The organism is Pseudarthrobacter humi (genome assembly GCF_024294965.1).
GTDB classification, from domain to species: domain Bacteria; phylum Actinomycetota; class Actinomycetes; order Actinomycetales; family Micrococcaceae; genus Arthrobacter; species Arthrobacter humi.
In genome coordinates this window covers 113866-171536 of sequence record NZ_JANCLV010000006.1, presented here as the reverse complement: position 1 = coordinate 171536, position 57671 = coordinate 113866, and the positions used below count along the sequence as shown (strand labels likewise).

48 protein-coding genes and 1 pseudogene (2 of these 49 only partly in view) are annotated in these 57671 nt (G+C 66.8%); 22 read left to right on the top strand and 27 right to left on the bottom strand.

Annotation, left to right across the window (positions count from 1 at the left end):
- The 3 genes in view from NFC73_RS11045 to ybaK are tightly spaced (at most 32 nt apart) and all read left to right on the top strand, a layout consistent with a single transcriptional unit that may run on beyond the window.
- Positions 1–600: the 3' portion of a sulfurtransferase gene (locus NFC73_RS11045; RefSeq protein ID WP_254750137.1), read on the top strand. 312 nt of this gene lie to the left of the window's left edge; 600 of the gene's 912 nt are visible here — the last part of the coding sequence; its start codon lies beyond the left edge, outside the window; the stop codon is at positions 598–600.
- 10 nt (positions 601–610) lie between these two features.
- Positions 611–1072 (top strand): SufE family protein, encoded by a 462-nt coding sequence (locus tag NFC73_RS11040; protein WP_254750135.1) that lies wholly within the window; start codon positions 611–613, stop codon positions 1070–1072.
- Positions 1073–1104: 32 nt separating this feature from the next.
- The gene (gene ybaK / locus NFC73_RS11035) at positions 1105–1602 is read left to right on the top strand and encodes a Cys-tRNA(Pro) deacylase (RefSeq protein WP_254750133.1); all 498 of its coding nucleotides are present in this window, start codon (positions 1105–1107) and stop codon (positions 1600–1602) included.
- Here ybaK and NFC73_RS11030 read toward each other — a convergent pair.
- Entirely contained in the window at positions 1599–2801 is a 1203-nt protein-coding gene (locus NFC73_RS11030) for an alpha/beta hydrolase family protein (RefSeq protein WP_141142031.1), read from the bottom strand. The genes ybaK and NFC73_RS11030 overlap by 4 nt on opposite strands.
- A gap of 219 nt (positions 2802–3020) precedes the next feature.
- Between NFC73_RS11030 and NFC73_RS11025 the strand changes: the two genes are divergently transcribed.
- The 9 genes from NFC73_RS11025 (at position 3021) to NFC73_RS10985 (ending at position 13210) form a co-directional block, all read left to right on the top strand.
- The gene (locus NFC73_RS11025; RefSeq protein ID WP_254750131.1) at positions 3021–3512 is read left to right on the top strand and encodes a hypothetical protein; all 492 of its coding nucleotides are present in this window, start codon (positions 3021–3023) and stop codon (positions 3510–3512) included.
- 14 nt (positions 3513–3526) lie between these two features.
- Entirely contained in the window at positions 3527–4036 is a 510-nt protein-coding gene (gene msrB / locus NFC73_RS11020; RefSeq protein WP_254750129.1) for a peptide-methionine (R)-S-oxide reductase MsrB, read from the top strand.
- Positions 4037–4189: 153 nt separating this feature from the next.
- Positions 4190–5557 carry a DUF6421 family protein gene (locus NFC73_RS11015; protein WP_254750127.1) on the top strand — a complete coding sequence of 456 codons (1368 nt, stop codon included), beginning with the start codon at positions 4190–4192 and terminating at the stop codon, positions 5555–5557.
- On the top strand, positions 5554–6330 hold the full coding sequence (locus tag NFC73_RS11010) for an SDR family oxidoreductase (protein WP_254750125.1): 777 nt from the start codon (positions 5554–5556) through the stop codon (positions 6328–6330). The genes NFC73_RS11015 and NFC73_RS11010 overlap by 4 nt, the downstream gene beginning before the upstream one ends.
- A 59-nt stretch (positions 6331–6389) precedes the next feature.
- On the top strand, positions 6390–7502 hold the full coding sequence (locus NFC73_RS11005) for a threonine aldolase family protein (protein ID WP_254750289.1): 1113 nt from the start codon (positions 6390–6392) through the stop codon (positions 7500–7502).
- Positions 7503–7563: 61 nt separating this feature from the next.
- The gene (locus NFC73_RS11000; RefSeq protein WP_058929308.1) at positions 7564–8214 is read left to right on the top strand and encodes a DUF3000 domain-containing protein; all 651 of its coding nucleotides are present in this window, start codon (positions 7564–7566) and stop codon (positions 8212–8214) included.
- A gap of 31 nt (positions 8215–8245) precedes the next feature.
- A complete protein-coding gene (locus NFC73_RS10995; protein ID WP_252600196.1) occupies positions 8246–9574 on the top strand; it encodes an HRDC domain-containing protein in 1329 nt (442 codons plus the stop codon).
- Positions 9575–9692: 118 nt separating this feature from the next.
- Positions 9693–10997 carry a thiolase family protein gene (locus NFC73_RS10990; RefSeq protein WP_254750123.1) on the top strand — a complete coding sequence of 435 codons (1305 nt, stop codon included), beginning with the start codon at positions 9693–9695 and terminating at the stop codon, positions 10995–10997.
- The gene (locus NFC73_RS10985) at positions 10994–13210 is read left to right on the top strand and encodes a 3-hydroxyacyl-CoA dehydrogenase NAD-binding domain-containing protein (RefSeq protein ID WP_254750121.1); all 2217 of its coding nucleotides are present in this window, start codon (positions 10994–10996) and stop codon (positions 13208–13210) included. The genes NFC73_RS10990 and NFC73_RS10985 overlap by 4 nt, the downstream gene beginning before the upstream one ends.
- On the opposite strand, the gene NFC73_RS10980 is transcribed toward NFC73_RS10985, so the two are convergent.
- From NFC73_RS10980 to NFC73_RS10970, 3 genes are read right to left on the bottom strand one after another with little or no spacing between them, the layout of a single operon-like run.
- Positions 13196–14725, bottom strand: coding sequence for an ABC transporter ATP-binding protein (locus tag NFC73_RS10980; RefSeq protein ID WP_254750119.1), 1530 nt, complete (start codon positions 14723–14725; stop codon positions 13196–13198). The genes NFC73_RS10985 and NFC73_RS10980 overlap by 15 nt on opposite strands.
- Complete coding sequence (locus NFC73_RS10975; RefSeq protein WP_254750117.1) at positions 14726–15472, bottom strand: energy-coupling factor transporter transmembrane component T; 747 nt, start codon at positions 15470–15472, stop codon at positions 14726–14728.
- Between the two features lie 10 nt (positions 15473–15482).
- On the bottom strand, positions 15483–16331 hold the full coding sequence (locus tag NFC73_RS10970) for an ECF transporter S component (protein WP_254750115.1): 849 nt from the start codon (positions 16329–16331) through the stop codon (positions 15483–15485).
- A gap of 211 nt (positions 16332–16542) precedes the next feature.
- On the opposite strand from NFC73_RS10970, the pseudogene NFC73_RS10965 reads away from it, so the two are divergent.
- A pseudogene (locus NFC73_RS10965) lies at positions 16543–17987 on the top strand (mycothione reductase).
- Between the two features lie 9 nt (positions 17988–17996).
- Here NFC73_RS10965 and NFC73_RS10960 read toward each other — a convergent pair.
- The 8 genes from NFC73_RS10960 to NFC73_RS10925 form a co-directional block, all read right to left on the bottom strand.
- Positions 17997–19022: a nucleoside hydrolase gene (locus tag NFC73_RS10960; protein WP_254750113.1), complete on the bottom strand. Its 1026-nt coding sequence runs from the start codon at positions 19020–19022 to the stop codon at positions 17997–17999.
- 12 nt (positions 19023–19034) lie between these two features.
- Entirely contained in the window at positions 19035–20012 is a 978-nt protein-coding gene (locus NFC73_RS10955) for an aldo/keto reductase (RefSeq protein ID WP_254750111.1), read from the bottom strand.
- Positions 20013–20023: 11 nt separating this feature from the next.
- Positions 20024–20584: a hypothetical protein gene (locus NFC73_RS10950; RefSeq protein WP_254750109.1), complete on the bottom strand. Its 561-nt coding sequence runs from the start codon at positions 20582–20584 to the stop codon at positions 20024–20026.
- A complete protein-coding gene (locus NFC73_RS10945) occupies positions 20581–21198 on the bottom strand; it encodes a DUF402 domain-containing protein (RefSeq protein WP_254750107.1) in 618 nt (205 codons plus the stop codon). Before NFC73_RS10945 ends, NFC73_RS10950 begins: the two co-directional genes overlap by 4 nt.
- On the bottom strand, positions 21195–23168 hold the full coding sequence (gene dxs / locus NFC73_RS10940) for a 1-deoxy-D-xylulose-5-phosphate synthase (protein ID WP_254750105.1): 1974 nt from the start codon (positions 23166–23168) through the stop codon (positions 21195–21197). The genes NFC73_RS10945 and dxs overlap by 4 nt, the downstream gene beginning before the upstream one ends.
- A 129-nt stretch (positions 23169–23297) precedes the next feature.
- Positions 23298–26108: an aconitate hydratase AcnA gene (gene acnA / locus NFC73_RS10935; protein WP_254750104.1), complete on the bottom strand. Its 2811-nt coding sequence runs from the start codon at positions 26106–26108 to the stop codon at positions 23298–23300.
- 151 nt (positions 26109–26259) lie between these two features.
- Entirely contained in the window at positions 26260–27666 is a 1407-nt protein-coding gene (locus NFC73_RS10930) for a class I SAM-dependent RNA methyltransferase (protein ID WP_254750102.1), read from the bottom strand.
- On the bottom strand, positions 27663–29639 hold the full coding sequence (locus tag NFC73_RS10925) for an APC family permease (protein WP_254750100.1): 1977 nt from the start codon (positions 29637–29639) through the stop codon (positions 27663–27665). The genes NFC73_RS10930 and NFC73_RS10925 overlap by 4 nt, the downstream gene beginning before the upstream one ends.
- A 118-nt stretch (positions 29640–29757) precedes the next feature.
- Here NFC73_RS10925 and NFC73_RS10920 point away from each other — a divergent pair, with 118 nt between their 5' ends.
- On the top strand, positions 29758–30429 hold the full coding sequence (locus NFC73_RS10920; protein ID WP_056345371.1) for a potassium channel family protein: 672 nt from the start codon (positions 29758–29760) through the stop codon (positions 30427–30429).
- Complete coding sequence (locus NFC73_RS10915; protein WP_141140151.1) at positions 30429–31178, top strand: potassium channel family protein; 750 nt, start codon at positions 30429–30431, stop codon at positions 31176–31178. Before NFC73_RS10920 ends, NFC73_RS10915 begins: the two co-directional genes overlap by 1 nt.
- Here NFC73_RS10915 and NFC73_RS10910 read toward each other — a convergent pair.
- The 4 genes from NFC73_RS10910 to dut form a co-directional block, all read right to left on the bottom strand.
- The gene (locus NFC73_RS10910; protein ID WP_254750098.1) at positions 31145–31897 is read right to left on the bottom strand and encodes a DUF3159 domain-containing protein; all 753 of its coding nucleotides are present in this window, start codon (positions 31895–31897) and stop codon (positions 31145–31147) included. The genes NFC73_RS10915 and NFC73_RS10910 overlap by 34 nt on opposite strands.
- Positions 31894–32256, bottom strand: a complete 363-nt coding sequence (locus NFC73_RS10905; RefSeq protein ID WP_372494632.1) for a single stranded DNA-binding domain-containing protein — start codon at positions 32254–32256, stop codon at positions 31894–31896. The genes NFC73_RS10910 and NFC73_RS10905 overlap by 4 nt, the downstream gene beginning before the upstream one ends.
- Entirely contained in the window at positions 32249–32986 is a 738-nt protein-coding gene (locus NFC73_RS10900) for a DUF3710 domain-containing protein (protein ID WP_254750096.1), read from the bottom strand. Before NFC73_RS10900 ends, NFC73_RS10905 begins: the two co-directional genes overlap by 8 nt.
- A gap of 105 nt (positions 32987–33091) precedes the next feature.
- Positions 33092–33634 carry a dUTP diphosphatase gene (gene dut, locus NFC73_RS10895; RefSeq protein WP_254750094.1) on the bottom strand — a complete coding sequence of 181 codons (543 nt, stop codon included), beginning with the start codon at positions 33632–33634 and terminating at the stop codon, positions 33092–33094.
- A gap of 115 nt (positions 33635–33749) precedes the next feature.
- Here dut and NFC73_RS10890 point away from each other — a divergent pair, with 115 nt between their 5' ends.
- Positions 33750–34247 carry a DUF3093 domain-containing protein gene (locus NFC73_RS10890; RefSeq protein ID WP_254750092.1) on the top strand — a complete coding sequence of 166 codons (498 nt, stop codon included), beginning with the start codon at positions 33750–33752 and terminating at the stop codon, positions 34245–34247.
- Positions 34248–34269: 22 nt separating this feature from the next.
- Here the strand turns inward: NFC73_RS10890 and NFC73_RS10885 are convergent, their stop codons facing one another.
- On the bottom strand, positions 34270–34569 hold the full coding sequence (locus NFC73_RS10885) for a DUF4193 domain-containing protein (protein WP_254750090.1): 300 nt from the start codon (positions 34567–34569) through the stop codon (positions 34270–34272).
- A gap of 281 nt (positions 34570–34850) precedes the next feature.
- On the opposite strand from NFC73_RS10885, the gene sepH reads away from it, so the two are divergent.
- Positions 34851–36227, top strand: a complete 1377-nt coding sequence (sepH, locus tag NFC73_RS10880) for a septation protein SepH (protein ID WP_254750088.1) — start codon at positions 34851–34853, stop codon at positions 36225–36227.
- A gap of 4 nt (positions 36228–36231) precedes the next feature.
- Here sepH and NFC73_RS10875 read toward each other — a convergent pair whose 3' ends face one another.
- From NFC73_RS10875 to NFC73_RS10865, 3 genes are all read right to left on the bottom strand, one after another.
- The gene (locus NFC73_RS10875; protein ID WP_254750285.1) at positions 36232–37398 is read right to left on the bottom strand and encodes an alkaline phosphatase family protein; all 1167 of its coding nucleotides are present in this window, start codon (positions 37396–37398) and stop codon (positions 36232–36234) included.
- 79 nt (positions 37399–37477) lie between these two features.
- Positions 37478–38224 (bottom strand): DUF5998 family protein, encoded by a 747-nt coding sequence (locus NFC73_RS10870; RefSeq protein WP_254750086.1) that lies wholly within the window; start codon positions 38222–38224, stop codon positions 37478–37480.
- A gap of 42 nt (positions 38225–38266) precedes the next feature.
- Positions 38267–40951 (bottom strand): bifunctional acetate--CoA ligase family protein/GNAT family N-acetyltransferase, encoded by a 2685-nt coding sequence (locus tag NFC73_RS10865; protein ID WP_254750084.1) that lies wholly within the window; start codon positions 40949–40951, stop codon positions 38267–38269.
- A 111-nt stretch (positions 40952–41062) separates the two neighbouring features.
- Here NFC73_RS10865 and NFC73_RS10860 point away from each other — a divergent pair, with 111 nt between their 5' ends.
- Both NFC73_RS10860 and NFC73_RS10855 read left to right on the top strand, forming a co-directional pair.
- Positions 41063–43573 carry a DNA gyrase/topoisomerase IV subunit A gene (locus tag NFC73_RS10860; protein WP_254750082.1) on the top strand — a complete coding sequence of 837 codons (2511 nt, stop codon included), beginning with the start codon at positions 41063–41065 and terminating at the stop codon, positions 43571–43573.
- A gap of 9 nt (positions 43574–43582) precedes the next feature.
- A complete protein-coding gene (locus tag NFC73_RS10855; protein ID WP_254750080.1) occupies positions 43583–44101 on the top strand; it encodes a DinB family protein in 519 nt (172 codons plus the stop codon).
- Positions 44102–44107: 6 nt separating this feature from the next.
- Here the strand turns inward: NFC73_RS10855 and cydD are convergent, their stop codons facing one another.
- The 3 genes from cydD to NFC73_RS10840 are packed head-to-tail and all read right to left on the bottom strand — an operon-like array spanning position 44108 to position 50264.
- Complete coding sequence (gene cydD, locus NFC73_RS10850; RefSeq protein WP_254750078.1) at positions 44108–47593, bottom strand: thiol reductant ABC exporter subunit CydD; 3486 nt, start codon at positions 47591–47593, stop codon at positions 44108–44110.
- Between the two features lie 6 nt (positions 47594–47599).
- Entirely contained in the window at positions 47600–48649 is a 1050-nt protein-coding gene (gene cydB / locus NFC73_RS10845) for a cytochrome d ubiquinol oxidase subunit II (RefSeq protein ID WP_254750076.1), read from the bottom strand.
- A gap of 22 nt (positions 48650–48671) precedes the next feature.
- The gene (locus tag NFC73_RS10840; protein WP_254750074.1) at positions 48672–50264 is read right to left on the bottom strand and encodes a cytochrome ubiquinol oxidase subunit I; all 1593 of its coding nucleotides are present in this window, start codon (positions 50262–50264) and stop codon (positions 48672–48674) included.
- Positions 50265–50525: 261 nt separating this feature from the next.
- On the opposite strand from NFC73_RS10840, the gene NFC73_RS10835 reads away from it, so the two are divergent.
- Both NFC73_RS10835 and NFC73_RS10830 read left to right on the top strand, forming a co-directional pair.
- Positions 50526–50912 (top strand): BlaI/MecI/CopY family transcriptional regulator, encoded by a 387-nt coding sequence (locus NFC73_RS10835; RefSeq protein WP_254750072.1) that lies wholly within the window; start codon positions 50526–50528, stop codon positions 50910–50912.
- Between the two features lie 6 nt (positions 50913–50918).
- A complete protein-coding gene (locus NFC73_RS10830; protein ID WP_254750070.1) occupies positions 50919–51956 on the top strand; it encodes a M56 family metallopeptidase in 1038 nt (345 codons plus the stop codon).
- Positions 51957–51974: 18 nt separating this feature from the next.
- Here the strand turns inward: NFC73_RS10830 and NFC73_RS10825 are convergent, their stop codons facing one another.
- A complete protein-coding gene (locus NFC73_RS10825) occupies positions 51975–54083 on the bottom strand; it encodes a DNA gyrase/topoisomerase IV subunit B (RefSeq protein ID WP_254750068.1) in 2109 nt (702 codons plus the stop codon).
- Between the two features lie 255 nt (positions 54084–54338).
- Between NFC73_RS10825 and NFC73_RS10820 the strand changes: the two genes are divergently transcribed.
- Complete coding sequence (locus NFC73_RS10820) at positions 54339–54560, top strand: DUF7455 domain-containing protein (RefSeq protein WP_056345317.1); 222 nt, start codon at positions 54339–54341, stop codon at positions 54558–54560.
- Between the two features lie 170 nt (positions 54561–54730).
- On the opposite strand, the gene NFC73_RS10815 is transcribed toward NFC73_RS10820, so the two are convergent.
- From NFC73_RS10815 to NFC73_RS10805, 3 genes are all read right to left on the bottom strand, one after another.
- Positions 54731–56032 carry an RNA polymerase sigma factor gene (locus tag NFC73_RS10815; protein ID WP_254750066.1) on the bottom strand — a complete coding sequence of 434 codons (1302 nt, stop codon included), beginning with the start codon at positions 56030–56032 and terminating at the stop codon, positions 54731–54733.
- 251 nt (positions 56033–56283) lie between these two features.
- Positions 56284–57543, bottom strand: a complete 1260-nt coding sequence (locus NFC73_RS10810; RefSeq protein ID WP_254750064.1) for a DUF4192 domain-containing protein — start codon at positions 57541–57543, stop codon at positions 56284–56286.
- Between the two features lie 81 nt (positions 57544–57624).
- Positions 57625–57671 carry the final stretch of an MFS transporter gene (locus tag NFC73_RS10805; RefSeq protein ID WP_254750062.1) on the bottom strand. It continues 1309 nt past the right edge of the window, so 47 of the gene's 1356 nt are visible here — the last part of the coding sequence; the start codon falls outside the window, past its right edge; it ends in the stop codon at positions 57625–57627.

Here is a 57671-nt window from a genome sequence, read left to right as displayed (position 1 = left end):
TCCAACTGGTGGGCCGCCTACGCGCTCTGGGTCTTTACCCTGTTCGGCCACGAGGATGTCCGGCTGCTCGACGGCGGCAGGGACAAGTGGATCGCCGAAGGCCGCGACCTGACCACGGAGCGGACCTCCCCGGCGCCCGGAGACTACCCGGTGGTGGAGCGCAACGACGCCCCCATCCGCGCGTTCAAGGAAGATGTGCTGGCACACTTCGGCAAGCCGCTCATCGACGTCCGCTCCCCCGAGGAATACACCGGCCAACGGACCCACATGCCGGCTTACCCGGAAGAAGGGGCGCTCCGCGGCGGCCACATTCCCACGGCAGCATCCATCCCCTGGGCGCGCGCCGCTGCGCCGGACGGAACGTACCGCAGCCGGGAAGAGCTCGAGGCCCTCTATCTGGGCGAGGCCGGGCTGACCGCAGGCGATGACGTGGTGGCCTACTGCCGCATCGGCGAGCGTTCCAGCCACACCTGGTTCGCGCTCAAGTACCTGCTGGGCTTTGACACTGTCCGGAACTACGACGGCTCCTGGACCGAGTGGGGCAACGCCGTCCGGGTTCCCATCGCCAAGGGCACGGAACGCGGCACGGTCCCGGCGTAAACTGGAACAGATGACTACACATGACCTGCCCGCCGCCTTGGCGGAAATCGTGGATGACTTCCAGGCCCTGACCGAACCAGATCGGCTTCAGCTGCTGCTTGAGTTCTCGCGCGAACTGCCGGAGTTGCCTGACCGGCTGAAGGACCACCCCGAGCTCCTGGAGCAGGTGGTGGAATGCCAGTCGCCGCTGTTCCTGGCCATCGAGACGGAGAAGAACGACGCCGGCCCGGCCGACGCCGTTCGGCTTTACTTCAAGGCGCCACCGGAAGCCCCCACCACGCGGGGTTTCGCCGGTGTGCTCCACGAGGGGCTCGACGGACTCAGCGCGGCCGAAATCCTGGCGGTGCCGGACGACATGCCGGAGCTGCTGGGGCTGACGCGGGCCATTACGCCACTGCGGATGCGCGGCATGACCGCCATGCTGGGACGGATCAAGCGCAAGGTCGCCGCAGCGTCCCGGAACGCGTCCTGATCCACTGATCCCTTGATCGGAATCTGAACGCTTTGGGACGCAAAAGTTCTTCAAAAGGAACGCCGGCCACAGCCGCCCTGGCTGCAGCCGGTGTTCCTTTTGTGCTGCATCCGTATGCCCACGATCCTTCCGCGGCCAGCTACGGCACGGAAGCCGCCGAAGCCCTGGGCATCGCTCCGGAGACGGTCTTCAAGACGCTCATGGTGGAAGTCGAAGGCCGGCTGGCCGTGGGGGTTGTTCCGGTCAGCGGAAACCTTGACCTGAAGGCATTCGCGGCCGCCCTCGGCGCCAAGAAGGCTTCGATGGCAGACCCCGCGGCTGCTGAACGCCGCACGGGCTATGTCCTGGGCGGGATCTCGCCGCTGGGCCAGCGCCAGTCATCACCCACGGTGGTGGACAGCAGCGCCCTTGCCCTCGAAAAGATGCTGGTTTCCGGTGGCAAACGCGGCCTGGACGTTGAGCTTGCACCGTCGGACCTTATCCGGCTGACGTCCGCGGTGACAGCCGCCATCGGCACCCGCACGCCCTAGCGGTTTTGCCCGGGGTTGAGCCGCGGGGCCAACTGGGGCCGGAGCCACGCCTTGATCAGGTTCTCCCAGCGCTCGGGATCGACATTCCATTCCTTCGTGTGCCTGGCGTGGTTGAACGTTTCGAACGTGACCATGTCCGGATTCCGCTCGGCCAAAAGCGCGGATGGTTCATAGGGAACGTACTCGTCATCAACGCTGTGGATGATCAGGGTGGGCGTCCGAACCTCCACGGCGCGCGCCACCCAGTCCATGGCCTTGAGGTCCACGGGTGCGGCCAGTCCGGTGAGCCTGCGGCCCACGGGGTGGCCCAGCATCAGTTGCCCGTAGCGGCCAACGAGGGACGGAATGCGGTTGATCTGCGCATGGTGGGCCAGCACATTGACCCAGTTGATGACGGGCGCGTCCAGGACCATGGCCCGGATCAGGTGACGGTGCGGCGAGAGATCAGCCGTCTGCAGGCAGATGGCACCGCCCATTGACCAGCCGAAGAGGACAATTTCCTCGGCGCCATTGGCCAGGGCAAACTCGATGGCGGCCTCTATGTCACGCCATTCCGTGGATCCCAGGCCGTACCGGCCGTCCTCGGCCGATGGCGCCAACCCGTCATTGCGGTACGAGACCAGCAGGCTGGTGAGCCCCAGTTCGAGGGCGGGGCCTACCGCCCGGAGGGCCTCCTGGCGGGTTGCCCCACGGCCGTGAACCATGATTGCCCAGGTCCGGGACGTCCCGCCGGCCCGGACCAGCCATGCCGGTGCCGTGCCGCCGTCGACCTCAATCAGCACGTCCTCGGCCGCAAAGCCGGCCGTGGCGGGATCCGGGTAAAGCGCACCGCTCCACCATCCGCGGCGGGCCGTATCGAGATCGCCGGCATAGACGGCTTCCACTTCGCGCAGGACCGTGCCGTCCGCCGGCGAATAGGACACGATCCGCCCGATCCGGGCGTGCCCCTTCCCGCCGTCGAAAAACAACCCATAGACGCCCTCCACAGTGGTCTCCGGAGTGGCTGTCAGGATGACCTGGCGGCCGCCCCCTTCCCGGATCACCGCGAGGACTTCCTGGTCCGCCGTCCGCTGCCGGACGGGAGTGATCACACGCCGGGCAAAATAAAGCGCCAGCGCGGAGGAGCCGGTGGCCAGCAGGCCGGCAAGGGCCCCGCCGCCAATGACGCCGCCGAGCGCCCATTTGGCCCGCAGCGACATACGGCCGTCGGCCTGGGTCGGAACTGCCGCCGTCAACGTGGAGGTGCGCGTGGAAGGTGCCATGGAACCATTCTTACTGCCGGAGACGGGTTGACCATATTCCGTCCGGCACGTGGCATCGGAAATCTGCCGGCACCGGGGACGCCGCACGCATGACACCGCGCGCACCGTGCGGCCCAAATGGATGCAGGCGCCGGCGCGCACGACTAGGCTGATGCCATGAACGATCCAATCGTCATCCTGACCGAAGAACCCCTGGGCGCGGACGACCGCGTCAACATAGAACGCCTGGTGGACGGGCAGGACACTCCCCTTGTCCTACTGGTTCCAGGGAACACTGAACGGCATCTGCTGGTAGATTTCCTTGAGAATCTCTCCCTGCTGGACGTTGCTAAGGCGTTCCGCGAACTGACCGCCCACGCCCCGGACCCCACCGTTGAACGGGCCGAGGCCGCAGAGACGCTGGCCGTCTCGCTTGCCGCCCTGGAGGGGCTGGGCGCAGGGGTAACGGGCGAGGTAGTGGACGGCGGGGCCGTCAAAGGCCTCGTTGCCAAGGTCAAGGAACTCGGCGCAGCCCAGGCAGTGGTGATCACCCGTCCGCACGCAGTTGCGGATACGTTCCACACGGACTGGGCCAACAAGGCCCAGGACCAGTTGGGGCTCCCCGTACTCCACCTGTATGCCGGTTCGGGATTTATCGGCGACTCCTGAGCGTTGAGCTGACTATGAGCATCTTTGGTAAGAGCATCTTCGAGAACAAGGCCACGGATTCCGTACCCGGCCCGGCCGCCGACGCCGTCGCTGCGGAACCCGCCTACCGGAAATCCGACGCCGAGTGGCGGCAGGAACTCACCCCGGAGGAATACCGCGTGCTGCGGCAGGCGGGTACGGAGCGCCCCTTCACCGGCGAGTACGTGGACACCCACACGGAGGGTGTCTACCAATGCCGCGCCTGTGGCACCGAGCTCTTCCGGAGCAACGAAAAATTCGACTCACATTGTGGCTGGCCGTCCTTCTGGGCACCGCTCGCCGAAGGCACCGTCCGATACATCCACGACCGGACGCTCGGCATGAAGCGCGTGGAGGTACGGTGCGCGCACTGTGATTCACACCTGGGCCACGTATTTGAGGGCGAGGGCTACGGCACGCCCACGGACCAGCGCTTCTGCATCAACTCGGTGTCCCTGAAACTGGTGCCGCGCAGCGCTGCGAACGAAGAATCCTCGAAGTCCTGAGTCCGCCAGCCGTGGCTCCGCCTACATCTGGCGGAGCCACGAGGCGCCTCGAGCCCGAGAGTATCTTATGCTCAGGCTCGATTTGCGTTAGAGACTCTGGTTGCTTGCTACGCTCGCCGTAGATGCCCAAGCAATGAGAAAGGCAGTCGCACCATGACCGTCACCGTGACCGTGACCCCTCCGAGGATCACCGCCGAAAATCCCGCATGGCTCCGCCTCAGGAACGCCGCCGAATCCCTGCAGGCACTGCAGGTCCAGGACGGGTCCGTGCCTGATGCCGGCCAACACGCCGAGGCCACCCTGCAGGTTGCCGCCATCACGGAGTCGCTTGCCGAACTGGCACCGCTGTTCCCGCACGACGCGGCCTACCTTGACGCCGTCGTCGCTGATTTCCAGGCCTGGGCCACGGCTGGATTCGCCGTCCCGGACTTCCTGGCATCGCTGCTGGCGTTCCAGCCCCAGCTGCAGCGCCAGGACGGCCTGCAGCATGTTGTCATCTTCCCCATGTACACCCAGAACGGAAGCAGCAGCCGGCTGGTGGAGGCCGTGCTGATCGAGGTCATCTGGCCCGATTTTGTGGCCGGCCTTGAGGCCGGGGACTATTCCAACAAGCTCTTTGTGCCCATCCGGTTCCTGGACTTCACCCGCGGCTACAACACCAACTCGGCCGTGCTGTTCCCCGAAACCGTGGCTGTCCGGGCGACACCCACCTTCACGTGGGGCGCGATTTTTGCTGACCGTGAAGCTGCCCGGTTCCGCCGGGTCCTGCGCGCGGCCGCAGACATCACCTCCCTGGACCTGCCCGCGGGCGCCGCGGAACTCCTGGCCGACCAGGAACTGGCCGAGGCCACATTTGTGATGTGGGACCTGATCCATGACCGGACCCACATGCGCGGCGACCTGCCCTTTGACCCGTTCATGATCAAGCAGCGGATGCCCTACTTCCTGTATTCGCTGGAAGAACTGCGCTGCGACCTCACAGCCTTCCGCGAATCCGTCCGGATCGAACAGGACGAAGACGCCGGGCAGGAAGCCCGCCGGCACGCGAAACTGGTGCAGTACGCCATCATCTTCGACCGGATCTTCCGCTTCGCGATCACCGGCAACCGTGTGCGCAACTACGACGGGCTCGGCGGACAGCTGCTCTTCGCCTGGCTGCACCAGCACCACGTCCTGCACTGGACCGACAGCCGGCTCAGCATCGACTGGGACCAGGTGGCGGACGCGGTGATCGCCCTCGGCGCCTCGATCGACGAGCTCTACTGGCGCTCCATTGACCGGCCGAAAATGGCCCATTGGCTTGCCGCGTACCAGCTGATCTCCGCCACACTCACGCCCAACCCCGCATCAGCCTGGGCAAAGGGCCCCGACGCGCTTCCCGTCGCCGGTCCGCCCCGCGGCCTCACCGACCAGGTGCTGGACGACGAATTTCCGCTGTCCATGTTCTACGAAGCCTTGGAGAAGAAAATGCGTCCGGTCATCGAATCCACCGCCGGCATCACCGGAGCGTCCGCGCTGTGAGCGAACCCGGTGCCCCGCACGTTGTACGTGTTCCGGATAATGCCCCCGGGCTGAACGTCCTGGTCACCGGCGGCAGCAGTCCGTCCGGGATCGCGGTGGCCAGGGCGTTGTACCAGGCGGGTTTCCGGGTTTTTACGGTCGGCTCGGACAGGACGCGCATCCACGCTGCTGCGAGGCAGGCGGGCGACGGCGTCACTCCCCTGGTGTGCGACCTTGCGGATCTCGCCGACGTCCAGGCCCTCCGGAAGACCCTGACGGATACCGCCGGGACCGTGGACGGGGTCATCCACCTCGTGGGCGGCTGGCGCGCTGCCAAGGGCATCACGGACCAGAGCGACGCCGACTGGGACTTCCTGGAGCGCGGCGCCATCAGCACGCTCCGGAACGTCTCCCGGGTCTTTTACGCCGATCTGGCCGCCGCCCGAACCGGAAGATTTGCCATGGTGTCCTCCACCGCGGTGGACAAGCCCACGGCGGCGACGGCCAGCTATGTGGCGGCGAAGGCCGCCGCCGAGACCTGGACACTGGCCATGGCGGAGGGCCTGGCCCGCGAGGCCGCGGATGAGGGCACCGACCTGCGCGGCGCCGCCGTCGTCCTGGTGGTGAAATCGCTGGTGGACGCGGAACTCCGGAAGGCGCACCCGGAACGGACCTTTGCCGGCGCCACCGACGTCGAGGACCTGGCCGCCGCCGTCGTCGGACTGTTCAGCCGCCCGGCAGCCGAACTGAACGGCCGGCGCCTGCCCCTGGCCCCTGACCCCAAAATCCCCTGACTTCCTGGACCCTGACCGGCCGGACCCGACCTCCCTAGACTGAGAACGTGAGCAAAGCAATGACAACTACGGCAGATGCTGCCCCCCGGCTCGAAAATCCGTCCGCCCGGCTGCATGACGCGTCCATCCGCGGTTTCGCCTCGGACAACTACTCCGGTGTGCACCCCGAGGTCCTGGCCGCCCTCGCGGCGGCCAACGAAGGGCACCAGGTGTCCTACGGCGAGGACGACTACACGGCACGGCTGCAGGGGCTGATGGAGGATCACTTCGGCGCGGGCATCGAATGTTTCCCGGTGTTCAACGGAACGGGGGCCAACGTGCTGTCCCTGCAGTCGCTGCTCCCGCGCTGGGGTGCTGTGGTGTGCGCTTCGACGGCGCACATCAACATGGACGAAAACGGCGCTCCGGAACGGATCGGCGGTATCAAGCTCCTGCATGTCCCCACCCCGGACGGCAAGCTGACGCCGGAGCTGATTGACCGCGAGGCGTGGGGCTGGGGCGATGAACACCGGGCACAGCCGCTGGCAGTGTCCATCACGCAGACCACCGAGCTGGGCACCTGCTACACCCCGGAGGAGGTCCGGGCCATCGCCGACCATGCCCACACCAAGGGCATGAAACTCCACATGGACGGCGCGCGGCTGGCCAACGCCGCCGCGCACCTGGACGTGCCGCTGCGGGCTTTCACGCGCGACGCCGGCGTGGACATCCTCTCCTTCGGCGGCACCAAGAACGGGCTGCTGTACGGCGAAGTGGTGGTGGCCCTGAACCCCGAAGCCGCCCACGGGCTGAAGTTCCTGCGCAAGATGAACATGCAGCTGGCCTCGAAGATGCGCTTCCTGTCCGCCCAGTTCATCGCCCTGCTGGAAGGCGACCTGTGGCTCCGTTCGGCGTCGCACGCCAACGCCATGGCCGCCCGCCTCCGCGCCGCAGTGGACACGATCGAGGGCGTCGAGCCCACACAGAAGACGGAGTCCAACGGCGTGTTTGCCGTCCTGCCGGCCGGCATAGCTGACCGCCTGCGGGAGTCCTTCCGGTTCTACGACTGGGATGAAGCCGCCCGCGAGGTCCGCTGGATGTGCTCCTTCGACACCAGCGAGGACGACGTCGACGCCTTTGTGGCCGCGATCCGACGGGAACTTGCGGCCCACGCGGGCACGGAAGCCGGATAGCATGGACCGGCCGACGGCGAGCCTGCACTGCCCGCCCCCTGCTGTTGCGTAATCTGCGAAGGTGAACGCACTAGCCCAGGTTCCCCCGGATTTTCTCCACGCCTTGGGAACCCTCCGGAAGGCCCAATGCCGTAGTGAACTGCGCCTGGCGGAGATTCCCGCCCCGGCGCGCCTGGCACCGTTCGCCGTGGCCCTCGGGGCCGAGGTCATGGCGCCCGGACCGGGCAGCGGCACCACACCGGTCCACGGGCCCGCCGCCATGGCTCTGGCGGCGGCCTCCGGCACCGAGGATGACGACGACACCGAGTTGGCCACGGGCCGCTTCATCCTGCTGCACGACCCAGAAGGCTCTGCAGTCTGGGACGGCGAATTCCGGATTGTCACCTACATCCGGGCCCAGCTTGAGCCTGAGATGGGCAACGACGAAATGCTGGGCACCGTCGCCTGGACCTGGCTGGTCGAGGCGCTGGAGAACCACAAGGCCCCCTACCGGGCGGCCGGCGGGACCGCCACGCGCGTCCTGTCGGAGAGCTTTGGAACACTTTCCGACCGGCCCGGATCGATCGACATCGAGCTGCGCGCCTCCTGGACACCGGAGTCCTCGGACGTCACTGCCCACCTGGAGGCGTGGTCAGACATGGTCTGCACGTTCGCCGGCCTCCCCCCTCTGCCCGACGGCGTCACGGCCCTTCCGCGCCGGCGCCGGAACTAGGACTGCCCCTTGTCGGTAAACTGAAGGCATCATGACCCCTCATATTCCGGAAAACACCACGGCCGGCGCTCCGGCTGCTGATACCACTCCCCACATCACGGTGGAAGGCTTCGACAGCCAGGTCCCCGTCGTCATTGACCTCGATGCACCGCGCGACGGCGTGCCGCTGGTTATCGAAACGCAGTCCGGGCTGGAGCGGTGCGCGGCAGCCATCGCCGCCGGAACAGGGCCCGCAGGGGTTGATGCAGAACGGGCCTCAGGATTCCGGTACGGCCAGCGCGCGTTCCTGGTGCAGATCCGGCGCGAAGGCTCCGGTACCTGGCTGATCGACCCTGAACCGTTCGAGAACCTGTCCATCATCAACGATGCGCTCCAGGGCGTGGAATGGATCCTGCATGCAGCCAGCCAGGACCTGCCCTGCCTGCTGGAGCTGGGCATGTGGCCGGACAGGCTCTTTGATACGGAGCTCGCCGCACGGCTGGCCGGCCTGCCACGCGTTGGCCTGGCCGCCGTCATCGAACAGCTGCTCGGGTTTGGCCTGGCGAAGGAACATTCGGCCGCCGACTGGTCCACCCGGCCACTGCCCGAGCCATGGCTGCGCTACGCCGCCCTGGACGTGGAAGTCCTGACCGAGCTGCGCGAAGAACTCATCGAACTGCTGCAGGCCGACGGGAAGCTGGAATACGCCGAGCAGGAATTTGCCGCGATCCTTGCCGCCGGCGTCGCCCCTCCCCGGGTTGACCCCTGGCGTAAGACGTCGGGCCTGCACCAGATCCGCGACCGGCGCCAGCTGGCCGCTGTCCGCGAAATGTGGCTGGAGCGCGATTCCCTGGCGCAGAAGCGCGATGTGGCGCCGGGACGGCTGATCCCTGATTCCGCCCTGGTGTCCGCCGCCAAGGCCATGCCGTCCACCGTTCCCCAACTGCTCGGCACCAAGGGCTTCCACGGCCGTGCCGCACAGCGTGAGGCACCCCGCTGGCTCCGGTGCATCGCCGCTGCCCGCGATCTTGAGGACCTTCCGCCGCTGCACCTGCCCACCAACGCGCCGCCCCCGCCGCGGGTGTGGTCCGATCGGGACCCCGAGGCCGCCGCACGCCTGTCCACCGCCCGTCCGCTCCTGCAGGAGAAGGCGGAGGAACTGAACCTTCCCGTCGAGAACCTGCTGACGCCGGACTATCTGCGCCGTGTGGCCTGGCGTCCGCCGTCGGGCATCACCGAAGAAACAGTGGCCGCCGAGCTGCGTGCCCTCGGTGCCCGCGAATGGCAGATCGGCGTGGTGGCACCGCTTCTCACGGACGCGTTCCTCAACCCGCAACCGCTGCCGGCCAAGGAAACCAAGGCAACCGCAGCCACCGAATAAACGCCCCTCACCGAGCCTTGCACACTATGTTACTGACGAGTAACATAGTGTGCACTGCCGTCCCAGAGCGCTGCCCTTTGGCCTCCGGACGGCGCCAACGTCTCGATGAGGAGTAAACGTGAGCCAAGCCCGCCACAGCGGAGAACACAGCAGCGAATCCCCGCGAACTGTCCGCGACGTCGTTTTTGTTGACGGCGTCCGCACACCCTTCGGCCGGGCCGGCGAGAAAGGCATCTACGCCGGAACCCGCGCCGATGACCTGATGGTGAAGTGCATCCGCGAACTTCTGCGCCGCAACCCCACCCTGCCAGCGGCCCGGATCGACGAAGTCGCTGTCGCAGCCACCACCCAGACCGGCGACCAGGGCCTGACCCTCGGCCGTACAGCCGCCCTCCTGGCAGGGCTCCCCCGCACCGTCCCCGGCTTCGCCATCGACCGCATGTGCGCCGGCGCCATGACCGCAGTCACCACAACGGCGAGCGGCATCGGTTTCGGTGCCTACGACGTCGTCATCGCCGGTGGCGTCGAGCACATGGGCAACCACCCGATGGGCTCCGGCGCCGACCCGAACCCGCGCTTTATGTCCGAGCGGCTGGTGGATCCCGCCGCCCTGAACATGGGCAACACAGCGGAAAACCTGCATGACCGTTTTCCCGCCATCACCAAGGCACGCACCGACGCCTACGCGGTTGCCTCGCAGGACAAACTCGAGGCCGCCTACGCCAAGGGCCAGATCCAGCCGGACCTCGTTCCGGTCGCTACCCTCAAGCCGGGTGAGGGCTGGACGGTGAACAGTGTTGATGAGCCGCCCCGCCCGGGCACCACGCTGGAGGACCTGGCAGCCCTGCGGACCCCCTTCCGCGCCCACGGCCGCGTGACGGCAGGCAACGCCGCCGGTCTGAACGACGGCGCCACCGCCGCCGTCCTGGCCTCCTCCGAAGCCGCCGCGGAACTGGGCCTGCCGGTCAAGATGCGCCTGGTCAGCTACGCCTACGCCGGCGTCGAACCGGAAGTCATGGGCATCGGACCGGTGCCCGCCACCGAAAAGGCCCTGAAGAACGCCGGCCTCAGCATTGAGGACATCGGGCTTTTCGAGATCAACGAAGCATTTGCCGTGCAGGTCCTCAGCTTCCTGGACCACTTTGGAATTTCCGACGACGACCCCCGGGTAAACCGGTACGGCGGCGCCATCGCGGTGGGCCACCCCCTCGCGTCCTCCGGAGTAAGGCTGATGAACCAGCTCGCCCGGCAGTTCGAAGAAGATCCCTCGGTCCGGTACGGGATCACCACCATGTGCATAGGCTTGGGCATGGGCGCCACCGTCATCTGGGAAAACCCGCACCACTCGAAATATAGCGGCGCCGTCGCAGCTGACGGCCACGCAGCAGACACAGCAGCCACCACCGAAGGAGCCGCCGCATGAGCGCCGCCGATTTCTCCAAGCTTGCCGGGCTCTTCCCCGACGAAACCGTAACCCACTCATACGTCCAGGACATCAAACTGCCTGCCGCCCCCGGCCAGCAGAGCCCCGGCGTTTTTGCACTGATCACCCTGGACAACGGCTTGGACCACTCCAAGCCCACCACGCTGGGACCCAATACCCTTGTGGAACTGGGCACGGTCCTGGAGGGACTGAAGGAACGTGCGGCACGCCGCGAGATCGTCGGTGTGGGCGTGACCGGCAAGCCGTACTTCCTCGTGGCCGGCGCCGACCTGTCCGCGGTGAAGTCGCTGGAGAACCGCGATCATGGCCTGTGGATGGCGCAGCTCGGGCATGACGTTTATGCCACGCTGTCCAACCTCGGCGTCCCCAGCTTCGCGTTCATCAACGGCGTTGCCCTGGGCGGCGGCCTGGAGATCGCCCTGCAGTCCACGTACCGCACGGTGTCCACCGGCGCCGGTGCATTGGCGCTTCCCGAGGCTTTCATCGGCCTGGTCCCCGGTTGGGGAGGCGTCTACATCCTGCCGCGCCTGATCGGACCCGAGAACGCGGTCAAGGTGATGATCGAGAACCCGCTCAGCAACAACCGGACGCTCAACGGGCCGCAGGCCTTCCAGCTCGGTATCGCCGACGCCCTGTTCGAACCGGCGGATTTCCTGGAGCAGTCCCTCGCCTGGGCGGCCACGGTGATCACCGGCGAGGTGGTCCCTACCCGGGCCAACTCCGTGGACCCCGCTGATCCCGCCGTTGCCGGGCGCTGGTCTGCAGCCGTTGCCGCCGGCCGGTCGTTCGTGGAGTCCAAGACCTCCAATGCCTCGCCTGCCCCGGCCAAGGTCCTGGACATCCTCGACGCCAACCGGACCATGTCCCAGGCCGAATCGGCCGCCCTCGAGTGCGAAACCCTCGCCGGTCTGATGCAGACCGACGAGTTCCGCGCCACGGTCTACGCGTTCCTGGATTTGGTCCAGAAGCGTTCCAAGCGGCCAGCCGGCGCACCGGACCGTAGGCTCGCCCGTCCGGTCACCAAGATCGGCGTCGTGGGTGCTGGCCTCATGGCCAGCCAGCTGGCCCTTTTGTTCGCCCGCCAGCTCAAGGTCCCCGTGGTGATGACCGACATCGACCAGGCCCGCGTGGACAAGGGTGTGGGCTACGTCCATGCCGAGGTGGACAAGCTCCTCGGGAAGAAACGGATCAGCCAGGACGCCGCCAACCGCACCACGGCGCTGGTCACCGGATCTGTCTCCAAGGAAGCCTTCGCGGACGCCGACTTTGTCATCGAGGCTGTCTTTGAAGAGCTGAACGTCAAGAAGCAGGTCTTCGCCGAGGTGGAGGCAATCGTCTCGCCGGACTGCATCCTCGCCACCAACACGTCCTCGCTGTCCGTCACGGCCATGGCCCAAGACCTCACGCACCCGGAACGGCTGGTTGGCTTCCACTTCTTCAACCCGGTGGCCGTGATGCCGCTGCTCGAAATCGTGCGGGCACCCAAGACCGACGACGCCGTGCTGGCCACCGCTTTTGAGCTGGCCAAGGGCCTGAAGAAGACCGCGGTGCTGGTCAAGGATGCGCCGGCCTTTGTGGTCAACAGGATCCTGCTGCGGCTGATGGGCGAAGTGACGGCCGCGTTCGACGAAGGCACCCCTGCCGAGGTTGCCGACACTTCGTTACGTCCCATGGGCCTGCCGATGACGCCGTTCACGCTGGGTGCCATGGTGGGCCTGCCGGTGGCCCAGCATGTCCAGGAGTCCCTGCACGCCGCTTTCGGAGACCGCTTCGCCGTGTCCACGAACCTGCAGAAACTGATCGAGAACGGCGTGAAATCGCTCTGGGCCCCGGCAGCCGACGGCTCCCAGGAGATCCCGGAGTCCACCCTGTCGCTGATGTCCTTCGGCACGTCGCCGTCCACCGGGGACGACGTGCTGCGCCGTGTCCAGGATGCCCTCGCCGAGGAGATTGGGCTGATGCTGGATGAGGGCGTAGTGGCCGGTCCTGAAGACATCGACCTCTGCATGATCCTGGGCGCTGGCTGGCCGATGTTCCTGGGCGGCATCACGCCGTACCTGGACCGTGTTGGCGCCTCCGAACGGGTCAACGGCAGGCGCTTCCTGGCGCCCGGCGTCGCGTCGGGCCTGATCGCTCAGTCCTCCGAATCAGTCAGCCCGGATGCAGCCACCCCGGAGTCAGTCCGCGGGTAGCAGGCGGCCGGCCTCGATGCGCACCAGCCGGTGCGCGATGGACCGGGCGTAGTCCAGGTCGTGGGTGACCAGCACGACGGCGGTGCCCTCCGCCGTCGTGCTGCGCACTACCCGGTCCAGCGCGGCCAGCCCATGGCCGTCCAGGGAAACGGTCGGTTCGTCCAGTGCAAGGACCGCGGGACGCCGGGCAAGCACTGTGGCCAGTGCCAGAAGCCGCTGCTGGGACGCTGGCAGTTCGGCCGGGTGCCGCCCGGCAAGGTGCTCCAGGCCAACGGCGGCGAGGGCCTGCTGCACCGCCTGGTCAGCCGCCGGTTGCCCATGCTCGAGTCCGAAGCGGACTTCCCGTTCCACGGTCCGCTCAAACAGCTGGTCCCTGGGCTGCTGGAAGAGGAGCCCGACGTCGGCGGCCACGCGTCCCGCAGGCTGTCCACCGATGTGCCGTCCCCTGATCAGCACGCTGCCTGCGGTGGGCTGGAGCAAGCCGTTGAGGTGCCTTAGGAGCGTGGACTTTCCGGCGCCGTTGGGACCTGCCACAGCCAGGATCTCGCCCGCGCTGACGGCAAGGCTCAGTCCGTGCAGGACCGGGTCAGCAGGCGGGCCCGGTTGTGCCCGGAACCAGCCTCTGCGCGGCGTCCCCCGGTAGGTGAACGACACGTCACGCAGCTCCAAAGCCGGCGGACCGTCGAGGACGGATAGATACTCGGCTTCTGCCGGCCGGCGGAGCCCTGTGTGCGGGCGGGGGCTAACCACGCCCGCGATTTCCAGCGCGCCGGCAGCCAGGATTTCTGCCGGCGAGCCAGCCGCGGCCACGGTACCGCCGGCAAGGACCAGCCACGTATCGGCGTTGTGCAGGAAGGCGTCGGCCCGCTGGCTCAGGATCACGACGGCGGTGCCGTCCTGGACGAGGTTCCGCACCAGGGCAGCGAGGTCTTCGGCTCCGTCCATGTCGAGGGAGGCGAAGGGTTCGTCCATGATGAGAACCGCGGGGCGGGAAATGACCGCGCAGCCGATAGCCAGGCGGCGCAGCTGGCCGCCTGAAAGCGTGGCGGGATCCCGGTCCAGCAGCCGGGTCAGGCCGGTCAGTGCTGCGGTGTGCCGCACGGCGCCGGACATCGACTCCCGGTCAATCCCGGCGTTTTCCAGCCCGAAGGCCAGCTCCTCGGCCACCGTGGCACGGATGGTGGACAGGGCGGCCGCTGGATCCTGCGGCACAAAGCCCACGTGGCGGCCCCAGCTCCCGGGATCGATCCGCGGATCGGCAGCCGTTCCGGTGAACCGGAGGCACGTGCCGGCAAGCTCGAGAAAACCCGTGAGCGTCCCGCCGTCGCCGGGCAGCAACCAGCCGGCGAGCAGGCGTCCCAGGGTTGACTTGCCGCTGCCGGATCCGCCAAGCACGGCTGTCAGCGATCCCGCGGCGAAGGCCACGTCGAGCCCCGCCAGAACCGGTTCCTGCTCGCCGGAGAAGAAAAATTCTTCGATACCCGCGGCCAGGGCCGGACGTGAGCTTTGCGCCACTTAGGAAGCACCCGCCGTCGGCTGCCAGAGGCGCGCGGCGATGGCCGCCACCGCCGCCACCACCAGCACGAGGCGAACCCACCGCTGGACCGGAGAATCCTGGACCGCCCGGTAACTGGTGCGATGCCCGGTGCTACCGAACCCGCGGGCCTGTAAGGCTGCCGCGCGGGTGCCGGCTTCCTCCACGAGGGACAGCACCAGGGGAACCGCCTGCCATCGGAACGCGCCTGCGCGCCCGATAATTCCAGGCCTGATCACCAGGCCACGCGCTTCCTGGGCCTGCCTGATCCGCCCCACCCGTGAACTGATGGCCGGCAGCAGTGTCAGGGTGGAGGCGAGCACAAACGCGAACCGCGCGTGGACGCCGCGGGAGGACAGGGCAGCCACCAGGTCCGGGATGCTTATGGTGAAGGAACATAGCAGCAGCACCAGCACCGCCGCGGAAAGCTGCGCAGCCCGTTCGAGGGCAAAATGGAGCCCTTCCACGGTGACCCGCGCAGGGCCCCACTGCGCCAGGACCGTGGTGCCCTCCGGAAAAAACAGTCCGTGCAGGGCCAGCAGTGACAGAACCACCGGAACCAGGATGACCGCCACCGCCGGCAGCATCCGGCGGGCCACTCCCCCGGCTACCGACAAGCCCGCGGCCGCGGCGATCACGGTGACGGACAGCGGCCAGCTGGCAGCCGCCGTCGTAATAACTGCAGCGCTGCCGGCAGCCGCCAGCGACGTCAGGGGGTGTAGGCGCATCAGGGGTGGGTCAGGCGTCCCGGCCGGCGGATTCGCCGGTGGATTCGCCGGCGGGCTGGCTGACGGCTGTTCCGGCAAGCACGCGGTACCGCCGGACAAACGGGAACTGCAGGCGGGTGCGCCGCGGCAGGGCATACACCAGGACGGCCACGAAGGTGAAGACGATGGCCTTGTCCATGGGGTCCGAGATCAGCGCCTGCTTGGTGATGGCCGCCAGGAGGGTGTCACCCATGGAGCGGAAGGCGCTGACGATGGCGCCGGTGGCCAGGCCGGAGGTGCCGCCGAAGACGAACGCGGCAACCGGAGCGGAGACCACACCGCCGATGATGCCGGCCAGGAACCCTGCCACCGGTGCCAGGTAGAAGCGCCGGAACAGGCCGTGGCGTGCGGCGACGCCGGCCAGGAAGCCGATCAGGGCGGCACCGGCGGCGAACGGCAGGACGGTGGGGTTGAAGAAGGACCAGACAATGCTGCTGAGGGCGCCCGTGGCCGCTCCGGCGGCGGGTCCGGCCAGGACGGCGATCAGGACGGTGCCGATGGCGTCGAGGTAGAAGGGCACCAAGGTGCTGCCCACGAACTGGCCCAGGACAATGTTCAGGACCAGTGCCACCGGAATCAGCACCAGGGTGGACACGGGCAGTGTGGGCAGTACGCCGATGATCAGCAGTACAGCCCCCACGAGGAAGCCGGACAGGGCGATCAGGGCCGACGCGCTGCCGGGGCCGCCGGTGATGTCCGCGGGCTGGTTCAGCACCAGGTAGATGTACGTGCCGGCGATGGCCAACGCTCCGAGGGCTTCCAGCAGGCGGCGGTTCCGGGCAGCGGCCGGTGACGGCAAGGTGAGGGAGGGCGATGACATGGCGTTCCTTCTGGGATGCAGGCTGTGGCGCCCGGATGGCCCGGGCGGTGAGGAACGCCGCCTATGTCACCTCGGCGGCTGCCGGGGGCGTCTGTGCCGGCCCGGTTCGCGGACCAGTCTACCGTCCGTCCGCGGGCAGCAGCCCGGCCGTACGATGTGAAATGGGTTCGCACACCGACGCCCGCCCGCCTGGACCTTCCGAAAGGCACAAATGCCCCATTACGACCTGGCCATCATCGGATCCGGATCCGGCAACTCGCTGATCACCCCGTTCTGGGACGGCAGGAAAGTAGCCCTGATTGACGGCGGTGTGTTCGGCGGCACATGCCTGAACGTCGGCTGCATCCCCACGAAGATGTTTGTGTATCCGGCTACCTTGGCGGCCGTGCCCGGGGATGCCGCCCGCCTGGGTGTGGACCTGAGCCTGGACAAGGTGCGGTGGAATGAGCTGCGGGACCGGATCTTTGGCCGGATTGATGCGATTTCCGAGTCCGGCCGCCGGTACCGCGCGGAGGAATTGGAGAATGTGGACCTGGTCCAGGAGCACGCCCGGTTCACCGGTCCGCGGACGCTTACCACTGATTCCGGGCGCTTACCACTGATTCCGGGGCGGAGCTCACCGCGGACGGCGTGGTGGTGGCCGCGGGTTCCCGGGCAGTGCTCCCCGACGTGCCGGGGATCGGCCTGCCGCAGGTGCACACCTCGGACACCGTGATGCGGATCGACGGTCCGCCCGAGCGGGTAGTGGTGGTGGGCGGCGGGTACATCGCCGCCGAGTTCGCTGCCGTGTTCCACGGTTTCGGGGCCGCCGTGACCCAGGTGAACCGTTCGCAGCGGCTGCTTCGCGGCAACGACGCCGAAATCGCCGGGCGCTTCGCCGCAGCTGCGGCCAACCGCTGGAAGCTCCGGCTTGGCTACTCGCTCGAGGCGGTGGAGGACAACGGCGACGGCAGCGTCACCGTGGTGTTCGCCGGCCACGGTGGCAAACCTCTGCGGGTCCCGGCTGACATCGTCCTGATGGCCACCGGGCGCGTGCCGAACACCGACCGGCTGGGCCTGGACGCCGTCGGCTTTGACCTGAATGAGGACGATACCCTGTCCGTGGACGCGAACCTCCGGGCCCTCGCCGGCGGCACACCCGTTGACGGTGTCTATGCCCTGGGTGACATCGCCAACAGCTACCAACTCAAGCACGTCGCCAACAGGGAGGCCCGGGTGGTGGCGCACAACCTGGAACACCCGGACCGGCTCCGGACCATCGATTACACCGCGGTGCCGTTTGCGGTATTCAGCAATCCGCAGGTGGCCTCCGTGGGCCTGACCGAGGATGAAGCCCGGTCCCAGGCAACAGCCGGGACAGACGTTGTGACCGCCGTCCAGGACTACGGCTCCACTGCCTACGGCTGGGCCATGGAGGACGAGGAAGGGGTGGTCAAGCTTGTGGCCGAGCGGTCCACCGGCCGCCTGCTCGGTGCGCACATCATGGGCCACGAGGCCTCGCTCCTGATCCAGCCGCTGATCCAGGCGATGGCCACCGACGTAGCGGTCCACCAGCTCGCGAGGGGACCGTACTGGATCCATCCGGCCCTCATGGAAGTGGTGGAGAACGCCCTGCTCGCGCTGGACGTGGATTTGCCTGACAACGCGCCGCTGTAGGGCGAACGTTCAGCGCAGCCGCGCCGCGAGGCCGCCGACGGACCGTATCAATTCCCCGAAGGCCTGCTCAGGGTTGTTGTTCGAGACGATCCGGGCATTTGGCGGGTGATTCCACACGTTCCGGTAATCGGCCACGGTGGTCCCCATCAGCAGCGGCGATTCAACCTCGACATCCACGGTGGCCAGGCGGGTTGCGTAATCGAGCGTCCCGGCGGCCACACCGGCAGCGAAATAGTCGTGGACGTGCGCCAGGTAGCCCTGGCCGTAGAGACGGTGAAACTCAAAGTAGAAGCGCAGGGCATCGGACAGGTGCCGCACCAGCGGACTGTCGGCCGTGCTCCTGAGCCCTTCAGGCTGCTTCGGCAGGACGAGCTCCCGCTCACTGCAGCCGGCTGCCTCCGCGAGCCGCAACACATGCTCGGGCCGCAGCTCGATCCGCTCAGTGGTGTCCAGTGAACAGACAATGGGCAGCCGGTCCACCGGCAGGCCGCGGTAGGCCCCATAAACTTCCTTGGCTGCCTGCGGATCAACGTGAGTATTCCATTCGGCGGTGGGAGTGGTGTTCCCCTGGTGGTAGAAGCTGCCGCCCATGATCACTACCTTGCCCAGCAGTTCGGGCAGCCGGGGTTCGCGGCGGATGGCCAGCGCGAAGTTCGTCAGCGGCGCCGTGATCAGGGCCGTGAGCTCCCCCGGATGTGCGCGGGCCGCCTCCACCCAGAGGTCGGCAGCGTGCCGCGCCGAGACCGTCCCGGACGGCGGCGGCAGGACCGCGTGGCCGATGCCCTGGGGTCCATGGGTTTCCGGCGTGGTCACCAGCGGAATGCTCAGCGGAGCGGACGCGCCGACGGCGACCTCCACCCCGGTGCGTCCGCACAGCTCCAGCATGGCGAGGGTGTTTCGTGCCACCTGGTGTGCGTCCACGTTCCCGGGCGACGCCGTCACGGCCACAAACTCCAGGTCGGGCAGCGAGGCCAGGTAGGCCAGCGCCAAGGCGTCGTCAATCCCGGTATCCACGTCCAGCAGCAGTCTGGTCATCGGCGAAGTCTCCTAAAAGAGTGCGGCTTTGGGGGCCTTCGGGAAGATCGCATCCAGTTCGGCGAGTTCTGCCGGCGACGGCACCCAGGCAGCAGCGGCCGCATTTTCGCGGACCTGCTCCGGCCGGGTGGCGCCGGCGATCACGCTGCTGACGGCAGGCTGGGCCGCGAGCCAGGAGAAGGCCACCTGGATCTCGGTCAGGCCACGGTCGGCTGCGAAGGAACTGAAACGCTGGAGCTGGTCCCAGTCGGCGTCGTGCACCATGTTGGTCCGTGTATGGCTCAGCCGCGACCCCGCCGGAGCCGAGCCCGGCGAATATTTGCCCGTCAGCAGGCCGTTGGCCAGCGGGAAGTAGGGCAGGACACCCAGGCCGTAGGCTTCTGCCGCCGGGGTGACTTCGAGCTCGGCCCGCCGGTCCAGGAGGTTGTAGTGGTTCTGCGTCGAAATGAAACGGGTGCCGCCGGCGGCCCTGGCCACAAATTCCGCCTCGGCGATCTGCCAGCCGGCGCGGTTGGAGTGTCCGATGTAGCGGACCTTGCCGCTGGAGACAAGGTCATCGAGGGCACTCAGCGTCTCCTCGATGGGGGTCAGGGGGTCGGGTGTGTGGAACTGGTAAAGGTCGATCCAGTCCGTGCCCAGCCGCCGCAGCGAGGCCTCCACCGCACGGACGATGTAGCGCCGGGACCCCCGGGCCCCAAAGTCGTTGCCATTGGCGCCGCGGACGTCCATGCCGAACTTGGTGGCCACCACCGCATCATCCCGCTTGCCGGTGAGGGCTTTGCCCAGCATCGTCTCGCTGAGTCCGGGCTCCCGCCCGTAGTTGTCGGCAACGTCGAAAAGCGTCACCCCGGCGTCGAGGGCGGCAAGGACGACGGCGTCAGTCCCCGCCTGCGATTCAGTCACCGTGTTGGCACGGCCCAGGTTGTTGCACCCGAGCCCCACCACGGAGACGGTCAGCCCGGAGTTTCCCAGGCGTCGGTAGTCAGGCATGGATTTCCCCTCTAGAGGCTGAAGGAGTTGGCAGGCTTCGGGGAGTGCTTGAGTTTGAAGTTGTCCGGCTCGCTGAAGGGCGCGGCACCGATGCTGAGCTTGGTGAAGTCGAGGTCTTCGCCACGGCTGCAGACCTTGATGGCGCTGACAGCTTTGTTCACGTCGGGGCAGAGGCAGACGATGTTCAGTTTGTAGTCACTGAACTCCGAGCGTTCCACGGTTCCCAGGCCGCGCCAAGCCAGGTGGCTGATGAGGGCGTCCTTCGCCTTTTCCTCAAGGTAGCGGTCACGGTCGGTGCCCTCCTTGGTTTTGAGGGCGAACTGCGCCACCACCCAGAACTGGTCCTCGTCGGGGATTTCGGCGAAGCCGTCCTCGGCGCACTGCACGGCAAAGGCATCCATGAGGCCCTCCACCGCTGCGGCGTCAGCCACATCGGTCTCTTCGGTCTTGCTCTGGTGGCCAACCACGCCGTAGTTCATCACAAACTGGCTGTAGTCCTCGTCGAACCAGCCTTCACGGAAGTGCAGTACTCCCTCGTCGTCCCGTTTGTAGACCCTGATGATTCCGCTCATGACCGCCCCTTCGTGAACCATTCGGCATCTGTTCCGTCGAATGGTGCGTGCTGTGCCTTGACGGCCTGATAAAGATCGTCCGCGGCCGCCTGGATGTCATCCACCAGCAGGTCCGGGTAATTCATGGCGACGCGGTGCTCGGCGAACTCGTCCTGGTCATCGATGAAGACGCCCCGGCCGGCCATGCGGATCACGTCCAGGTCCATGTCGATCACATGGAACTCGGTGACCGCGGGCCGGATTTCCGTCCACTCGTGGGCGACGGCGAGGTCAACGTAGACCCTGACGCCGCTGGGGTGGGCGTCGTCGTAGAACGTGGCCACCCAGTCTCCGGACCGCGGCACCAGGAGCACGGCGTCGGATGCCGTGTAAAAGGCGGCGCCCGGGCGCGAACAGAATTCGTTGGTTCCCTGGAAGATCCACCAGCCGTGCCGGTCCTCGCCGAGGTACCGGCCCGGGACCACCCAGTGGGCTTGCCCGTTCCATTTCCGGTTCCGGGCCACCACCAGCTGGCCTGGCTGCAGTCCCGCGGGAACGCGGGTGGTGCTGGTGTGCCGCGCCGGGCTTGAATCCCCGACGGCGGCCGGATACTTCAGTGCGTCTTCTTCCCTCACAGGATCGGCAGGCTGCCGGTGGTGGGGCGCTCCTGGCCTGGCAGCGGGCGCGCGAAGGGGACCTTTGTGCCCAGAACCTGGGCGACGACGTCGTGGGTGATCTGCTGGGCCGTCAGCCCGACGCGCTCCAGCACCTGGCTGCGTGTGCCGTGGTCCAGGAACTCCGCAGGGAGCCCCACTTCGTTCAGGGCGGTATCCACGCCGGCGGCGCGCATTTCCTGACGGATCCGCGATCCGACGCCGCCTGCCCTGACACCGTCCTCGATGCAGATGACCAGCCGGTGGTGGGAGGCCAGCGCGATGATGGAGTCCCGCACGGGCAGCACCCAGCGCGGGTCCACCACGGTGGTGCTGATGCCTTGGGCGCCCAGGCGGTTGGACACGTCCAGGGCAAGTTCGGACATCGCTCCGACACTGACGATCAGGACGTCGTTTTCGGTGGAGCCGGCCGGCCGGCGGGCCAGCACGTCAACGCCGTCGGCCAGGCGTTCGATGGCTTCCACTTCGGAGCCCACGGTGCCCTTGGAGAAGCGCACCACAGTGGGGGCGTCGCTGATGGCCACGGCCTCGCGCAGCTCTTCCCGGAGCCGGGATGCGTCGCGCGGCGCGGCGAGGTGGAGTCCGGGAACGATCTGGACCATTGCCATGTCCCACATGCCGTGATGGCTGGCCCCGTCCGGGCCGGTGACGCCGGCCCGGTCCAGGACGATGGTGACGCCGGCCTTGTGCAGTGCCACGTCCATCAGGAGCTGGTCAAAGGCACGGTTCAGGAAGGTGGCATACACGGCCACCACGGGGTGGAGCCCGCCGAACGCCATGCCGGCGGCGGACGTCAGGGCATGCTGCTCGGCGATGCCGACGTCGATCACCCGGTCCGGGTGCTTGGCCGCAAACTTGTGCAGGCCCACGGGAATGAGCATGGCCCCGGTGATGCCCACAATGTCGGGGCGTTCGTCGGCGATCTTCGCGATCTCGTCAGCAAAAACAGACGTCCAGGACTGGGCCCCGGAAACACCCGTCGGCTCACCGGTCTCCGGATCGATAATGCCGACGGCGTGGAACTGGTCCGCTTCGTGGGCCCGGGCCGGGGCGTAGCCGTGGCCCTTTTCGGTCATGGCGTGGACAATCACGGGTCCGGCGTAATTCCTGGCTGTGGACAGGGCGTGCTCCATGGCCTGCAGGTTATGGCCGTCAACGGGGCCGATGTACTTCATGCCGAGGTCCTCGAACATGCCCTGCGGCGCCCACCAGTCCTTGATGCCCTTTTTCATGGCATGCAGGCTCTTGTAGGTGAACTGGCCGACGGGGCCGCCGTTCTGGAGCTTCTTCTTCCACCAGTCCAGCGTGCCCTCATAGGCAGGGGCGGCGCGGAACGAGTCGATGGTGGGGCGCAGGGAGGCGAGGTAATCCGCAAAGCCGCCTACCGTGGGGGCATAGGAGCGGCCGTTGTCGTTGACGACGATCACCACGCGGCGGCGCTTGTCCGCCGCAATGTTGTTGATGGCTTCCCAGGCCATGCCGCCGGTCAGCGCCCCGTCTCCGACGACGGCGACGGTGTAGCGCTCCGACTCGCCGGTGAGCTGCCTGGCGCGGGAGATGCCGTCCGCCCAGGAGAGGGAGGAGGAAGCATGCGAGCTTTCCACTATGTCATGCTCGGACTCGGCGCGGGACGGGTAGCCGGACATGCCGCCCTGCTGGCGCAGGGTGCTGAAGTCCTGGCGGCCGGTGAGGAGCTTGTGCACATAGGACTGGTGGCCCGTGTCGAACACAATGCTGTCCCGGGGCGAATCGAAGATGCGGTGCACGGCCAGGGTCAGCTCCACAACGCCGAGGTTCGGTCCGAGGTGTCCACCGGTCTGGGAGACGTTGGTGATCAGGAAACTCCTGACCTCAGCGGCCAGCTCTTCGAGCTGCCCTTGAGACAGCTGGTTCAGGTCCTGCGGATTCCGGATGGTGTCCAAGATTCCCAATGACCCCTCCTTCGGGTGGTAGACGTGCCTGTTAACTCTAACGCCTCGCGGAAAATGCAAAGCCGAAGCCCCGGCTGGTCGGTGACCGGCCGGGGCTTCGAAAGAGTACTGCGTGGGTTCAGATTCCGACTAGTTGGCCGAGATCTGGCGCAGGACGTACTGCAGGATGCCGCCGTTGCGGTAGTAGTCGGCTTCGCCCGGAGTATCGATGCGGAGTACTGCATCGAAGGACTTGGCGGAGCCGTCTTCTGCTGTGGCGGTGACCTTGAGGGTCTTGGGCGTGGTGCCTTCGTTCAGGGCGGTGACGCCCTCAACCGCGAAGGTTTCCGTGCCGGTCAGGCCCAGGGTGGCTGCGGACTCTCCAGCCGGGAACTGCAGGGGCAGGACGCCCATGCCGATCAGGTTGGAGCGGTGGATGCGTTCGTAGCTTTCGGCGACGACGGCCTTGACGCCCAGCAGGGCGGTGCCCTTCGCTGCCCAGTCACGCGAGGATCCGGAACCGTATTCCTTGCCCGCCAGGACCACCAGCGGGGTGCCGGCTGCCTGGTAGTTCTGTGCGGCGTCGTAGACATATGCCTGCGGGCCGTCAGCCTGGGTGAAGTCGCGGGTGAAGCCACCTTCGACGCCGTCCAGGATCTGGTTCTTGATGCGGATGTTCGCGAACGTGCCGCGGATCATGACTTCGTGGTTGCCACGGCGTGAGCCGTAGGAGTTGAAGTCCTTGCGCTGCACACCGTTGGCCAGCAGGTACTGGCCGGCGGGGGTGTCCGACTTGAAGGAACCGGCCGGGGAGATGTGGTCGGTCGTGACCGAATCGCCCAGCTTCAGCAGCACGCGGGCGCCGGAGATGTCCTGGACGGGTTCCGGCTGGGCCTTGATGCCATCGAAGTACGGGGGCTTCCGGACGTAGGTGGAGTTCGGATCCCAGGCGAAGGTGTCGCCGGCCGGGGTGTCGAGCGCCTTCCAGCGCTCGTCGCCGTCAAAGACGCCTTCGTAGCCGCGGGCGAACATGTCCTTGTCGATCGAGGAATCGATGACCTGCTGGACCTCAACCGGGTTGGGCCAGATGTCCCTCAGGAAGACCTCATTGCCTTCGGAGTCGGTGCCCAGGGAATCGGTGTCGAAGTCGAAGTCCATGGAACCGGCCAGGGCGTACGCGATGACCAGCGGCGGGGAGGCCAGGTAGTTCATCTTCACGTCCGGGTTGATCCGGCCTTCGAAGTTGCGGTTACCGGAGAGCACCGCGGTGACGGAAAGGTCGTTGGCCTGGATGGCCTCGGAGATTTCGGCGTCCAGCGGTCCGGAGTTGCCGATGCAGGTGGCGCAACCGTAACCCACGATGTAGAAGCCGAGCTTCTCGAGGTACGGGGTCAGGCCCGACTTGTTGTAGTAGTCGGTGACAACCTTGGACCCGGGAGCCACGGAGGTCTTGACCCACGGCTTCGAGGTCAGGCCCTTGTCGACCGCGTTGCGGGCCAGCAGGGCTGCGGCCAGCATCACCGAGGGGTTGGACGTGTTGGTGCAGGACGTGATCGAGGCGATGGATACGGCTCCGTGGTCCAGTTCGAACTCGCGGCCGTCTTCAGTCTTGATGTGCACCGGGTTGGTCGGACGCCCGTGGGCGCCGTTCGCTGCGGACACAACACGGCTGGTCTCGGTGGTGTGCGAGTCGGCGTGCGTGAACGACGGCGCATCCGATGCGGGGAAGGACTCGTCCAGGGACTCGTCCACGCTGCCGTCTTCGATGGCGACGTAGTTGTGGATGTCCTTGCGGAACTGTTCCTTGGCATCCGTCAGCTCAATGCGGTCCTGGGGACGCTTGGGGCCGGAGATGGAGGGAACAACCGTGGACAGGTCCAGCTCGAGGTACTCGGAGAACTTGATCTCGCGGGACGGATCGTGCCAGAGGCCCTGTTCCTTGGCGTAGGACTCCACGAGTGCCACATTTTCGTCCGAGCGGCCGGTGAGGCGCAGGTAGTCCAATGTGACGTCGTCGATGGGGAACATTGCGGCGGTGGAGCCGAATTCCGGGCTCATGTTGCCGATGGTGGCGCGGTTGGCCAGCGGCACTGCCGCAACACCTTCGCCGTAGAATTCCACGAACTTGCCCACAACACCGTGCTTGCGCAGCTGCTCGGTGATGGTCAGCACCACGTCCGTGGCGGTGGCGCCGGCCGGAATGGACCCGGTCAGCTTGAAGCCAACAACACGCGGGATGAGCATCGAGACAGGCTGTCCCAGCATGGCCGCTTCGGCTTCGATGCCGCCAACGCCCCAGCCCAGGACACCCAGGCCGTTAACCATGGTGGTGTGCGAGTCGGTGCCGACGCAGGTGTCCGGGTAGGCCCGGAGGACGCCGTCGATTTCGCGGGTCATGACGGTGCGGGCCAGGTATTCGATGTTGACCTGGTGCACAATGCCGGTTCCCGGGGGAACAACCTTGAAGTCATCGAATGCGGTCTGGCCCCAACGCAGGAACTGGTAACGCTCGCCGTTGCGCTGGTATTCGATCTCCATGTTGCGCTCCAGTGCGCCGGAGTTGCCGAAAGCGTCGATCTGCACGGAGTGGTCAATGACCATTTCCGCAGGAGCGAGGGGGTTGACCCGCTTGGGGTCGCCGCCGAGTTCCTTGACCGCTTCACGCATTGTCGCCAGGTCCACCACGCAGGGGACGCCGGTGAAGTCCTGCATGATCACGCGGGCAGGCGTGAACTGGATTTCTGTATCAGGCTGGGCATTAGGATCCCAGCCGGCCAAGGCACGCACGTGATCGGCCGTGATGTTCGCGCCGTCCTCGGTCCTCAACAGGTTTTCAAGCAATACCTTGAGGCTGAACGGAAGGTTTTCTGCACCTTCAACGGAGTTCAACCGGAAAATTTCGTATTCGGTTCCGGCTACATTAAGTTTGCCTTTTGAACCGAAGCTGTCCACAGTGCTCATCGCAGGACTCCTCTCGCAACAGTTTCATCTTTGTCGCGCGGTAGACCGCTTGCTAGTTAGGCAGGCCTAATTAGTGCTGGCCACACAATTGCAGGAGGTCAGCCGTGAATACGGGGCGCGACGTGGGATTACTAGCGCCATCCTAGTAGCATCACGGACCCGGCGTCAGCAACGCCACCGTCTCCAGGTGGTGGGTGTGCGGATAGAGATCGAAGGCCCGCAGGCCCGCCAGCGACCAGCCAGCCTGCTGGAAGTACCCCACATCGCGGGCAAATGATGCCGGGTCGCAGGAGACGTAGGCGATGGCGCGTGGCCCGGCAGCGATCAGCTGGCTGACCACGGGCTTCCCGGCGCCGGCCCGGGGCGGGTCCAGCACAATGGCATCGAAATTCCGCGGCTTTTGGCGGAGGACCCGTTCCACCCGGCCGTGTTCGATCTCCACCTGAGGCGCACCGTGAAGGTTCTTGCGGGCGTCCCGGCTGGTTCCCGGCGCACCTTCCACCGAGAGAACGGACCCGGTCTCCCCCACCGCGTCAGCCAGGGGAGCCGTGAACAGCCCGGCCCCTGCGTAGAGGTCGGCCACCACGGAACCCGGCGCCAGGAATCCGCCATTGTGCAGGAATTCTGTGACGGCCCCCACAAGCGTCCCGGGCGCGTCGCGGTGGATCTGCCAGAAACCGGCGCCCGTGACCCTGTAGTCGTGGCCGGCTGCCGACTCCTGGACCCAGGTCCGGCCCCGCAGCTGCGTGGCTTCCCCGGTCAGGGGGTCGAACGTGGCCACGGAAACGTCGTCCGGAAGCTGGGCCGCGATGGCACTGAGCCGCTTGGGTTTCATGCCGGGAGCAGGGGCCAGCAGCACCAGCGGGCGTGAACCGTTCGACGGCGCCGCCACCTCCACGCGTTCGATGCCGGTCAGATCGAGGTCCCACAAGCGGAGCCGGTTGATGCCCTCCGTTGCGAGCGGCATCTCCCGGACGGCAATGATGTGGTCGGAACGGTGCGCGTGCATGCCAAGTTTGCCGCCCGGGGTCACCGAGAAGCTGGCGCGCGTCCGCCACCCCAGGCCGGTGCCGGCGTCGTACGTTGAATCCGCCCCGCTCCCGTCCACGGGGTCCACGGCTTCCACCAGGTTTCCGAGGTCCAGCCCTTCGGGCAGGCGTTCGACGGCGGCGAGCCGCTGAAGCTGTTCGGCCAGTACGGCCGACTTGAGCGTGCGCTGTCGGGCCAGCGAGATGTGGCCGAATTCGGCTCCGCCCACCGGCGGATGTCCGTGGGCCCAGGCACGGAGGGAGTCCGCCGGACGCCAGAAGTGCTCCACCCGGTCCGGGGAGGCTTCCAGCACCTCCACAACGTCGGCACGCCAGAACTTGGCGGACTCCCCCGCGTCGGTGAGGCGGACGCGTACCTTTTCGCCGGGGATGCCGTGCCGGACAAAGATCACCCTGCCCTCGTGCCGGGCCACACAGTGGCCGCCGTGGGCCACCGGGCCGACGTCGAGCACCAGTTCGGTGGGGGCTGCCGTGGCAGCTGCGGGGTGGCTCTGGGGCTGGGGGTTCATCGGATATCCTGCATGTTTTTGGCTTCTTCGGACGATTTCAACTGCCACGGGACACTGGCCACCATCACGCCAGGTTCGAAGTGCAGCCGGGTTTTGATGCGCAGTGCTGTCTGGTTGTGAACCAGTTGTTCCCACCATTTGCCGACCACGTATTCGGGGATGTAGACCACGATCAGGTCGCGGGGGGAATCACGGCGCATGTTCTTGACGTATTCCATGATGGGCGTGATGGTTTCCCGGTACGGGCTGGCGAGGACGGTCAGCGGCACGGGGATCTCCAGCTTTTCCCAGTCGGCGACCGTGTGCGCGGTTTCTTCTGCGTTGATGTCTACCGTGATGGCGTCCAGCCGCGACGGCCTCGACGCCCGGGCGTAGGCCAGGGCACGCAATACCGGTTTGCGCACGTGGGACACCAGCAGCACCGCGTGGACCCTTGTTGGCAGGGCACGCGGCGACGAATCCTCGTCCACGGCCAGTTCCTTGGCCACATTGTCATAGTGGGCACGGATGCTCCACATGATCAGGAACAGGATAAACATGGCCAGCAGCGCGATCCACGCGCCTTGCTGGAACTTGGTGATCAGCACGATCACCAGCACCAGCGACGTCATGCCGAACCCGATGCTGTTGATGGTGCGGGACTTCACCATCCGGCGTCGGGTGGCTTTGTCCTTGGCGAGCTTGAGGTGCCTCCCCCAATGCCGGATCATGCCCAGCTGGCTAAGGGTAAAGGAGATAAAGACGCCCACGATGTAGAGCTGGATCAGTTTGGTGACGTCGCCGTTGAACGCGAGGATCAGCACCAGCGCTCCGGCGGCCAGGGCAAGGACACCGTTGCTGAACGCCAGGCGGTCTCCCCTGGTCCGTAGCTGGCGCGGCAGGTAGCCGTCCTGGGCGAGGATGGAGCCAAGTACCGGGAACCCGTTGAACGCGGTGTTCGAGGCGAACACCAGGATCACTCCGGTGGCGGCGACCACGATGAAGAACAGGATTGATCCCGCACCGAAGATGGTCTGGGCGATCTGGCTGATGGCAGGACTCTGGATGTAATCCTCCGGCAGCGGCAGGCCGTTCATCAGGAATTCCGTCGCCGGATCCAGCACAATGTGCACCTTCGTGGCGTTGGCCAGAAAGATGATGCCGGCCAGCATGGACGAGGCGATGACGCCGAGCAGCAACAGCGTGGTGGCCGCGTTTTTGCTCTTGGGTTTCTGGAAGTTGGGCACACCGTTGCTGATGGCCTCGATGCCGGTCAGCGCGGCGGCGCCGGAGGAGAACGCCCGGAGCAGGAGGAAGGCGCCGGCCAGGCCCACCAGCCCCTCGTCGAAACCGGGAGCCGGCACAATTTCGAAGGCCGCCGACGGCGCTTCGCCCAGCTGGCCTGTCGCGGCCTGGAAGACGCCCACTGCTGTCATGCCGAGGATCGCCGCCATAAAAATGTACGTGGGGACGGCGAAAACGCTGCCGGCTTCCTTGATGCCGCGGAGGTTAACGAGGGCAAGGATCACGACGCCGATGGTGGCGAACAGGGCCTGTTGCCCGTGCAGGGACGGCACCGCCGTGGTGAGGTAGGTGGCCGCCGAGGACATCGAGACGGCCACCGTCAGGACGTAGTCCACCAGGAGCGCCGAGGCCACAGTCAGCCCGGAAAACTTGCCCAGGTTTTCGTTGGCGATCTCGTAGTCCCCGCCGCCGGAAGGGTAGGCGTGCACGTTCTGCCGGTAGGACGCCACCACAGTCAGGAGGACCACCATGACGGCCAGGCCCACCCACGGCGAAAAGGCCACCGCACTCACGCCGGCGAGGGCCAGGGTGAGCAGGATTTCATCGGGGGCATAGGCCACCGAGGACAGTGCGTCGGAAGCGAAAACCGGAAGTGCTATCCGTTTGGGGAGCAAGGTATGGGCGAGCCTGTCATTCCTGAAGGGTCTGCCCACCAGCACCCGTTTCACGGCATTCAATATAGTCAGCACTCCACAAAGCTAGTCTGATTCCCCGCCCATGTCATGACGGCGTCCGGGCGGCGGCGGCACGCGCGGGGCCGGTAGAGTTCTAGCAGCAGCAACAGGCTACGGAAGTTGAGGAGATACGGTGGCGCATTTCGTGATCATGGGATGTGGCCGGGTAGGGGCCACTCTGGCGCACACGCTGGAGGACGCCGGTCATTCCGTCGCCATCATCGACCAGGACGACCGCGCGTTCCGCCGGCTTCGGCAGGGCTTCACGGGCCGGAAGGTCACCGGCGTGGGCTTCGACCGGGACACGCTCCAGCAGGCCGGTGTGGCAGAGGCGTACGCCTTCGCGGCCGTTTCCAGCGGTGACAACTCCAACATCCTGGCCACCCGCGTGGCGCGCGAGACCTTCCACGTCCCCCACGTCGTGGCCAGGATCTACGATCCCGGCCGGGCAGAAATCTATCAACGGCTCGGCATCCCCACCGTGGCCGCCGTCCGGTGGAGCGCAGACCAGGTCTTGCGCCGCATCCTGCCCGAACAGCATCTCGCCGGTGATTTCCGCGAGCCTTCCGGCCGGCTGGTCCTCGCCGAGGTGGACCTCGACGCCGGCTGGATCGGCCACCGGATCAGCGAGGTCGAAAAAGCTGCCGACATCCGGGTGGCATACCTCACCAGGTTCGGCGAGGGCATGCTTCCGGAAACCGGGACTTCGTACCAGGACGGCGACACAGTCCACGCCATGCTGCCGGTGGACCGCAGTTCCCAGGTCGCCCAGATTCTGGCCAAAGCACCCGCCAAGGAGTTGTAGTGAAAGTTGTTATTGTCGGCGCCGGCAGCGTCGGGTCATCGATCGCCAGGGAACTGCTGGCCCACAAGCACGAAATCCTGCTGATCGACCTCAAGCCTGAGGTCATCGGACGCAGCGGGCTGCGCGGCGCGCACTGGCTCGTGGGCGACGCCTGCGAGCTCAGCACCCTGCAGGGAGCGAAAGTGGAGGACGCCGACGTCGTTGTTTCAGCCACGGGCGACGACAAGGTGAACCTGGTGGTCTCACTCCTGGCCAAGACCGAATTCGGCGTGGGCCGCACCGTGGGCCGGGTCAACAACCCCAAGAACGACTGGATGTTCAACGACTCCTGGGGCGTGGACGTTGCCGTCAACACCCCCCAGCTGATGACCGCGCTTGTGGAGGAAGCGGTGGAGATCGGTGACCTGGTCCGGCTCCTGACGCTGCAGACCGGCGTCGCTTCGCTGGTGGAGTTCACGGTGCCGCACGATTCCCACGTCATTGGCCTTACGGTGGGCGACATCCATTGGCCCGAGGACGCCACGCTGGTGGCAATCCTCCGGGACCACGCACCCATCACTCCCAGCCGGGATGACGTCATTGATGGCGGGGACGAGTTGTTTTTCGTCACCACTATCGCGGCCGAGGATCAGTTGCGTGCGCTGCTGTCACCCGAATCAGCGGAGGAGCCGGAGGAGGCCTCCCCTGAGCGCGAAGGCGTGCAGCCTGCCGAAACTCAGGCGCCGGAGGACGACGGCTTCGGCGGCTGATCCGCGATCGGGGCGTCGGTGTCCGCCGGTACCGGCCGGGTGAGCAGCCACGCGATCCAGACGCCGAGGATATAGAGCGGCGCCCCCATCATCAGGCGGGTCGTGGCCAGGGCGGCGAGTCCATCCTCGCCCATCAGGTACAGGGGAACCTGAACGATCAGCCGAAGTACCAGGACCGCCACGATGATCCACGTGCCCAGGCGGTAAGCCTTAAGCCGCGCGGGATCCTTGCGCCAGTCCAGCCCTTCGTTGCGGATGATCCCGAACAGCAGGCCGGCCACCGGCCACTTGATCGCGATGGAGATCACCATGGCGAGGATGTAGGCGGTGTTCGTGAAGAAGCCCGGCAGGTAGAAGTCCTCAGCCTTGCCCGTAGTGTTGGCGAGCCAGGCCGAGATTCCCACCCCCACCACGCCGGCGAGTGCCTGGGTCAGCGGGCGCCGCTGGACGAGGCGGACCACCGTAAACACCGCGGCGGAGGCCAGCGCGGCCACCAGCGACGGCGTCAGGTCCCGCGTGACGGTAAAGGCGATCAGGAAGACCAGGCCGGGCAGAATGCTCTCGGCGATGCCCTGGATTCCTCCGGCGCTCTTGAGGACATCGATCCTGCCGTCATGGGTGCGATGCAGGCCGGCTTTGGCCGCATAGCCCTCGGCAAGTCCCTTCACCGCGGACGGCTCGGGCTGTTTGGACGGCTCGGGCTGCTGGGGCGAGGTCATTCGTTCTCCTGGCGGGAAAGTATTTCATAGCGCGGATTGAACATGGTGGGCAGGCCTTGGCTTTGGGACAACATGCCCTCAAGGCGGACTACCGTCCCGGCCTCGATGCCAGGCACCCTGCGCCGCCCCAGCCAGACCACACGCAGGCGGCCACCCGTTCCCTGTACCGGTTTGGCGCCCGTCTCGCGAACGTCGGGGTCCGAGACAATGGCGGTGAATGCAGCGTTCCGGTCCGCGGGCATGTAGGTGACCGATTCGATGTGCCCCTGGCACACTACCCTCCCCCGTTCCGGCAGCCGGCTGACCGGCATCCCCGCGTCCGGGGAGGGGCCCGGGGGACCTTGGCGCGAATCAGCCAACCTGGGTGGTTTCCGGACCGCGTTCGGGGCCCTTGAACTCGGGGGCATCGACGTCGGGGGCAGCAGGCGGCGGGGTGACGCTGGCATCCTTGGGCAGCCGCAACTGAAGCAGGTCCCGGGGTGGCATGGGGCTGTCGCCCCGGATGACCACAATCTTGCGGAAAAGGGACTCAAGCGGTGCCGCAGCCTCGCGCTCCATCGCTGCCGCGCCGCCCAGGACGCCGCGCAGGAACCACCGCGGCCCGTCGACGCCTATGAAGCGCGCCACCCGGTAGCCCTGGCTGCCGTCCTGTGCGCCGGCGGGCAGTTTGGCGATCAGTTCGGTTCCGAAGCCACCCTGGACTTCTTCAACCTGCCCGCCCTGGCTTCCCACGGACTGACCGATCTGTTCGCGGATCTCATCCCACAGTCCCTCGGTCTTGGGGGCAGCAAACGCCTGCAACTGAAGGCTGGAGCCGTTCAGGTCCATGGTCACAGCCACCACGCGCTGGGTGGCTTCCTCAACTTCGAGCCGGAGCTGGAGCCCCTCGCTCGGGGAAATCAGCAGTGCACCGAGGTCAACATATCCCTCGCGGCTGGAGATCTCGGAAACATCAAAGGGGCCCGAAGCCCGACGCCCGGCGTCCGCCGAGGCCGTGTCAGCGGAATCCGTTGATTCCACTGAGGCCTGGGATTCGTCCGGGTCGGCCGGCTGATCCTTCTTTGATTTCCTGCCGAGCCCAAAAACCATGGGGATTGTCTCCTTAGTTGTGAAAGTGACTCGCCGGGCCCGGTGGGTACCGTCGGAAGTCTTGCTGCCGCGGGCAACCAACTCTGGTTGCCGCCGTCGGCTGTGTCAGGCGTTTGGCGAGGTGAAGCCGCCGGTGGATCCGAATCCGCCGGCTCCCCGCACCGATGCGCTCAATTCGTTGACGGGGACAAACTGCGCATATTCCACCCGCTGGATCACCATCTGTGCAATTCTATCGCCGCGCCGCAGCTCTATGGCGTTCCTGGAATCGGTGTTGAGGAGGGTCACGGAAATTTCCCCGCGATAACCGGCATCCACAGTGCCGGGCGCATTGACGATAGTCAGCCCATGCCTCGTGGCCAGGCCGGAGCGAGGGTGGATCAGGGCTACAAACCCGTCCGGCAGCGCGATGGAAACACCGGTAGCCACCAGCTTCCGCTCCCCCGGCGCCAGGACCACATCTTCCCGGGTCCGCAGGTCAGCTCCCGCGTCGCCGGGGTGGGCATAGGAAGGTGCCTCCAGCCCGGCGTCGAGCATTTTCAGCTGCACCTGCAGCGTCGGGGCCCCGTAGGCTGCGGCTGCATCCGGTGCAGGGCCGGCCAGCTCATCGTCAGGAACGGTTTCAACAGTGGCAAGTTCGTCAGTCACAGTCACTCACTCTAACGCCCAGCCGCTGTTCCGTCCTAGATTCAACGGGACGCCGCAGGCCAAGACCGGATGAACCCAAGATGAAATAGCCAGCCAAAGGTGGAAAGCTGGTGGCATGCCCGAATCCAGCTCCACCGCGCCCGTCCCTGACGCCCCCTCTGCCGGCACCCCGGCAGTTTTCCGGGAGAGGCTGTGGCCGAACGTCTGGATCTGGATCATCGCGGCGGGGATCTCCGGTGCCGGTATCCTCGTGTTCGCCCCGATCAGCATGGTTGCGGGCTATACGGCGGCCGGCGTCCTGTTTACGATCATTGCTGTCCTGCTCGTGCTGTCCACTCCGACGATCCTGGTCACCAGTGACGCCTTGACGGTAGGACGCGCCACCATTGAGCGCCGCTTCGTCGGCGATGCGGCAGCGTTCCACGGCAAGGACGCCACGGCCCAGCGCGGGACCCTGCTCAACGGCCTCGCCTACCTGTGCATCCGTGGCTGGATCGACCCGGTGGTGCGGATCGAAATCACGGACCCGTCAGACCGGACCCCCTATTGGCTGACGTCGTCCAGGCGGCCCGAGGAACTCACTGCCGCGCTTTCGCGGAACTGGGAAAAGTAGGAGAGATTAGGGGAATAGCCGTTCAGCCCTCGCACTCCTTGCAGTAGAAGTGGCCGTCCTCTTCCCGCGCAATCTGCGAACGGTGCCGGACCAGGAAGCACGAGGAACATGTAAACTCGTCCGCTTGTGGAGGCACCACCAGAACCAGCAGTTCCTCGCCGGACAGGTCCGCCCCGGGAAGCTCGTAGCCTGCGGCGAGGTCGCTTTCGTCCACATCAACCGCGGCCGTCGGGTTATCTGATCGCCGGGTTTTCAGATCCTCCAGCGAATCCTCAGTGAGGTCTTCTTCGGATTTTCGAGGCGCATCGTAGTCGGTGGCCATCGCGGTTTGACTCCGTTCCTTTCCGGTGAGCGGGTGACACCCTTGATAACGCCGGACACCCCGTGTTTGTGCCCGGCGTGGGCTCATCCTGCCGCATGCACGCGGCAAAATCCAGACTTCCGCGCGGGTACGGTCCCCTGGCACTGCGCAAACCCCCGCTGCTGACGGCACTGGCGTCCGAAAGTGCCGGAATATCGCGGCGCGCCCTTGCTCCTAACCCAAAAGGGTGCCGGTGAGTGGCAGAGTTTCGATTGATAGTAATGCCAGGGTGGAGGATTTGTATGCAGGATCTACGGCTTGTAGGCGTACACGACGACGGGGAGCATCTCCTGTTGAGCGGTGCCGGCGGCGAGATGTTCCAGCTGCCGATCGATGAAGCACTGCGGACGGCCAGCCGGTCTTCGGCGAAGACGGCTTCCGCGGCTGCGCCCATTGCCATGTCCCCGAGGGACATCCAGTCACGGATCCGCAGCGGTGCCACCGCAGCGGAGGTGGCTGAGCTTGCCGGGCTTCCCCTCGCAAAGGTCGAACGGTATGAGGGGCCGGTCCTTGCCGAGCGGGAGTATGTGGCGCAACAGGCGCGGAAGGTGGAAGTGGCTTCGCCCTCCCCCGGCCATGACACCTACCGCTCCGTTTTCGGCGACCACCCGGCTTCCCTCCACGACATGGTCAACCACCGGCTCTCAGCCCACGGGATTGAACCTTCCACCGTGGAGTGGGATTCGTGGCGGCGCCAGGACGGCAACTGGACCGTAGTGGCCCGTTTTGAAGCCAAAAAGGACGGCACCTCCGGCATCGGGGAAGACCCGCCTGCGCGGTGGACGTTCAGTCCGGCCCGCAAGTCGCTGCAGAACGCCAACCGCTGGGCCCAGCAGCTCAGTGAGCTGGAACCGCTGGACGGCCCCGTTCCGGCCCGCCGTCTCACTGCCGTCTCGGACCGGCCGTTTGACTTTGAAACCGACGCGGAAGCAGCGGCCGCCCGAAATTCGACCGGCCCGCATTCCGTCCCGCCGGCCAGGGAATCTGACGGTCTCCTGGATATGCTCCGTTCACGCCGCGGCCAGCGCCTGGGTGTCGACGAGGACGCGGACGACGCCCTGGCGCTGTTGCTGACCCACGGCGTGCCCGCTGCCCATCCACGTCCCTCGGAAGTGGCCCCTGAACCGGATTCCAGGGAACAGAACTACCGGGAGCCCGAAACGCGCGAGCCAGCACGTGCCGAGTCCACCACGCCGGACGACGCCGCGCCTGCCGCCGATCCACTCACCCGCAAACGTGATGCGCGGCCGTCAATGCTGTCCCGGCTGAGCCTCATCCCCCCGCACCGGGACGCCGAGGATGATGACGTCCTGAAACTGCACGACGGCGTCAGCACCGACACGAGGGAAGTCACCATTGTGGCGTCCCCGCTTCGTCCCGCAGGGCAGGGTGCCCCCGGCGAGACAGCTCCGGGGCGTTCCGCACCGAACGTGGGCCTGGACGAACTGCTGGGCGGCGGCAGCCCGCGGCGGGCAGCCTACGCCGCCGGCACCGACGACGCAGGATCGGGCCAGCACCACGACCATGACGCGGACCAGCCTGAACGGCAGCCCGCAAAACCGAAGCGGTCCACGGTTCCCAGCTGGGACGAGATCGTCTTCGGGACCAAGCGGGACTGACGCCTCAGCGTCGCCGTGGCTTGCCTTCGGCCCTAAAGCACAGCAGCGGTACTTCGCGTTCCGCTTTGGTCAGCGAGCCGTGCTGGCCCACTACCTCCATGGCGGCCGGGCGCCCGCGGCGGGTGTCGTAGAGGGCCAGCGCGTCCCGCGCCGCGATCATGATGTCGCCAATCCGGGGCCCGACGGCCGGGCGCAGTGTCCCGAACAGTCCGGCGGCGATGGCATCTTCCCGCGTAAAGGCCCAGATCCTGTCGCCGAAACGGGCACGCCACGCGCCCAGCAAGCGCTCCCGGCCCGCGGCGTCTGCCGGATCCTCAAGGTAGAGATGGACCATCCGGGGCTCTCCCGCCGTATGCCGCACGCCGTCAATAAGCGACGCGTCCGCGGCGAAGTCGATCCGCTGATGTTCCGGGACGTCGAGCATCCCGTGGTCCGCGGTGAGGAGGACGGTGGTCCCGGCCGGCAGCGACGCGTGGAGCCGTTTGACGGTTGCGTCGAGCTCTTCGAGCTGGTGTTCCCACTGTTCGGACTGGCAACCGTGCCGGTGGCCCGCCTTATCCAGTTCGTTGACGTAGAAGTACATCAGGGACTTGCCAGCCGTGTCCATGGCTTCGGCGGCGGCTTCTGTGCGCGCGTGGGCCGTCACGGCTGAGACGAAATTACCGCCGCGGAGGGCCGCCTGCGTCATGGGCGAGTCGCCGAACTGCGGCAGGCTGACGGTGGTCACATTCACTGATTCGGCGGCCCGTTGGAGGACGGTAGGGAACGGCTGCCACTCGGCGGGGTCCACCTTGGCATCCCAGTTGCCGAGCATGTTGACCACCTTGTCCTGGTCCGGGTCCAGGACGTCGTAGCCCACCATTCCGTGCTGGCCGGGCGGGAGCCCTGTGCCGAAGCTGGCCAGGGCTGCGGCCGTGGTGGAGGGGAACGTGGAGTCCAGCCATACCGGAACTTCGCCCTGACCGGACTGCATCACGGAGCGCAGGAACGGCGTGTGGGCGGACTTTTGTTTCAGCAGGTTCCGGCCCAGGCCGTCGGCCAGGACCACGCAGACGCGAGACGCCGGCGGAAGGCCCAGGGTGTTCGTGAAACCTTCTATGCCGAGGCTTGCGGCCGCGCTGGTGAGGACGTCCGCGATAGACCGCCGGCCAAAGGCGGGCGCGGGCGGCATGCTCAGCTGCGCGGCGGCCCCTTGGGAAACCGCTGCGGAGGCGACTGAGGAGACTGTTGCTTTCCCTTGGTCCGGCATCTCAGCGCTGCTGGTGCCCGCGGCTGAGCCTGTTTCCGAACACACCCGTCCGGGGCCGGGGCTGGAGCGTCTGGCCGGCGTGCGGCATGGGAGCCGTGGAACCTGTGTTCACGGCCCGCAGGGCGCGGGCAAAGAGTTTGGCGTCCTGGACGGCCAGCGGACCGTCTGCTTCGGCGCTGATCCGCAGGACGATGTCCTCCTGGGCAATGGTGCCGCTGTAGCCGTGGTCTGCCTCGCATTGCGGGTCTCCGCAGCTCGCGGGGCCCATGTCCAGCCGCTGGCCGCCGGACCAGGCAATGGCGAGGGTGACTTCCCGGACCGGATCCGAGGGCTTGTAGTCCTGCGGCTGGGAGTACATGTAGCTCAGGACCACGGAGCGGATCTGCGCGACGGGCACGGATTCGGTGGAGATCTGGGCCACGATCTGTTCGCCGGCGTCATCGAGCTGCTGGTCGTCCACATGGGTGATCACCAGCATGTCTGCGGTCAGGACCAGCACGGTGATGTGGCGGCGGACTTCGGCCCGGTCAAAGTGGGTTTCCAGGTGGACGAGGTGGGCCACGCATTCGCGCCCGTCCAGGGCGTCGTCAACGACGTCGGCCACCAGGCGCGGGTAGAAGCCCGCTTTCTGGAGCGCACCGTCCAGGCTCTGGCCGTGGGGTGTGTGGCTGTGTGAGCTGTGGGGGCGGGTTGCCTGGTTGTCACTGCCGGAAGTGGAAGGCGTCGACGGGGAAGGCTGTGAGCTCATTCCCCCATTTTCACAGATCGGCCGTGGACATGCTAACCGCGGTCAGCCCAGCATTGCCCGGCGGGCGCTGTCAGTGCGCTGGGCTGCGTTGCCGATCCGGATATCTGCGGCCAGGATGGACACGCCCTGGGTCCCGCAGAGAACAGGGTTGAATTCCACCAGCGCGATCTCCGGATGGTTGTCCTTCATCCAGGCCAGCCGTCCGGCGACCTCCTCCAAAGCGTCAATGTCCACGGCGGGAAGGCCCTGGTAGCCGAAGAGTTTGCGGGCGGCCCGGGGCCCACGGATGAAGTCCTTCACGTCCGCAGCGGACAGCGGCGGCACTCGGTGCGCCCAGTCATCCAGCAGGTTTACAGCGTCCCCGGCCAGCCCGAAGGAGACCACCGGCCCCAGCAGCGGATCCTCAATGGCCCGGAACGTGCACGCCTGCCCCACCGGGGCCATGGACTGCACCTCCAGTGCCCGGGAACCGTACGGTGCCAGCGAGCGCCGCATCTGCACGATGTTGCGGCGAAGGGACTCCGGGTCCTCAATGTCGAGGCGGACTCCGCCCAGGTCGATGCGGTGGCGAAGTGCCGGGTCGGTGGTTTTCAGCGCGACCGGCCAGCCCAGCCTGCCGGCTGCAGCGACGGCCTCATCTTCTGAGTCGAACCCGGCGGACGGCAGCACCGCAATGCCGTAGTGCGCCAGCAGCTCTGCCGCGGACGCCGGCTCCAGGGTCTTGAGCTGCTCGCCGTGGACATCGTGCAGGAGCTGATCCAGCAGGATTCGTGCGCCCTCCGGATCGCAGCCGTCGGGCCGGACAAAGTGGCCGGGGTCCCGCGCCGCCCATTCCGCGTAGCGCACCACGGCGGCGAGCGCCGCCACAGCCGCACCGGCGTTCGAGAAGCATGGCACTGTCCGGCCGTCGCCTCCCACCATGCCCTCCACGTAGATGGAAGGATCAAGGATGCCGGCGAAGGCAGCGACTACCGGCTTTCCGGCCGCGGCCGAGCATTCGGCCAGCACCTCGGCGATATGGTCCACGGTCAGGCCACGCACCGGCAGCAGCGCGGCCACCACGGCGTTGACGGCGTCGGACGCGAGCGTGTCCTGGAGGCTCTGGCGGAGGGCAGGCAGCGCCAGTGACATGCCGGCGTCGAGATCCACGTCCGTGATGATGTTATCCACTGTCAGGCCGTGGGCCTCGGCGCTGTCCGCCACCACTTTGCCCAGCGCCAGGGAATTGCTGAAGATGGCCAGTCCGGGCCCTGCCGGGAGCGGCTGGCCCGACACGATCTGGGTGACGTCCATCAGCTGTTCGATGGTCTCCACCCGGATCACGCCGGCCTGGCGCATCATGGCGTCCAGCGCACCGGCGGGCGCCTGGGTGGTCCGGACGGCGTGGCCCGGCGGCAGCCGCAGGCCCATGGTTTCCGATTTCGCCACCACCACGGGCTTGGTGCGGGCGAGCCGCCGGGCGATCCGGGAGAATTTGCGGGGGTTCCCGATCGACTCCAGATAGAGGCCCACCGCGGCGGTGTCGGCGTCGTCCTCCCAGAACTGCATCATGTCGTTGCCGGAGACGTCCGCTCGGTTCCCCGCCGACAGGAACGTGGACAGGCCCAGCCTGCGGCGGTGAGACGCCGCGTAAAGGGAAACACCGATCGCCGCCGACTGGCTGAACAGGCCCAGGCCCCCGCGCCGCGGCAGTGAGGGCGCCATGGAGGCGTTCAGTTTCACATCGGGATGGGTGTTCACGATCCCCAGGGACGCGGGCCCGATCACCCTCATGCCGTTGGCCCGGGCCTTACGGACCAGGTTGCGCTGGCGGGTGAGGCCGCGTTCACCGTCGTCCGCGAAGCCGGCGGAGGCAATCACCAGCCCCTTGACCCCGGCCGCGGCGCACTGGTCAACCACGGTGTCCACTTCCTCGTACGGGACGGCGATCACAGCCAGCCCCACCGGCTCCGGGATCTCGGAAATCCGGCCGAAGGACAGCATTCCGGCGAGCTCCAGTGCCTCCGGGTTGATGGCGTAGACCTGCCCGGAAAAACCGCCTTCAATGATGTGTTCGAGCAGCTGGTACCCCACTGTCCCCCATTTGCGGCTCGCGCCGATGACGGCAATGGACGTCGGCGCCAGCAGGTCCCGGACGCTCCTCGCCTCGGCGCGGTGCTCGCGTGCCTCCATCACCGCCCGGGACTTTTCGGTGGGGTCGATGTTGAACTCCAGGCTCACCACGCCGTCGTCGAAATGGCGTTTGACGTCGTAGCCGGCGTCGGCGAACACCATCAGCATTTTGCGGTTTTCGGGCAGCACTTCGGCGCTGAAGCGGCGGATCCCGTTTTCGTGGGCGGCTGCGGCAAGGTGTTCGAGCAGGATAGAGCCAATGCCCCGGCCCTGGTGGGCGTCGGCGATGTTGAACGCGACTTCGGCTTCGAGGGGGTCATCCAGCCTGTCGTAGCGGCCGATCCCCAGGATTTCGCCGCCGAAGGTGATCACCAGGGCAACCCGGTCCTTGTAGTCCACTTCCGTGAAGCGCTTGAGCTCCTTGCTGGACAGCCGGGCCTTGAATGCGAAGAAGCGCATGTAGATTGAGTTCTGCGACTGCCCGGTGTGGAAAGCCTGGACCGCGTCCGCATCGCTGGGGTGGATGGGCCTCAGATGGGCTGTACCGCCGTCACGGAGCACGACATCGGCTTCCCAATGTTCCGGATATTCGCCGTCCCCGGGCTGATCCACCATAGGCTTAGCCTAACCACAAACTGACGGCGCAGGCCGTGTGCCCGGAGTTATCCTCCACACCTGCGCCCAGACCACAGCACCACCCGTCACCCAGAAGGATCCACCAGCCCCATGGCCCGCCGCCAAAGCCCAGCCCCTGCCGGGGACGCACCCCAGGATTTCGTCGAGAACATCGTGGACATCGATGTCACGTCCGAGATGGAAGGCTCCTTCCTGGAGTATGCGTATTCGGTGATCTACTCCAGGGCCCTGCCTGACGCCCGGGACGGGCTCAAGCCGGTCCAGCGCCGGATCCTGTACATGATGAGTGAGATGGGCCTGCGTCCGGACCGCGGCCACGTCAAGAGCGCCCGTGTGGTGGGCGAGGTCATGGGCAAGCTCCACCCCCACGGCGATACCGCCATCTATGACGCCATGGTGCGGATGGCCCAGGACTTCTCGCTGCGCCTGCCGCTGATTGACGGCCACGGCAACTTCGGCTCCCTCGACGACGGTCCGGCGGCCCCCCGGTACACGGAGGCGAGGCTCGCGGCAGCAGCCCTGACGCTGACCGACCACCTCGACGAAGACGTGGTGGACTTCGTCCCCAACTACGACAACCAGCTGACCCAGCCGGATGTCCTCCCGGCCGCGTTCCCCAACCTGCTGGTCAACGGCGCCACGGGCATCGCCGTCGGGATGGCCACCAACATGGCCCCGCATAACCTGGTGGAAGTCATCTCCGCCGCACGGCACCTGATCGCCCACCCGGACGCGACCCTCGATGACCTCATGCGCTTTGTGCCGGGGCCGGACCTGCCAACAGGCGGCCGGATCGTGGGACTGGACGGCATCCGGGACGCCTACGCCACCGGACGCGGTTCCTTCAAAACCCGGGCGAAGGTGGAGATCGAGCAGCTCTCGGCCCGGCGCACCGGCCTGGTGGTCACCGAGCTTCCCTACATGGTTGGCCCCGAAAAGGTGATCGAGAAAATCAAGGACGCCGTCAATGGCAAGAAACTGACCGGGATCAGTGACATCGTTGACCTGACGGACCGCCAGCATGGTCTGCGCCTGGTCATTGAGCTGAAAAACGGGTTCAACCCGAACGCCGTCCTCCAGCAGCTCTACCGCTACTCGCCGATGGAGGATTCCTTCGGCATCAACAACGTGACCCTGGTGGACGGCCAGCCGCAGACCCTCGGCCTGGTAAAGCTGCTTTCCGTGTACGTGGAGCACCGGATCGATGTGGTGCGCCGGCGGACGTCGTTCCGGCTGGGTAAGAAGAAGGACCGCCTGCACCTGGTGGAGGGCCTCCTGATCGCCATCGTGGACATCGATGAGGTCATACAGATCATCCGCTCCTCGGATGAGGTGGCGGCGGCCAGGGTCCGGCTGATGTCCATCTACGATCTTTCCGAGATCCAGGCCAACTACATCCTGGAACTGCGGCTGCGGCAGCTGACCAAGTACTCCCGGATCGAGCTTGAAAAGGAGCAGGAGGAGCTGCGCCGCGAGATCGCGGAACTGGAAGCCGTCCTCGGCTCCGAGGAGCGGTTGCGCGGACTGGTGTCCTCCGAACTCGGCGAAATCGCCGAAAAATACGGCACGCCGCGGCGGACGGTCCTGCTCGAATCCGAGGCCGTCTCCCCCACCGTGGCGGCAGCCCTGGCGGCCGCCCCCAACGGCAAAGGCCAGGCCGCGCCGCTCGCCCTGGAGATCTCGGACGATCCCTGCTGGGCCATCCTGACGGCGTCGGGCCAGATCGCGCGCACGTCCAACCAGGAGCCCCTCGCCGAATCCGGGCCGCGGGCCAGGCACGACGTTTTCCGTTCAGTGGTCAAGACCTCGGCCCGCGGGGAAATAGCGGCGGTCACCTCACAGGGCCGGATGCTGCGGCTTCAGGTCATGGACATGCCGATGCTGCCGCCGATGTCCGGCCTGCCCAACCTCGCCGGCGGTGTCCCGGCCAAGGACTTCCTCACGCTGCTGAAGGGTGAAGCGCTGGTGGCGTTCGCCCCGCTGGATGAGGTCCTGGCCATCGGCACCGCCCAGGGCGTGGTCAAGCGGGTCCAGCCCGATTACCCCCTGAACCGCGAGGACTGGGAAGTCATTGCGCTCAAGGACAGGGACGAAGTGGTGGGTGTGGCGCCGGCCGGGTCAGAGGGGACCGATCTGGTGTTCCTGACCCGTGAGGCTCAGTTGCTCCGTTTCAGCGCCGCCAACGTCCGGGCCCAGGGAAGGACGGCCGGCGGCATGGTGGGCATCAAGCTCGGCGCCGGGGACCAGGTGCTGTTCTTCGGGGCGGTCACCGCCGACGACGACGCCGCCGTGGTGGTCACCATTGCCGGCACGAGCGGCGCCCTGCCGGGCACCGCTCCGGGTGCGGCGAAAGTGACGGCCTTCGCCGAATACCCTGCGAAGGGCCGTGCAACAGCCGGCGTTCGCGCACACAGGTTCCTCAAGGGCGAAGACACGCTGCTGCTGGCGTGGGCCGGGCACGGGCCTGCCAAGGCCTCATCGCTGGCCGGCATAGCCAGGTCGCTGCCGCAGGAGCACGGCCGCCGGGACGGTTCGGGAATTCCACTGTCCCAGGCAGTGGACGCGGTGGGTCCCGCCATGGCCTGGAGCGATCCGTCCTAGACTGCTGCCATGCCTATCATTCCTGATGAAAAGGACTGGACCTGGGTCCTCTCCCGGCCGTGCCCCGAGTGCTCCTTCGACGCGTCCACCGCAACACCGGCCACGGTGCCGGGCAGCGTGGAAAACATGCTCCCGCGCTGGCGGGCCGTCCTCCGCCGGCCTGACGTTGCAGAACGCCCGGATGACAGGACGTGGTCTGCGCTGGAATATGCCTGCCACGTCCGCGACGTCTTCACGCTGTTCGACCAGCGGCTGAACCTGATGCTCGACGTCGACGGCGCCCGGTTTGAGAACTGGGACCAGGACCAGACGGCAGTCGACAGTGATTACGCCAATGCCGATCCCGCCGTGGTCAGCGCCGAACTGACGGCCGAGGGTGAACAGATCGCCGAGTCCTTCGCCGGCATCCGGGAGTCGGAGTGGGGCCGGCGGGGCCGGCGCAGCAACGGCTCGGAGTTCACGGTCCTGACGCTGGCCCAGTACTTCCTGCACGACGTCGTCCACCACCTCCACGATGTGGACGGCTGAGGGGACTCAACCCACCAGCGAAGCAGCCGTGCCCGTCCGGGACAACGCCGGGAGTTCCAGCCGGGCGTCATCCGGCCGGATGTCGGCCGGATTGTGGGTGACCATGACCACTGTGCGGTCTTTCAGGCCGGTGCGGAGGTCTGCCAGCATTTCCCGTCCCGACTGTGCGTCCAGATGAGCCGTGGGCTCATCGAGCAGGATGACCTCGGCCCCCGTCAGCAGTGTCCGCGCCACGGCCAGCCGTTGCCGCTCGCCGCCGCTGAGGAAGGAACCACCCGGCCCGATCCGGGTGTCCAGCCCGGCCGGCAGCCGCGAGACCAGGGCACTGAGGCCGACGGCGGCCAACGCCGCTTCCAGCTCGGCGTCACCGGTGGCAGGAGCACCGGTGGCAGGAGCACCGGTGACAGGAGCACCGGTGACAGGCGGCGCATGGACGCCCAGCATGAGGTTGCCCCGCAGCGTCGAATCGAACACGTGTGCCTCCTGCGGGCACCAGGCCGCCGTTCCGGTCACCGCGGCCCGGCCCGTGGCGGCCGGCAGGAATCCCAGCAGGACGGCCAGCAGCGTGGATTTCCCCGCGCCGGACGGTCCGGTGACCGCCAGCCATGTGCCGGGTCCGGCCGTTGCGGAGATCCCGGAGAACACGGGTTCCCCGCCGGGCCAGGCCGCCCCGACGCCTTGCAGTTCAATCCCCGGGGCGGCACCGGAACGGGCGGGCACAGCATGCAGCCCGTCGCCGTCCCCGGTTCCGGTGCCGCCGCCCTCCAGCACCCCTGACTCCCCGACCCGTCGCATCACGCTGCGAAGCGCCGGGTACTGGCGCACCGCCGTCGTCACCGCCGCGTACGGTTCCACCAGCGCCAGCTGCAGCAGGACAACAACCGCGGCCGTGGCGGGCTCCAAAGTTCCTGCCAGCACCTGGGGTGCGGTCAGCACGGCGGCAGCCAAGGCGGCTGTGCCGCAGGCGGCGACGGTGATGGCCTGGCCGAGGCCTTCGGCCCACGCGGAACGCTGCGATGCCCGGGTGGCCAGGCGGTCCTCGGCGCGCAACGCGTCCAGAACGGTGCCGGCGATGCCGTTCGCGTGCAGCTCCGCCCGGGCATCCAGCGCAGCGGACGTGCGCCGCAGGACACCTGCCCGCAGGCTTTGTTCCGCTGTGGCCGAGCGGCGGTCCCCCCATAGGGCGGCCGCCGGCGCGACGAACAGGCTGACAGCTGCTGCCAAGGCAACGGCCGACAGCGCGGCAGGCGCCACGAGGGCGGTTGCCAGCAGTGCCGAACCGGCCACGGCGAGCGCCGTGGCGGGCGGCAGCACAACCCGCGGCAGCAGGTCCCGGACGGTGTCGACGTCGTCAATCACCGTACCCAGGACGTCGCCGCCCTGCAGGAGCCGCCGGACCGAGAGAGCCTTCCGGCTCAGTGATTCCCAGAGCCGGCCGCGCAGGCGGGTGAGGGCGCCGAAGACGGCGTCGTGGAGCAGGAGCCGTTCCCAGTAGCGCAGGACGGCGCGCCCGATCCCGAAGAACCGCACACCGACGATGGCAGTGAGCAGGTACAGGATGGGCGGCTGTTCGCTGGCCCTGATGATGAGCCAGCCGGAGAGGCCGGACAGCGCCACGGCGAACAGGGCGGCAAAGGTGCCCACCACGGCGGCGCCGGTGAACCTGCCGGCCACCGGAGCCAGCAGGCCGGCCACGAGGCGGGCAGTCCTGCTTGGCCGGGAATCCCCGGCCGCAAGGTTCTGCGTCCTCGCCGGGCGACGCCCAACAATTTCCGGGGCATCCTCTTGCTCCACGGCGGCCCTGGTTCCGGCCGGCTCTGCTCCTGCTGTCAGCACGGCTCCGTCGGAGGGCGCCGTGATGCCGTGGGCGGAAACAGGCACCAGGTGGTCAGCCAGCTCGCGGGTCTGCTGGTCGTGGGCCACCAGGATGACTGTCACCTGGCCCCGGAGGGCACGGATCGAGTCCTGCACCAGCGCCGCCGACACGCCGTCGAGGTGTGCGGTGGGCTCGTCGAGAAGCAGCAAGGTGGCACCGGACCTGATGCGGGCCAGGCCGCGCGCCAGCGCAACGCGCCGCAGCTCGCCCGGGCTCAGTTCGGCCGGATGGTGTCCGGCGAGGTGCCCGGCAGCCGCAGCGGCCAGACAATCCGTGGCCGCCTCGGCTGCTGCCGGCGTATCTGAGCCCCTTCCGCCACCGAGGTACAGCATGACCTCCTCAAGCACGGAGTCCGCCACCATCACCGGGTGCTGCGGCACCCAGGCGATCGCGTCGCGTGCCAGGCCGGAGAGGCGGCCGGAAACCGTGGTGCCGCCGCCGTCCCCGATGGTCCCGGCCAGCACGCCAAGGACGGTGCTTTTGCCGGCGCCGCTGGGACCGTCCAGGGCAGTGATCAGCCCGTGCGGGGCAGCGAACGTTAACGGCCCGACGGCGGGAGCAGACCGTCCGGGGTACGTGACACTGAGGCCGGTGACCGTCACTCCCCCGGACCCGGGCACGGAACCCCGGCTGCCGCCGTCGGACGCGGCAGCTTCGCTTTCCTGTGCTGGCAGCGGCCGCGGCTCGGGTGCTTCAGTGACCTTCCTGCTCTCGGCCAGGGCCGCCCGGCCGTCATCACTGGCGTGGTGGGCGGTGCCCAGCTCGCGCAGCGGCAGGTAGCAGTCCGGCGCAAGGATCAGCACCAGGAGGCCGGCCTCAAGCGGCATGTCGCCGTGCACCAGGCGGACGCCGATGAATACGGCAACCACTGCTACGGAAATGGTGGCGATCAGTTCCAGCGCCAGTGCGGACAGGAATGCGGTGCGCAGCGTCCCCATGGTCCTGGTGCGGTATTCCTCCGAGATCTCCTCGAGGGCCCTGCGCTGCGCGGTGGCACGGCCCAGCCCCACCAGCATGGGAAGGCCCTTGGCGAGTTCCAGCATGTGTGCGGACAGCCGTGTCAGGGTTTCCTGGGCCTCGCGGACATGGTCCTCGGTGTAGCGGCCGATCAGCACCATAAACAGCGGAACGAGCGGAACTGTCAGGACGATCACCACGGCGCTGACCCAGTCGGTGAACAGGATGCGGGCCCCGAGCAGCAGCGGGATCGCGGCGCAGTTCACCAGGGCGGGGAGGAACTGCAGGTAATAGCTGTCCAGCGCATCCAGCCCGCGGGTGGCCAGGACGGCCAGCCCGCCGTCGGCCGGGCCGGTGCTCCGGGCACCGTTCCGCAGGGCCCGGGCCAGCAGCTCGGAGCGGAGTTCCTCCTTGATGCCCAGCGCCGCGCGGCGCGCGGCGATGCCCTGGGCCCAGACGGTGGCGGACCTCAGGAAAACGCCCGCCAGGCCCCAAGGCAGCTGCTCGGCCCACGACCCGTTGCCGGTGGCCAGCCCGGCCAGCATGGCAGCCACGGCCTGCCCCATCAGGACCAGTGACAGCGCCTTCAGCGCTGCCAGCAGGCCAAGCCAGTAGATGGCGGAGCGTGTGGCCGGTCCGGCCGGAAAGTCCGGGCGCACGGCCGGTCAGCCCTTCGTGGTGAATGCCCGGACGGCAATGGCCGGCAGGAAGCTGTGGGCCGCGGGGATCTGGGACGCGCTGACACGGCGTCGGAACACCCAGTAGGTCCACGCCTGGTAGGTGATCACCAGGGGCAGGCCAACGGCTGCCACCACACTCATGAGCCCGAGCGTGTAATCGGACGACGACGCGCTGGCAACAGTGAGGTCAAAAGCAGGGTCCAGGGTGGAGGGCAGCACCACCGGGAACACCGCACCGAAGATTGACGCGCTGCCGAGGATGAGGAAGACCCCCATCGCCATAAACGCCCGGCCTTCGGATCCCCGCCGTGCCAGGAACCAGGCGGCTGCTGCGGCAATGACGGCCACGATCACGGCCGCCCAGGTCCACGGCTTGCCCTCCAGGAACTGGATGATGAGTGCCCAGCCCGCCAAAGGCAGCAGCAGGACCGGAAGCAGCCGGACGAACCAGCGGCGCGCGCGGTGGCGCACGTCGCCGTCGGTCTTCAAGGCGAGGAACGCCAGCGCGTGCAGCAGGGAGAACCCCGCCACGGCCAGCCCGCCCAGTACGGCGTAGCCGCTGAACCACGCGAACGCACCTCCTTCGCGGTCGCCGTTCGCGTTCAGCGGCAGGCCGGTGGTGGTCAGGGCCAGGGCAGCGCCGATGCCGAACGCGGCGAAGAAGGAGCCCAGGGCTATGGCCCAGTCCCAGCGCGACCGCCATGTGTCCGTGTCACCCTTGCCGCGGTATTCGAACGCCACGGCACGGAAGATGAGGGCAACCAGCACCACCAGGAGCGGGAGGTAGAGGGCGGAAAACAGCGAGGCGTACCAGAGCGGGAACGCCGCAAACGTTGCGGCTCCGGCCGTGATCAGCCAGACCTCGTTGCCGTCCCAGACCGGGCCGACGGTGTTCAGCAGCACCCGGCGCTCGGTGTTGTTCCGCGCGAAAAGCTTCATCAGCATTCCCACACCGAGGTCAAAGCCTTCAAGGAAGAGGTAGCCGGTCCAAAGCACCGCGATGACGATGAACCAGATGGTGGGCAGCAGTTCCATGCTCGAGTATCCTCTGCTCTTCTTAGTAGGCGAATGCCAGGACGTCGTCGGCGGGCTTGCCGGTGCCGGGGCCCTTGTTGGCGTCCCCGTTTTCGTCGGCCGGGGTGTGGGTCAGTTCCGGCATCGCGGACACCACACCGCCCCGGATGAACTTGACCAGGAGCTTGACCTCAACCACCAGCAGCGCGGCGTACACGGCGGTCAGGACGATCAGTGACGTCAGCAGCTCACCGGCCGAGACTCCGGGTGAGACTGCGGCGGCGGTGAACATAAACACCTGGTCGATGCCGTTCAGGTCCGGGTTGGGTGCCACCACAAACGGCTGCCGGCCCATCTCCGTGAAGATCCAACCGGCCGCGTTGGCGCCGAACGGGGCCAGGATGCCGAACACCGCCAGGCGCATCAGCCAGCGGGACGCCGGCACGGTGCCCTTCCGGGTCACCCACAGCGCGATGAGCGCCGCCAGTGCCGCAAGGCCGCCGAAGCCGATCATCATCCGGAAGCCCCAGTACGTGACTTCCATGACCGGGACGTACTCGATCTCCTGGCCGGCACGCTCGCCGTAGATCGGGTTCTCCGGCAGGTGGGTTCCGTAGTCGGCCTTGTACTGGTCCAGGAGGCTGTTGACGCCCTTGACTTCGGTAGTGAAGTCGCCCTTGGCGAGGAAGGACAGGATGCCCGGGACCTCGATCAGTGCCACAATCTCGTCGCAGTTCTTAGAGCCAAGGTTCCCGACGCTGAGGACGGAGAAGCCGGTGCCGTCGTGGCAGGCGGCTTCAGCCGCGGCCATCTTCATGGGCTGCTGCTCAAACATGAGCTTGCCCTGCAGGTCGCCGGTCAGGGCGGTGCCGGCGAACGAGATCATGGCGACGACGGCGCCGATCCGCAACGAGCGGATCCACACTTTGTAATCGGTCCGGTCACGGCCGGGGATGGCCGCTTCGCCGGGAATCACCTTCCCGTCGGCGCCGATGGTGTCGATGCCGTCCGTGCGCCTGCGCCAGAGGTGGTACCAGGCGATGCCAAGGAGGAAACCGCCGGCGACGGCCAGCGCCCCCATCAGCGTGTGCGGAAAGGCCACCAGGGCGGTGTTGTTGGTGAACACGGCCCAGGCGTCGGTCATGACCGGCCGGCCGTCAATGATCTCCGCGCCCACCGGATGCTGCATCCAGCTGTTGGCGACAATGATGAAGTAGGCGGAGAACACCGATCCCACCACGGCCACCCAGAGGCAGGCCAGGTGGATGCCCGGCTTCAGCTGCTTCCAGCCGAAGATCCACAGGCCCAGGAACGTGGACTCCACGAAGAAGGCCAGCAGCGACTCCAGGGCCAGCGGCGCCCCGAACACGTCTCCCACGAAGCGGCTGTACTCGCTCCAGGCCATGCCGAACTGGAACTCCTGCACAATGCCGGTGGCCACGCCCATAATGAAGTTGATCAGGAAGAGTTTGCCCCAGAACTTGGTCATCCGGAGATATTCCACCTGGCCGGTGCGGTGCCAGAGCGTCTGCATTACGGCCACCACCAGGCCCAGCCCGATGGTGAGAGGCACCATCATGAAGTGGTAGACGGTGGTGATGCCGAATTGCCAGCGTGCGATTTCCAGAGCTTCCACAGCAGTCCCTCGGGTTGGCGGTGCTATTTTCTACGCGACGTAGAACTTTGACTTCTACAGAGTGTAGAACAATGCGGCGGGCACTGTAAACCAACAGTTCCACCTGGAAGTGGCTCCCACAAGGCCGCGGCGCGCCGAGTGTTCTACCGTACGTAGAAACTCAGGCGAAAAACAGGTAAATTTGTTCTTGTATATGTATCGCTAGAGCAGTCACCGCGGCCGCCAACGGCCCGGTGCGGGGAAATCGAAGGATGTATCGCAATGGCAAGTCTTGGCGAACTGGAACGGGCAGTGATGGATCTGCTCTGGGCGGGCCACGAAGCAGCCACCGCGAATACCTTGCGCGACAAACTGGCAACCACCACCGAGGCAAGCGGGGATGCTGCCGGGCATGAGGGCAAGGAGCTTGCCGTCACCACGGTCCTGACCGTCCTCTCACGGCTTGAGAAGAAGGGCCTGGTGGAGCGTGAACGCGGCATGCGGCCGCACCGCTACCAGGCCGTTTCCAGCAGGGAAGACCACACGGCGGAGCTGATGCACGAAGTGCTGGGCTCAGCGCCTGACCGTGAAGCCGTGCTGGCACGGTTCATCGGCTCCGTGACGGACAGTGAAGCGGAAACACTGCGCAAGCTGCTTGGCCACATCTAGCGGACCATGTTCTGGACCTCGTATCTGCTGGCGGTCCTCGCGATAGTCCTGGCGTGGCCAGTGCCTATCCTGCTTTCCCGTGCCTCGTGGCCTGCCCGGTCACCGTTCACGGCCATGCTGCTGTGGCAGGCCATAGCACTTGCGGGCGGGCTGTCCATGATCGGCGCCATGCTGGTCTACGGGCTCGAACCGATCGGCGACAACCTCATCTCCGGGCTTCGCGGGCTGGCGGATATGGTCCTGTTCAACGCGCCCACCACGGCCTTGGGCTTCTGGCATCTGTTCGCCCTGTCCGCCGCGGCGCTGCTCACCGCCCACCTGGTCTTCACCCTCTTGCTGACTTACTACAAGATCGAACGGCAGCGGCGCCGGCACCGGGAACTCCTGGCCCTGTTGGCCGCCCCGTCCGTCGACGCGGCCCGCACGGTGGTCATCAGCCACGATTCACCCGTGGCCTATTGCCTGCCCGGCGGGGCCCGCTCCGTCACGGTACTTTCGGACGGCCTGATGGCCGCGCTGGAGCCGGCTGAGTTGCGGGCCGTCCTGAGCCACGAGAATGCCCACCTCAGCCAGCGCCACCATCTCCTGCTCTGGGCGTTTGCCGCGTGGCGCCAGGCGCTCCCCTGGCTGCCTACCACCCGCCTCGCTCAGGAGGCGGTGAACTCGCTCATCGAAATGCTGGCGGACGACGTCGCGCTGAAGACGGAAAGCAAGGCCACGCTCATCAAGGCGATCGCCATTGTTGCCAGCGGCCCCACCGGAGGTATGGCGGCGGGTATGACGACAGGAATGGGGGCGGGGATGCCGGGAAGCATGGCAGCCGCCGCCATGCCGTCCGCGCACCCCGGCCTTGCCCTGGACGGGCTTGAGGCGCCCACCGGCGCGGTCTCAGGTTCTGCCCGGACCACTATTTCCCGGGTCAGTCGGCTGCTGTCCCCCGAGCCGCAGCTGCCTGCCGCCGCCCGCGGGATGGTGCTTGCCGGCTCCGCCCTGCTCCTGGCCGTGCCCACCGCCCTGCTGATCGTGCCGGGCCTGCTGGGCTGATCCCCCCGGCGTGAGCCGTCAGGCGTCGATCCGCTCCCGGTCCAGGCTGGAGGCGCCGGCGATGATGAAGTCTTTGCGGGGGGCAACATCGGATCCCATCAGCAGGTCGAACGTGTCTTCGGCATGCTTCGCATTCTCGATCCCCACCTTGCGCAGCGTCCGGTGCCGCGGGTCCATGGTGGTCTCGGCAAGCTGTCCGGCGTCCATCTCGCCCAGGCCCTTGTACCGCTGGATCGGTTCCTTGTAGCGCTTGCCTTCCTTGGCCAGCCGGGCCAGGAGCACATGCAGTTCCGCCTCCGAGTAGGTGTAGATCATCTCGTTGGCTTTCTGCCCGGCGTTGATGACCTCCACCCGGTGCAGCGGCGGCACGGCAGCATAGACCCGTCCCGCGTCAATCATGGGGCGCATGTACCGGAAGAAGAGTGTCAGCAGCAAGGTCCGGATGTGGGCACCGTCGACGTCGGCGTCGGTCATAAGAATGACCTTGCCGTACCGGGCCGCGTTGATGTCGAAGCTGCGTCCGGATCCCGCACCCACTACCTGGATCAGCGCAGCGCACTCCGTGTTGGACAGCATGTCCCCTACGGACGCCTTCTGCACGTTCAGGATCTTGCCGCGGATGGGCAGCAGCGCCTGGAAGTCCGAGGACCGCGCCAGCTTGGCGGTTCCCAGTGCAGAGTCGCCTTCCACGATGAACAGTTCGGAACGGTCGACGTCGTCCGTCCGGCAGTCGGCAAGCTTGGTGGGCATGGACGAGGTTTCCAGGGCATTCTTGCGCCGCTGGGTTTCCTTGTGCACCCGCGCGGAAATCCTGGACTTCATCTCGCTGACGATTTTTTCCAGGAGCAGCGCTGAGTGGGCTTTGTCGTTCCGGTTGGCTGAATTCAGCTTTGCGGTGATCTCCTGCTCCACCACCTTGGAGACGATGGCGCGGACGGCGGAGGTGCCAAGGATTTCCTTCGTCTGGCCCTCGAACTGCGGTTCGGCCAGCCGGACCGTCAGGACAGCTGTCAGGCCGGCGAAGATGTCATCCTTCTCGATCTTGTCGTTGCCGGCCTTCAGCTTGCGGGCGTTGGCCTCCACTGCTTTCCGGAACGTCTTGACCAGCGCCTGCTCGAAGCCCGACTGGTGGGTTCCGCCTTTGGGCGTGGCAATGATGTTGACGAAGCTGCGGACGGTGCTGTCATAGCCGATGCCCCATCGCAGAGCCACGTCCACTTCACAGTCACGTTCAACCTCGGCGAGCTGGCTATGGCCCCGTTCGTCGAGTACCGGCACGGTTTCCTTGAATTTGCCCGAGCCGTGCAGCCGCCAGACGTCGGTGACGGCGGGATCGGCGGCGAGGAACTCGACGAACTCGGACAGGCCTCCGTCGTGGTGGAATACCTCTTCGTGGCCGGCTGCTTCACCGGGGGTACCTGGCAGCCTGCGCTCATCGCGGACGGTGAGCTTGAGTCCCGGTACCAGGAAGGAGGTCTGTCGTGCCCGTGCGGCCAGTTCGTCGTAGGAGAACTTGGCGTCCGGCGTGAAAATCTGGCGGTCTGCCCAGTAACGGATCCGGGTCCCGGTCACACCACGCTTCGCCTTGCCCACAACATCCAGCACCGAGCCGTCCACAAACGGCGCGAACACCGCCGACGGGTCCAGCTTGGATCCCTGGTCCTTGAAGCGCCCAGGCTCGCCGCGGCGGAACGACATTTTGTAAGTCTTGCCGCCGCGGTCCACTTCAACGTCCAGGCGCGCAGACAGGGCGTTCACGACAGAGGCGCCCACGCCGTGCAGGCCGCCGGAGGCCGTATAGGACCCGCCGCCGAACTTGCCGCCCGCATGGAGCTTGGTGAAGACCACCTCGACGCCGGTGAGCCCCGTCTTGGGTTCCATGTCCACGGGGATGCCGCGGCCGTCGTCGTGGATTTCCACCGAGTTGTCCGCGTGCAGGATGATCTTGATGTCGTGCCCAAATCCGGCAAGGGCTTCGTCCACCGAGTTGTCGATGATCTCCCAGAGGCAGTGCATCAGCCCGCGCGAATCGGTGGAACCGATGTACATGCCTGGGCGCTTGCGGACGGCTTCGAGGCCCTCCAGGACAGAAAGGTGCCGGGCGGTGTAATCAGAACTTGGTGCCACGGGTTGTGTACTCCTTCAGTGACGGAACAGCTGGCGCTGCGGGCGCTCCATCAAGCCTAGTCGGCGCGGCCGCAGACAGAGTCCTGCCACACTTCCCACGGGCTGTGGGCAGGCCACTCGTTATCTTCCCGTGACCGAACCCGGCGGCTTGATCAATTCTTGAGGCTACGCGGACAGCGAACTTGACCCGTCCTTGCGATGGGACTGGTACGAATACTGGTTATATAGACATACAGATCTACTAAGGAGGCCGACATGACAACAGCAGTGGCAGACCGCACACTCAACGCACTGGACCGGTGCGACCGTTGCGGGGCTCAGGCGTATGTCCGCGTTGTACTCGAGTCCTCCGGCGGTGAGCTGCTGTTCTGCGGCCACCATGCCCGTGCAATCGAGGCGACGCTGAGGCCGTTGAGCTCAGACTGGCACGACGAGACGGGCAGGCTTCACGAGAAGGCTCCCGTGTCCGTCGACTGACCAGGCGCACCACAACCTGATACACCTCGAAGAGGACCCCTCCAGCCGGGGGGTCCTCTCTTGTCGTTAACTCCTGCCATGAAGCCCCAGACAGGAAAACGCGGGCCCCCCTCCGCCCATCGATCCGAAGATGACGGGCGGAAGGGGACCCGCGCTGCCTGAGTCCTGATCTAGTCCAGGTAGTCCCGCAGCACCTGCGACCGTGAGGGGTGGCGGAGCTTGGACATGGTCTTGGACTCGATCTGGCGGATGCGCTCACGCGTAACACCGTAGACCTTGCCGATTTCGTCTAAAGTCTTCGGCTGGCCGTCGGTGAGACCGAAACGCATGGCCACCACGCCGGCTTCGCGCTCGGACAGCGTGTCCAGGACGGAGTGCAGCTGTTCCTGCAGGAGCGTGAAGCTCACGGCATCGGCGGGAACCACGGCCTCGGAATCCTCGATGAGGTCACCGAACTCGGAGTCACCGTCTTCACCCAGCGGGGTGTGCAGGGAGATCGGTTCGCGGCCGTACTTCTGGACCTCGACGACCTTCTCGGGAGTCATGTCCAGTTCGAGGGCCAGCTCTTCGGGCGTGGGTTCGCGGCCCAGGTCCTGGAGCATCTGGCGCTGCACGCGGGCCAGCTTGTTGATGACTTCAACCATGTGCACCGGGATACGGATGGTGCGGGCCTGGTCTGCCATGGCGCGGGTAATGGCCTGGCGGATCCACCACGTGGCGTACGTGGAGAACTTGAAGCCCTTGGTGTAGTCGAACTTCTCGACAGCGCGGATCAGGCCCAGGTTGCCTTCCTGGATGAGGTCCAGGAACAGCATGCCGCGGCCGGTGTAGCGTTTGGCCAGCGAGACCACGAGGCGGAGGTTGGCTTCGAGCAGGTGGTTCTTGGCGCGCTTGCCGTCGTGGATGACGAACTCAAGTTCACGCTTGAACTTGGGGTCCATCGAGCCATCGTCGGCGTTGATTTTCTCTTCGGCGAAGAGTCCGGCTTCGATCCTGAGCGCGAGGTCGACTTCCTGCTCGGCATTGAGCAGCGCAACCTTACCGATCTGCTTGAGGTAGTCCTTGACGGGGTCAGCCGTGGCGCCGGCCGACATCACCTGCTGGACAGGGGCGTCGTCATCATCGGCATCCGAGTAGACGAAGCCCTTGCCCGTTGCTGCTGATGCGGCCTTGGCGGCGTTGATCTCGCTGTCGTCGGCGATGTTGATGTCGTCGAGGTCCTCCTCAACGTCTTCGTCATCGTCGCCGCGGGCTGATTTTCCGGCTGCTTCGGCAGCGGCTTTGGCGCCGGGCTTGGGCCCGCGCTTCTTGGGCTCAGGCTTGCCGTCCAAGCCGGTGTCACCGGAGGCATCCTTGATGGCTTTGTTGGCTGCCCGCGTCGCTGCTCGCTTGGCGTTCGTTGCAGCCTGCTTCGCCTCAGGGGACAAATCGTCCTGGGCGGCGGGTTCCTTCTTCGCGGAAGACGGGGTCACAGAAAACCTTTCTAGCGGCGGTCTGTGGAATCACCATACGGGCAACACCACTATGACCCTGTCAAGTCCGTGATGAATATCAGGTGCAACCACGGCCGGCAGAGTCTACAAGTAGAACTGCCGGGGCGGCTGTAATGTTCCCGACCGGGCTTCATCACATGCACTTGATTCACGGACCCAACCGGGTCTCGGCAACCATTGTCTCACGATTTTCCCAAACCCGACCTCAACGCTGCCCCCATCACAACCGGTCAGGCTGCATCCGGTTCGAATTTCCGCCAGGCGGCCTCCTTCCGTGCAGCCCAGCCGCAGAGGGTGCCGCGCCGGACCATCTCCAGCATGAGTTCGGCGAGCCGGTAGCCTGGCTCCTCGTCAAGGGCGCGGCCGAGGTACGCAGCAGCGTAGGAGCCCCTCCCCCTGCACCACGCGATCCACCCACGCCCGGTCAGCGCGGCTGCACCGGCCTGCCCGCCGCACGCCGAGAGCTGTTCCAGCACTTTGTCCAGGCTGTTAAGGGTGTGCCAGGCAGGAACCTCCGGGTCCAGTCCCAACAGGACGTCGCCATATCCTGGAATGCCCGGCATGCTGCGCGTACCGGGTCCGGTAGCACCCGTTCCGGCAGGCTCCCGTCCTGCCAGTCCGGCTCCCGACGCTGGAAGTCCGGATGGTATGGGCCCCGCGAGTACGGGCCCCACCGGAGCCAGGATGCAGCCGACATCGAAGATCCCGAACATCTCGGCACCCGCCAGGGCAGCCGCCTGACCGGCGGCGGCCATCACCAGGACGGCGTCACGCCAGGCGGGGACCCGGAGCGACGCGCGTAGGAAGGCAACGTCATTGACGGGCAGAGGCCCAGGCTCGTTGGCCAGCAGGGCCTCCCACTGGACCATCAGCTGACCGAACTGTTCCCTGCTCCCCCGCCGCCGGTCCAGCTGTGCCGCCCACGTGGCCTCAGAGGCAAGGACGGCTGCCCGGTCCTCGCCGGGGAGCAGGGGTGGAGGGTGCGCCCCGTCCTCCGGCGCGGGCCCGACGCTGCTGCCGCGGAAGACCATCTCGGCATTAAGCATGCTGTCCCGGATCGCCTGAACCGACCGGCCCGGCGAGGGGCAGCAGGACGGATCGGTGCAAAAGGCATCACGCCAGAAGGCGTCGCCGACATACCAGGCGTCCCGCACCGGCATGCCCGCGGCGCCAAGGACTGTCTGCAAGGCGTCCAGTAGCCCGCGGTATGTTCCAGGTGGTTCCATCCAGCCGTCGTTGGTGAAACAGGCCAGCAGGGCGCCATCGGCATTCTCGTCAGCCAGGAGGTAATCGCGCACTGTGCGGGCGTAGTCCCGCGGGTCCGCGAGGGTTTCCGGGCCGGGAAGATCCAGCCGCAGGGTTGCTCCCAGGCGGTTCCCCTGCAGGGTCATCGCAACCAGGCTGTCGGCCGGCCAGTAGCCAAGGGAATGCGGAATGAACCCGAGGATGTCTTCAGGGCCTCGGACGGTCAGGTGTTCTGAAGGTTTCATGGTTCCAGCTTTGGCGTCGCGCGAGCCGCGGTGAAGCGCCAATTTACCGTATGTGAATAACCTGCCTGTGCAGGAAAGGTGTCAGTCTTTGCCCGCGCGGTCCTTGGACACGGACGGTCGGCGCCGCT

What these genes read in the sequence shown, in the direction of transcription:
- NFC73_RS10860 (WP_254750082.1), top strand. Translation starts at nt 41,063, where the DNA reads ATGGCCCGCCGCCAAAGCCCAGCCCCTGCCGGGGACGCACCCCAGGAT.
- NFC73_RS11040 (WP_254750135.1), top strand. Translation starts at nt 611, where the DNA reads ATGACTACACATGACCTGCCCGCCGCCTTGGCGGAAATCGTGGATGAC.
- NFC73_RS10810 (WP_254750064.1), bottom strand. Translation starts at nt 57,543, where the DNA reads ATGAAACCTTCAGAACACCTGACCGTCCGAGGCCCTGAAGACATCCTC.
- NFC73_RS10975 (WP_254750117.1), bottom strand. Translation starts at nt 15,472, where the DNA reads ATGCGCCTACACCCCCTGACGTCGCTGGCGGCTGCCGGCAGCGCTGCA.
- NFC73_RS10900 (WP_254750096.1), bottom strand. Translation starts at nt 32,986, where the DNA reads ATGGTTTTTGGGCTCGGCAGGAAATCAAAGAAGGATCAGCCGGCCGAC.
- sepH (WP_254750088.1), top strand. Translation starts at nt 34,851, where the DNA reads ATGCAGGATCTACGGCTTGTAGGCGTACACGACGACGGGGAGCATCTC.
- NFC73_RS10930 (WP_254750102.1), bottom strand. Translation starts at nt 27,666, where the DNA reads ATGAACCCCCAGCCCCAGAGCCACCCCGCAGCTGCCACGGCAGCCCCC.
- NFC73_RS10890 (WP_254750092.1), top strand. Translation starts at nt 33,750, where the DNA reads ATGCCCGAATCCAGCTCCACCGCGCCCGTCCCTGACGCCCCCTCTGCC.
- NFC73_RS10855 (WP_254750080.1), top strand. Translation starts at nt 43,583, where the DNA reads ATGCCTATCATTCCTGATGAAAAGGACTGGACCTGGGTCCTCTCCCGG.
- NFC73_RS10865 (WP_254750084.1), bottom strand. Translation starts at nt 40,951, where the DNA reads ATGGTGGATCAGCCCGGGGACGGCGAATATCCGGAACATTGGGAAGCC.
- NFC73_RS10970 (WP_254750115.1), bottom strand. Translation starts at nt 16,331, where the DNA reads ATGTCATCGCCCTCCCTCACCTTGCCGTCACCGGCCGCTGCCCGGAAC.
- NFC73_RS10910 (WP_254750098.1), bottom strand. Translation starts at nt 31,897, where the DNA reads ATGACCTCGCCCCAGCAGCCCGAGCCGTCCAAACAGCCCGAGCCGTCC.
- NFC73_RS11005 (WP_254750289.1), top strand. Translation starts at nt 6,390, where the DNA reads ATGACAACTACGGCAGATGCTGCCCCCCGGCTCGAAAATCCGTCCGCC.
- NFC73_RS10960 (WP_254750113.1), bottom strand. Translation starts at nt 19,022, where the DNA reads ATGACCAGACTGCTGCTGGACGTGGATACCGGGATTGACGACGCCTTG.
- NFC73_RS11030 (WP_141142031.1), bottom strand. Translation starts at nt 2,801, where the DNA reads ATGTCGCTGCGGGCCAAATGGGCGCTCGGCGGCGTCATTGGCGGCGGG.
- NFC73_RS10955 (WP_254750111.1), bottom strand. Translation starts at nt 20,012, where the DNA reads ATGCCTGACTACCGACGCCTGGGAAACTCCGGGCTGACCGTCTCCGTG.
- acnA (WP_254750104.1), bottom strand. Translation starts at nt 26,108, where the DNA reads ATGAGCACTGTGGACAGCTTCGGTTCAAAAGGCAAACTTAATGTAGCC.
- cydB (WP_254750076.1), bottom strand. Translation starts at nt 48,649, where the DNA reads ATGGAACTGCTGCCCACCATCTGGTTCATCGTCATCGCGGTGCTTTGG.
- NFC73_RS10870 (WP_254750086.1), bottom strand. Translation starts at nt 38,224, where the DNA reads ATGAGCTCACAGCCTTCCCCGTCGACGCCTTCCACTTCCGGCAGTGAC.
- NFC73_RS10885 (WP_254750090.1), bottom strand. Translation starts at nt 34,569, where the DNA reads ATGGCCACCGACTACGATGCGCCTCGAAAATCCGAAGAAGACCTCACT.
- NFC73_RS10985 (WP_254750121.1), top strand. Translation starts at nt 10,994, where the DNA reads ATGAGCGCCGCCGATTTCTCCAAGCTTGCCGGGCTCTTCCCCGACGAA.
- NFC73_RS10995 (WP_252600196.1), top strand. Translation starts at nt 8,246, where the DNA reads ATGACCCCTCATATTCCGGAAAACACCACGGCCGGCGCTCCGGCTGCT.
- NFC73_RS11025 (WP_254750131.1), top strand. Translation starts at nt 3,021, where the DNA reads ATGAACGATCCAATCGTCATCCTGACCGAAGAACCCCTGGGCGCGGAC.
- NFC73_RS10875 (WP_254750285.1), bottom strand. Translation starts at nt 37,398, where the DNA reads ATGCCGCCCGCGCCCGCCTTTGGCCGGCGGTCTATCGCGGACGTCCTC.
- NFC73_RS11015 (WP_254750127.1), top strand. Translation starts at nt 4,190, where the DNA reads ATGACCGTCACCGTGACCGTGACCCCTCCGAGGATCACCGCCGAAAAT.
- NFC73_RS10950 (WP_254750109.1), bottom strand. Translation starts at nt 20,584, where the DNA reads ATGAGCGGAATCATCAGGGTCTACAAACGGGACGACGAGGGAGTACTG.
- msrB (WP_254750129.1), top strand. Translation starts at nt 3,527, where the DNA reads ATGAGCATCTTTGGTAAGAGCATCTTCGAGAACAAGGCCACGGATTCC.
- NFC73_RS10820 (WP_056345317.1), top strand. Translation starts at nt 54,339, where the DNA reads ATGACAACAGCAGTGGCAGACCGCACACTCAACGCACTGGACCGGTGC.
- NFC73_RS10835 (WP_254750072.1), top strand. Translation starts at nt 50,526, where the DNA reads ATGGCAAGTCTTGGCGAACTGGAACGGGCAGTGATGGATCTGCTCTGG.
- NFC73_RS10830 (WP_254750070.1), top strand. Translation starts at nt 50,919, where the DNA reads ATGTTCTGGACCTCGTATCTGCTGGCGGTCCTCGCGATAGTCCTGGCG.